This window comes from Pedobacter rhodius (genome assembly GCF_027213645.1).
Lineage (GTDB): Bacteria > Bacteroidota > Bacteroidia > Sphingobacteriales > Sphingobacteriaceae > Pedobacter > Pedobacter rhodius.
Map to the genome: position 1 here is coordinate 1,095,758 of NZ_JAPWGL010000001.1, position 57,671 is coordinate 1,153,428.

At 39.8% G+C, this 57,671-nt stretch carries 28 protein-coding genes (2 of these 28 running past the window's edge); 21 read left to right on the top strand and 7 right to left on the bottom strand.

The window, feature by feature from the left end:
* From O0931_RS04630 to O0931_RS04655, 6 genes are all read left to right on the top strand, one after another.
* Positions 1-1,203 carry the 3' portion of a glycoside hydrolase family 31 protein gene (locus tag O0931_RS04630; protein WP_269414380.1) on the top strand. It extends 945 nt beyond the left edge of the window, so 1,203 of the gene's 2,148 nt are visible here — the last part of the coding sequence; its start codon lies beyond the left edge, outside the window; its stop codon occupies positions 1,201-1,203.
* 389 nt (positions 1,204-1,592) lie between these two features.
* A complete protein-coding gene (locus O0931_RS04635; protein ID WP_269414381.1) occupies positions 1,593-4,676 on the top strand; it encodes a SusC/RagA family TonB-linked outer membrane protein in 3,084 nt (1,027 codons plus the stop codon).
* A 38-nt stretch (positions 4,677-4,714) separates the two neighbouring features.
* On the top strand, positions 4,715-6,412 hold the full coding sequence (locus O0931_RS04640) for a RagB/SusD family nutrient uptake outer membrane protein (RefSeq protein ID WP_269414382.1): 1,698 nt from the start codon (positions 4,715-4,717) through the stop codon (positions 6,410-6,412).
* Positions 6,413-6,702: 290 nt separating this feature from the next.
* On the top strand, positions 6,703-9,156 hold the full coding sequence (locus O0931_RS04645) for a glycoside hydrolase family 95 protein (RefSeq protein WP_269414383.1): 2,454 nt from the start codon (positions 6,703-6,705) through the stop codon (positions 9,154-9,156).
* Positions 9,157-9,197: 41 nt separating this feature from the next.
* Positions 9,198-10,889 carry an alpha-L-fucosidase gene (locus O0931_RS04650; protein ID WP_269414384.1) on the top strand — a complete coding sequence of 564 codons (1,692 nt, stop codon included), beginning with the start codon at positions 9,198-9,200 and terminating at the stop codon, positions 10,887-10,889.
* A gap of 30 nt (positions 10,890-10,919) precedes the next feature.
* Positions 10,920-12,569, top strand: a complete 1,650-nt coding sequence (locus O0931_RS04655) for an alpha-L-fucosidase (RefSeq protein ID WP_269414385.1) — start codon at positions 10,920-10,922, stop codon at positions 12,567-12,569.
* Between the two features lie 332 nt (positions 12,570-12,901).
* On the opposite strand, the gene O0931_RS04660 is transcribed toward O0931_RS04655, so the two are convergent.
* The 3 genes from O0931_RS04660 to O0931_RS04670 all read right to left on the bottom strand — a co-directional run bounded on the left by O0931_RS04660 (position 12,902) and on the right by O0931_RS04670 (position 15,190).
* Positions 12,902-14,089, bottom strand: coding sequence for an acetyltransferase domain-containing protein (locus O0931_RS04660; protein ID WP_269414386.1), 1,188 nt, complete (start codon positions 14,087-14,089; stop codon positions 12,902-12,904).
* 442 nt (positions 14,090-14,531) lie between these two features.
* Positions 14,532-14,681: a DUF2256 domain-containing protein gene (locus tag O0931_RS04665; RefSeq protein WP_269414387.1), complete on the bottom strand. Its 150-nt coding sequence runs from the start codon at positions 14,679-14,681 to the stop codon at positions 14,532-14,534.
* On the bottom strand, positions 14,678-15,190 hold the full coding sequence (locus O0931_RS04670) for a 2'-5' RNA ligase family protein (protein WP_269414388.1): 513 nt from the start codon (positions 15,188-15,190) through the stop codon (positions 14,678-14,680). Before O0931_RS04670 ends, O0931_RS04665 begins: the two co-directional genes overlap by 4 nt.
* Positions 15,191-15,518: 328 nt before the next feature.
* Here O0931_RS04670 and O0931_RS04675 point away from each other — a divergent pair, with 328 nt between their 5' ends.
* Positions 15,519-15,779: a hypothetical protein gene (locus tag O0931_RS04675; protein ID WP_269414389.1), complete on the top strand. Its 261-nt coding sequence runs from the start codon at positions 15,519-15,521 to the stop codon at positions 15,777-15,779.
* Between the two features lie 68 nt (positions 15,780-15,847).
* On the opposite strand, the gene O0931_RS04680 is transcribed toward O0931_RS04675, so the two are convergent.
* From O0931_RS04680 to O0931_RS04690, 3 genes are all read right to left on the bottom strand, one after another.
* Positions 15,848-16,306, bottom strand: coding sequence for a GNAT family N-acetyltransferase (locus O0931_RS04680; protein ID WP_269414390.1), 459 nt, complete (start codon positions 16,304-16,306; stop codon positions 15,848-15,850).
* Between the two features lie 95 nt (positions 16,307-16,401).
* On the bottom strand, positions 16,402-16,932 hold the full coding sequence (locus O0931_RS04685; protein ID WP_269414391.1) for a DinB family protein: 531 nt from the start codon (positions 16,930-16,932) through the stop codon (positions 16,402-16,404).
* A gap of 227 nt (positions 16,933-17,159) precedes the next feature.
* A complete protein-coding gene (locus tag O0931_RS04690; RefSeq protein WP_269414392.1) occupies positions 17,160-18,491 on the bottom strand; it encodes a S41 family peptidase in 1,332 nt (443 codons plus the stop codon).
* Positions 18,492-19,087: 596 nt separating this feature from the next.
* Between O0931_RS04690 and O0931_RS04695 the strand changes: the two genes are divergently transcribed.
* The 6 genes from O0931_RS04695 (at position 19,088) to tatA (ending at position 26,324) form a co-directional block, all read left to right on the top strand.
* Positions 19,088-20,671: a vitamin K epoxide reductase family protein gene (locus O0931_RS04695; RefSeq protein ID WP_269414393.1), complete on the top strand. Its 1,584-nt coding sequence runs from the start codon at positions 19,088-19,090 to the stop codon at positions 20,669-20,671.
* 169 nt (positions 20,672-20,840) lie between these two features.
* Positions 20,841-21,143, top strand: coding sequence for a hypothetical protein (locus O0931_RS04700; protein ID WP_269414394.1), 303 nt, complete (start codon positions 20,841-20,843; stop codon positions 21,141-21,143).
* Between the two features lie 119 nt (positions 21,144-21,262).
* Positions 21,263-22,354 (top strand): TlpA family protein disulfide reductase, encoded by a 1,092-nt coding sequence (locus O0931_RS04705; RefSeq protein ID WP_269414395.1) that lies wholly within the window; start codon positions 21,263-21,265, stop codon positions 22,352-22,354.
* Between the two features lie 81 nt (positions 22,355-22,435).
* Positions 22,436-24,622 carry a peptidase domain-containing ABC transporter gene (locus tag O0931_RS04710; protein ID WP_269414396.1) on the top strand — a complete coding sequence of 729 codons (2,187 nt, stop codon included), beginning with the start codon at positions 22,436-22,438 and terminating at the stop codon, positions 24,620-24,622.
* Between the two features lie 31 nt (positions 24,623-24,653).
* Positions 24,654-25,937: an HlyD family secretion protein gene (locus O0931_RS04715; protein WP_269414397.1), complete on the top strand. Its 1,284-nt coding sequence runs from the start codon at positions 24,654-24,656 to the stop codon at positions 25,935-25,937.
* A 195-nt stretch (positions 25,938-26,132) separates the two neighbouring features.
* The gene (tatA, locus tag O0931_RS04720; protein ID WP_269414398.1) at positions 26,133-26,324 is read left to right on the top strand and encodes a twin-arginine translocase TatA/TatE family subunit; all 192 of its coding nucleotides are present in this window, start codon (positions 26,133-26,135) and stop codon (positions 26,322-26,324) included.
* Positions 26,325-26,442: 118 nt separating this feature from the next.
* Here the strand turns inward: tatA and O0931_RS04725 are convergent, their stop codons facing one another.
* The gene (locus tag O0931_RS04725; RefSeq protein WP_269414399.1) at positions 26,443-26,829 is read right to left on the bottom strand and encodes a hypothetical protein; all 387 of its coding nucleotides are present in this window, start codon (positions 26,827-26,829) and stop codon (positions 26,443-26,445) included.
* 941 nt (positions 26,830-27,770) lie between these two features.
* On the opposite strand from O0931_RS04725, the gene O0931_RS04730 reads away from it, so the two are divergent.
* The 8 genes from O0931_RS04730 to O0931_RS04765 all read left to right on the top strand — a co-directional run.
* The gene (locus tag O0931_RS04730; RefSeq protein WP_269414400.1) at positions 27,771-46,613 is read left to right on the top strand and encodes a Calx-beta domain-containing protein; all 18,843 of its coding nucleotides are present in this window, start codon (positions 27,771-27,773) and stop codon (positions 46,611-46,613) included.
* 59 nt (positions 46,614-46,672) lie between these two features.
* On the top strand, positions 46,673-47,644 hold the full coding sequence (locus O0931_RS04735) for a PorP/SprF family type IX secretion system membrane protein (protein WP_269414401.1): 972 nt from the start codon (positions 46,673-46,675) through the stop codon (positions 47,642-47,644).
* A gap of 38 nt (positions 47,645-47,682) precedes the next feature.
* Positions 47,683-49,644, top strand: a complete 1,962-nt coding sequence (locus O0931_RS04740; RefSeq protein WP_269414402.1) for an OmpA family protein — start codon at positions 47,683-47,685, stop codon at positions 49,642-49,644.
* 412 nt (positions 49,645-50,056) lie between these two features.
* Positions 50,057-53,437 carry a PAS domain S-box protein gene (locus O0931_RS04745; RefSeq protein WP_269414403.1) on the top strand — a complete coding sequence of 1,127 codons (3,381 nt, stop codon included), beginning with the start codon at positions 50,057-50,059 and terminating at the stop codon, positions 53,435-53,437.
* Positions 53,438-53,441: 4 nt separating this feature from the next.
* Positions 53,442-53,846, top strand: a complete 405-nt coding sequence (locus O0931_RS04750) for a response regulator (RefSeq protein WP_269414404.1) — start codon at positions 53,442-53,444, stop codon at positions 53,844-53,846.
* Between the two features lie 26 nt (positions 53,847-53,872).
* Positions 53,873-54,268, top strand: a complete 396-nt coding sequence (locus tag O0931_RS04755; protein WP_269414405.1) for a LytR/AlgR family response regulator transcription factor — start codon at positions 53,873-53,875, stop codon at positions 54,266-54,268.
* A gap of 251 nt (positions 54,269-54,519) precedes the next feature.
* Positions 54,520-55,602, top strand: coding sequence for an efflux RND transporter periplasmic adaptor subunit (locus O0931_RS04760; RefSeq protein ID WP_269414406.1), 1,083 nt, complete (start codon positions 54,520-54,522; stop codon positions 55,600-55,602).
* A gap of 22 nt (positions 55,603-55,624) precedes the next feature.
* A protein-coding gene (locus tag O0931_RS04765; RefSeq protein ID WP_269414407.1) for an efflux RND transporter permease subunit crosses the window boundary here: on the top strand, positions 55,625-57,671 show its 5' portion. 1,124 nt of this gene lie beyond the right edge of the window; 2,047 of the gene's 3,171 nt are visible here — the first part of the coding sequence; the start codon lies at positions 55,625-55,627; the stop codon falls past the right edge of the window.

Sequence of the window (57,671 nt, forward strand, 5' to 3'; positions counted from 1 at the left end):
AAGATATTTCCCTATACCGCGTCGCACACCGTTTGGGCCGGATTGGTGCCTGATCTTAAAACAGACAGCGCAAGAAATTTTTTATTTAACGCATTAAACAAAAACAAAGTAGATATAGGCATCAGCGGTTATAAGATTGATGAAGTTGATGGCGGCGACAGTTATTTATGGCCAGACCTGGCGACTTTTCCATCCGGAATTTCTGCGGAGCAAATGCGACAGACTTACGGATTACTGATGCAGCGTTACACGACGGAATTATACCAACAGAAAAATATAAGGACGTATGGTTTAGTAAGAGGTTCAAATGCAGGCGGGGTTTCGTTTCCATACGTTATATACAACGATTATTATAACCATCAGGATTTTATAACCGCATTAATTAACAGTGGTTTTGCAGGTGTGTTATGGACACCGGAAGTAAGGGCATCGAACAGTCCTGAAGAATGGGTAAGACGCTTTCAGTCAAACGTATTTTCGCCGATGGCAATGATTAACGCATGGGCCAGTGGAACCAAACCCTGGACATATCCGGAAGTGGCTCCGATTATAAAAGAATTTGCATTATTAAGAATGGAAATGATGCCATATTGGTACAGCGAATTTGCCAAGTATCATTTTCAGGGCATTCCGCCGTTCAGGGCGATGAATTTAGAAGATGGTTTTCAAAACATAATTCCAGCTCAGGAAATTAAAAACAACAACCTGGAGGAAAATCCATACGCAAAAGCTATTACAAAAGAAATTAAAGACCAATATATGGCGGGCGGGAATTTACTTGTAGCACCTGTGTTTACGGGTCAAAAAAGCCGGACAGTTATTTTACCAAAAGGAAAGTGGTTCGACTTTTATACCGGAAAATATGCCGGGGACGGAGAAGTGATTACGGCAACTCCGGGTTTAGCGAAGATTCCTGTATACGTAAAAGATGGCGGCATAATCCCGATGACAAAGCCGATGCTCCATGCACCAAAAACCGATGAGAAAGTGGATATCGAATTCAGGTATTATGGCTCCAAGCCCGGCACATATCAACTTTATGACGATGATGGCGAAACTTATAATTATGAAAAAGGAGACTATAGCATAAGAACGGTAAAAATTTCAAAAATCAAAGGCAAATTAACAGGAAGTATAAGCGATGGGCAGAAAAACAAACCGAATTCTACAGGTAAAATTAGTTATAAAATGATGACACTTTAAGATATCATTTATTAGCAGATGATTTACAAGGACTATTCACAAATCAACCAATTATCGTGTGATTTTGCAGATTTTAGTTAAAACTAAAATAACGAATTCTGCAACATGTTGAATGCATTTAAACTTTTTTAACGTTGGTTAAAAACTTTTTCAGGCAGCTGTATCCATATCGTTAATTTATAAACAACAAAAAATCAGTATTTTATGTAAAATAAAACAGGATTAAATTCACTTAAACGTTTACGTAAATAAATAATTAATGTTATTGTAACGTTTATCTTTTTTTCGGCAACTTACACATCACAAAACCAAATATATTTTTACGGATAAATCAGTAGGTAATCCTGTTGATAAATCTGCTAATCTTTTAACTAACCAATATAATAATTATGAGTAAATCTAGACTTTATTGTTTCCAAGGCTGCAAGGTTGCAGTTATTGTGATGATGCAGCTGTTTCTGCTACTCGGTTATGCTTTTGCCCAAACCAATGTAACGGGTAAAGTAACCGATACCAAAGGAGAACCCATTCCGGGCGTTTCCGTTAAGGTAAAAGGTTCCCAGCTGGGAACTTCAACTGATGCGAATGGTAAATACACCATTTCCGCATCTCCAACATCTGTTTTGGTATTTACGCTTATTGGCTCAAACCCAAAAGAAATAGCTGTTGGTGATAGAAGTACCGTTAATGTAACCATGGCAGAAAGTCAAAACGATTTGAGCGACGTAGTGGTTATTGGTTACGGTACGAAGAAAAAGATAGATCTTACCGGTACGGTAAACTCTTTACAATCTGAAGAGATTACAAAAGCACGTGCTACGGGTGCTCAGGAGGCTATGCAGGGCAGGTTGCCGGGTGTTGATATTAAAAGAAGTTCCGGAAAGCCGGGTGCTGATTTCAGCATCGAAATCAGGGGTGCAAATTCCATCACCGGAAATACGCAACCACTTTATGTAGTAGATGGAATACCTGTCGGGCAAAATGGTAGTGCAACCAACCCGATTAATGACATTAACCCATCAGATATTGAGCGCATCGATATCCTGAAAGATGCATCATCAACTGCTATTTATGGTTCGAGAGGGTCGAACGGTGTTATTTTAGTTACGACAAAACGGGGTTCGAAAGGTACCACAAAAATTACTTACGATGCCTTTGTAGGTATTGTAAATCCTTACAATTTACCTCCGGTAATGGATGGACCAACTTTTGTAAATTATGTTCGCGATTATTTTTACGAATTGCCAAGAGCTACGGCAATCCGGAATAATCAACCCATCCCAACTACACCTATTGCAGATAATACTATATTTTCGGCAACTGAATTAAGTAATATCGCTAATGGTACGTATACCGACTGGATAGATTTGATTAAAAGAAATGGTATTTCGTCAAACCAAAATTTAGCAATAAACGGTGGCGATGATAAAACCAATTACTTTATTGCTGCAGGTTATCAGCTGTATCAGGGAACGATGAAAGCTGAAAGTACCAAAAAATACACGTTAAAGGCGGGTTTGGATAAAACGCTAAATCAGACTTTTAAAGTAGGCGCATCTATGTATGCAACATTTGCAGATATACACCCGGGAAGTTCTGAAGCCTTCAGAAGTGCCTATCGCCTTCGCCCAACCGGTAGTGCGTACAATGCCGATGGATCCGAACGTTTCTTCGCATACGAATCTGAAGCACAGATTACCAATCCGCTGTTCGATTTCAGAAATGAAATCAGGCAACAACAATACCTGCATATTTTACCAAATATTTATGCAGAAGCAAATATCATAAAGGGACTAAAAATACGCTCTTCTTTCAGTCCGGATATCACCTTGCAAAAACAAGGACAATTCAACGATACATTTTCAAAGGCCAGGTTAGGTACTTTGCCTAACAGCGCATCTACGGCGGCCAATCAATGGGTTAATTATACCTGGGATAACTTGTTAATCTATAACAATGAAATAGGAAAGCACAAATTCGACGTAACTTTAGGAAATTCATTTGAATACCATCAGCAGGATTTCACATCAAATGCTGCAACAGGACTTCCATTTAATTCTTTGTGGTACAATTTACAATCTGCAACCACGATAAACGGTATTGCTCCGGTAATCACAGTTGGCAGCGGGTACAGCAGGCAGAACATAACATCTTATTATGGCAGGGCGAATTATACCTTCAATGATAAGTATTTATTCACCGCCACAATTCGTGCAGATGGCAATTCAATTTTTGCACCCGGCCGTAAATGGGGCTATTTCCCATCAGGAGCATTTGCCTGGATAATCAGTAAGGAAAGCTTTTTAAGCAATGTGAAGGCAATAGATTTATTAAAGTTAAGGCTGTCTTACGGAAAGTCGGGTAATGCGGCACTAAGTAATTATATTCAGCCTTACATTACGCAATCCAGGTTAAACCAAACCCTTTATGATTTTAACGGCAACGGTGCGAATGGATTTGCGCCGGCATTTGGCAATCAGGATTTAACCTGGGAAAAAACGGATGAATACAATGCTGGTCTTGATATGCAGCTCCTAAAGAACAGAATTGGTTTACAACTCGATTTATATCGTAAAACAACAAACGGATCGATATTAAATCAAAGAATTCCGGATGCAAATGGTTACCAGAATACACCAACTAACCTCGGTTCTATCCGGAACCAGGGTATAGAAGTCGGCATCAATACAGTAAACATCAGATCAGATAAATTTACCTGGAGTACCAATTTCAATTTTGCAATTAACAAAAACAAAATTCTTGAATTGTATGGGGATGGAAAAGACGACGTCGGAAATGGATTCTTTATCGGTCAGAAATCAAGGGTGGTTTACCGTTACAAAATTATCGGCGTTTGGCAGAATGAAGAACTTGATGCTGCAAAAAGCTACGGAAGAATACCAGGACAGTACAAGATTGAGGATGTAAGCGGACCTAATGGTGTTCCCGACGGAAAAATTGATCCAAACGACAGGCAGATTATCGGTAGTGATATGCCAAAATGGTTTGGTGGTTTAACCAGTACCATGAACTTTGCAAATTTTGATTTGGGTATAACGCTTTATACCCGTCAGGGAACGTTTGAAAATAGTGTGTTCCTGGAACAGGTGATGAATGGCGACCAAACCAGGGCACGTTTCGGTGCATTCGACAGAAGTTACTGGACGCCTACCAATCCAAGCAACACCTGGGCAAATACCGCTATCGAAATAGACGGAGATGCCAGAACCGTTGCCCAATTTCAGAATAGTTCTTACACCAAGATAAGCAACATTACATTAGGTTATACTTTGCCAAAAACCATGTTAAATAAAGTGGGTATACAAGGCCTCAGGGTTTATGCCAATGCATTCAACCCTTTTATATTCACCAAGTTTATTGGCTGGGATCCTGAAAATCCAAGCGGAAACTCTTTCCTTAACCAGGATTTCAGAACCCGTACTTTCATGTTCGGTTTAACATTAACCTTATAAAATAGCAGTCATAATTAATATTAGATATGATGAAAAATATGAGCACAAAATACATACTGATTGGTGCAGCGTCGCTGCTAATCAGCATAACAGGTTGCAAAAAGTTTACAGATGAATATAATCCTGCAAACCGCACCGCCGAAACCTATTACAATAAGTTTTCCGGTTTTGAAGATCTGGCTAAGTCAAACTACGCGACTTTAAGGGGTATAATTAATTTTCCTACGTTTTTTAACCTGGGTACCGATACTTATAGCACACCTAACATCAATGATAATAACGGGGAAAATTTATATAACATAAATTTAAATGCCTTTAATGGAAGTGCGGCTTCCTTGTATACCCAAATGTATGCGGCGATAAATATTGCGAACAATACCATATACTGGGCAACACAGGTAACCGACGGTAACGCAGCCACGGTAAACACCAGGGTCGCTGAAGCGAAAGCCCTCCGCGCATTTTACTATTACTACCTGGCAGAAACTTACGGAGACGTACCAATCGTGCTTAGCCGCACAACAGGTGTTACACTTGCCTATACAAGAGCACCTGAAAAAGATGTTTACGACCAGATAATTAAAGATTTAAATGAAGCAATTGCGGTTTTACCGGCCACTACACCCGATTTTGGACGTGCCACGAAAGGATTTGCACAGCATTTACTTGCCAAAGTTTATTTAACCAGGGGCTATAAAACCTATGGAGGCGGCAATACAGATTTTACACAGGCTGCAGCTTTAGCGGAAACGGTTATTGGTTCAGGAACTTATGCCTTAAAAACTAAGTTTTCCGATTTATTCGATCCGGCAGTACCAAATTATCAGAATAATAATGAGGTGATTTTCTCTGTTCAATACAGTACAAATGCACTTTTTAATGGTGGTGGAAACACCTTGCAGCAATGGTTTCTCTGGGATGTACAAAATTCGGCATTATTGGGAAGAAGTGTGTTTTATGGTAAAACCAATAACGCTTTAGCACCAGACCCATATTTCTTTAGCCTGTTTAATAAGAACAGCGATAGCCGTTACCTTGCAACGGTTTACGATGCGGTTCTTACACAGGTAGCCGGCACTTATAATAATAAGTCTTTTGCTGTGGGCGATACCCTGATATATTATCCGATAGTACCATTCACTGCGGCACAAAAAGCATTGAGAAAGTATATCGTCATCAATCCGGATGAATACAGAACATCTCCTTTCCTTAATGGTGTCCGCAACTACCCGCAATTTAAAAAGTTTCGCGACCCTTTTGTAAGTGGTTATGTAGATAACGGAGGCGCAAGAGATACATATGTTTTCAGACTTGCAGAGACCTATTTAATCGCAGCCGAAGCCTATGTGAAATTGAATAATCAGGCAAAAGCCCTGGCCTATATGAATGTACTGAGAACCAGAGCCGCTAAAACCGGTACCAACCCGGCAAGTGGAATTCTGTATGCAACAGAACTGCAATATACCGGTACGGTTACATTGGATGCAATACTGGAAGAACGGGCAAGGGAATTAGTAGGTGAAGAATTCAGGTGGTATGAGTTGAAACGCATGTATGAAACCGTAGGAAGCGTATCTACCAATAAATTACTTACGCGTTCTTTACTATATAATGATGAGCTGAAGGCCGCGCAGGGCGGAAAAACAATTCTGGATGCAAAGTTTTTACTGAGGCCAATTCCTCAATCGCAAATAGATTTAAACAGAGGATCATTTCCTCAAAACCCTGGCTACTAAAAATATTTTTAAATAAGAGGCCATGACCTCGTCATCCGATAGTTATTGGATGACGATTTGAACAAAAACGGCAAGGGTAGCCGGTCAAAGACCATTTTATAATAGATAACAAAAAATAATTGTCATCCTGAGCTTGTCGAAGGGTAAATTATTTTTTGTTATCTCTTTAACTTAATAACATTGCATCTTAAACCAGCTCGCACTGGGCGAAGTGAAGGGCATATAAAACTAATTTGATTTATGATATAACCTCATATATTTTATCTTTATCAAAGTTAAATAATCATTCTATGTATAAATTTTTTCTTTTAGGCGCCCTGTTTTTGGTTTTTAGTACTAACCAAACATCTGCGCAAAAACTCTGGTATACTAAACCTTCTGTTCAGTGGACAGAAGCCCTGCCCATTGGAAACGGACGGCTTGGCGCAATGGTTTATGGAGGCGTAAATGAAGAGTTACTTCAGTTAAACGAAGCAACACTCTGGTCAGGAGGGCCTGTAAAAGAAAATGTAAATCCGAATGCGTCTGCTTATTTGCCTCAACTTCGTGAAGCATTATTTAATGAAGATTATGCGTCTGCCAGAAAACTTGCGCAGAAAATGCAGGGACTTTACTCTGAAAGCTATATGCCTTTAGGCGATTTAAAAATCAGTCAAAACTTTGGTAACCATCCGGTAGCCAATTATAAGCGTGATTTGGACATTCGGCGTGCCATTGCAACAACCAGTTTTACAGTAAATGGTGTTAACTACAAGCGTGAAGTTTTTTCAAGTGCACCCGACCAAGTTATTGTAATGAAAATTTCAGCAAGCAAACCTAAAATGCTCAATTTTACCATCGGTTCCAGTTCACAACTCCGATCGGGTAAAAGTGTTTTAAACGGTAATATTTTAGCGCTTGCAGGAAATGCACCGATACACGTTGATCCCAATTACGTCGACAATAAAAAAGATCCGATTCGATATGGTACTATGCAGGATTGTGCCGGAATGCCTTTTGAATTACTAACAAAAGCAATTAGTAATGACGGAACAATTAAACTTGATACGGCCGGAATTACTGTGCGTGGTGCCACAGAAGTATTAATTTACCTTTCTGCCGCCACCGGTTTTAATGGCTTTAACAATTGCCCGGATTTAAATGCACAAAAACTTGCTCAGGATAAACTGGATTTAGCCACAAAAAAATCATGGAACGTGTTATTAACAGCACACCTCAAAGATTTCCAAAAATATTTTAACCGTGTATCCCTACAGCTTAATGCAGGCGAAAAGTCGAAAACGAATATGCCTACCGACGAAAGGCTGGAAGCTTATACCAAAGGTGGAAAAGATTCGGAGCTGGAAGCGACCTATTTTCAATATGGCCGCTACTTATTAATCAGCAGTTCGAGGGTTGCCGGAGTGCCTGCAAATTTGCAGGGCATTTGGAACAAAGAAATGCGTCCACCATGGAGTTCCAACTATACCACAAACATAAACGTGCAAATGAATTACTGGATGGCAGAAAACTGTAATCTATCAGAAATGCATACGCCACTTTTTGGCCTGATACAAAATCTGTCTGTAACAGGGAGCAAAATTTCATCCTCATTTTATAAAACAAAAGGCTGGGTTACCCATCATAACAGTGACATCTGGGCTTTAGCAAATCCCGTAGGCGATTTGGGAGCCGGCGATCCGAAATGGGCAAACTGGGCAATGGGGGGCGACTGGCTAACGCGTCATTTATGGGAACATTACCTGTTTACACAAGACAAAGAATTTTTAGCCAAAACAGCTTATCCTTTAATGAAAGGCGCAGCCGCTTTTACGCTGGATTGGCTCGTGCCTGATAAATCAGGCCATTTGGTAACTGCGCCATCTTTTTCTCCTGAAAATGACTTTATTTACGGCCCGAATAAAGTAGGGCAGGTATCAGTTTCAACCACGATGGATATTGGGATTATAAGAGATCTTTTCGATAACCTTATCTCCGCAAGTAAAATTTTAAATATTGATAAGGCTTTCCGGGATACACTTATCGCGAAGAAAGCTAAGCTATTACCTTTCCAGATTGGCAGCAAGGGGCAACTTCAGGAATGGAATAAAGATTTCGAATCTCCGGATCCCCACCACCGGCATGTTTCTCACTTGTATGCTTTGTATCCTGCCAACCAGATTTCGCCTTTAATCGATCCTAAGTTTTCAGCTGCTGCAAAAAGAACACTGGAGCTGCGTGGTGATGATGGTACAGGATGGAGCCTGGCCTGGAAAGTAAATTTATGGGCACGGCTATTAGATGGCGATCATGCCTATAAACTGTATCGTAATCTTTTTAGAATTACCCGTGAAAGCGATATAAATTATGGAGAAGGCGGCGGAATTTATCCAAATATGTTTGATGCACATCCGCCTTTTCAAATTGATGGAAATTTCGGAGGTACATCCGGTTTAACTGAAATGCTGCTTCAAAGTCAGGATGGCTATATTCATTTACTACCGGCCTTACCTAAGGCCTGGAAGGATGGAAAAATTAATGGACTGATTGCCCGTGGCGCCTACACCGTAGACATTAGCTGGGCAAACCACAAATTATCAGCTTCTAAAATTGTTGCAAAAAAAACCGGTACCTGTAGCGTTTTGTCTGCTCAGCCATTGAAAATTAAAAATTCGCCTGCAGTTAAAACTTCTAAAATAGCACTTGGATATTTATATGAATTTAAGGCCCTTGCAGGACAGCGATATGAATTGTCTGCTTTATAAAAAAGAATAAATTAATTACCTATAAAATCATACAACACACAATGAAAAAGTTAATACTGACCCTTATTGTTTTTGCCGGGTTCGTGAATGTATTTGCCCAAAATACGGCAACGCATACGCCTAACGAAGAAAAAAAGATGGAATGGTGGAAAGACGCCAAATTTGGGATGTTCATCCACTGGGGTATTTATTCTGTTCCTGCAGGTATTTACAAAGATAAACCTGTAAAAGGTATCGGAGAATGGATTATGAATACGGCGAAAATTCCGGTAAAGGAATATCAAAGCTATGCTCCGCAGTTTAATCCGGATAAGTATGACCCCGAAGCCTGGGTAAAAATGGCTAAAGATGCGGGTATGAAATACATTATCATCACTTCTAAACACCATGATGGATTTGCGATGTTCGATTCTAAAGTTACCGATTGGGATATTATGGATGCATCGCCATATAAAAAAGACATTTTAAAACCATTGGTTGAAGCCTGTAAAAAAGCCGGGATAAAAATTGGTTTTTATTATTCTCAGGCGCAGGATTGGGTACATCCCGGCGGTGCTGCAAGTGGCGGCTCATGGGACGATGCTCAGAAAGGCAGTTTTGATGCTTATCTGGATAAAATTTCCATCCCGCAGGTTAAAGAAATTCTTTCTAATTACGGCGAGCCTGATATTTTATGGTGGGATACACCACAGAATATGACGCCTGAACGTGCAGCGAAATTTCAAGCTATCGTAAAAGAACATCCAAACCTAATTACCAACAACAGGTTAGGTGGCGGTATAAATGGCGATACGGAAACACCGGAACAATTTGTACCGTCAACGGGTTTTCCTGGGCGCAATTGGGAAGCTTGTATGACCATGAACGATACCTGGGGATTTAAATCCAACGACCAGAATTGGAAAAGTACCAAAACGCTTATCCGCAACCTTACCGATGTGGTAAGTAAAGGCGGTAACTTTCTGCTGAACGTTGGTCCTGATGCCCATGGAGAAATCCCGGCCGTAAGTATTGAACGCCTGGCCGAAATCGGCAAATGGCTAAAAGTAAATCGGGAATCCGTTTATGGAACCACCGCAAGCCCTTTTCCTTTTCTTTCATGGGGCAGGGCAACCCGTAAACAGCAAAAACTATATTTACATGTTTTCGATAATCCGGTGGATGGTAAGTTAAAAGTACCGATGTTAAATAAAGTTAGCCGGGCATATTTACTAAGCGATTCGACCAAGTTGTTACGGACAAAGCGGTCAGGAAAAAACCTCGAGCTCATGCTTCCTGCACAATTGCCCGATACGATAAATACAGTTGTGGTTGTTGAGTTCACCGGTGAGCCAAACGTAGCACCATCACCTGTTGCCGGTAAAAAAATAACGGCATCCTCAGAACAAACAAATGCCATGGCAAAAAATCTTTTAGATGGAAACAGGTTAACAAAATGGGAGGCTGCAAAAGGACAAAAAGATGCTGTGCTGGAATTAGATTTAAATACCGATTTTAATATATCGACGCTTATCGTAGATGAACCATGGCATCCATGGGAAGATAAAAAACAAGAAATCACTTTAGAATATAAACAGGGTAATAACTGGTTGCCTGTAGTTAAAACAACAACCGGCGGTATTGGTATCATTAAAAATTTCAAACCGGTAAAAGCCAGGTATTTTAAACTCACTATACATAATCAGGATACACAACCTATACTTTTAGAATGGCAGCTGTATGGTAGTGAATAATAGGTTAAATTTCAACATCAATTTTACCATATGAAAAGGAGAACTTTATTAAAAGGAGCGATTGGTACAATTCCGGCGTTATACCTTCCCGGATTTTTAAAAGCCAGTGATTTTTTATCTCCTTTTGTTGGTGAGTCCATGCAAAACGGGCCTTTTAAACCAACCTGGGATTCTTTAAGCCAATACCAGGTACCGGATTGGTTTCGCGATGCTAAATTTGGCATCTGGGCACATTGGGGACCGCAGTGCCAGCCCGAACATGGCGACTGGTACGCACGTAAAATGTATCTTGAAGGTTCTGATACCTACAAATATCATGTTCAGAAGTATGGTCATCCATCTAAATTTGGTTTTAAGGATGTAATAAACGAATGGAAAGCCGATAAATGGGAACCTGAAGCTTTAATGGAATTGTACAAAAATGCCGGTGCGGAATACTTTTTTGCGCTTGCAAACCACCACGATAATTTTGATTTATATCCAAATAAGTATCAACCCTGGAATTCGACTAAATTTGGTCCGAAAAAAGATTTGATTGGTGGATGGGCGAAAGCCGCAAAGAACCAGGGATTACCGTTTGGTGTGAGTGTTCACGCATCCCATGCATGGACCTGGTTTGAGTCTGCTCAGTTTGCCGATAAAACCGGGCCTTTCGCAGGTATTCCATACGATGGTAATATGACTAAAGCAGAGGGCGCAGGTAAATGGTGGGCGGGCATGGATCCGCAGGAATTATATGCACAGCGACATGGATTAAGTACGAATGAAAATACAACCTATTCCAATATAAAAATTTGGGAGTGGCAAAAAGGCGTAAGTATTCCAAGTAAAGCTTATTGTGATAAATTTTATAACCGTACCATATCCCTAATCAATAAATATGAACCCGATTTGGTTTATTTTGATGATACGGTATTACCATTATGGCCGATAAGTGATGCAGGTCTTAAAATTGCTGCCCATCTTTACAATAAGAGCATCAAAAAACACGGCAAACAAAACGCGGTTTTATTTGGTAAAATATTGGATGAGCAACAACGGAAATGCATGGTTTGGGACATTGAAAGGGGACAGAGCAATGAAATTGAACCACTTCCGTGGCAAACCGATACCTGTATTGGCGACTGGCATTACGATCGCCGGATATATGATAAACATGGTTATAAAAGTGCTAAAACAGTGATTCAAACGCTGGTAGATGTGGTCAGTAAAAATGGAAATCTATTATTAAACATACCTTTAAGAGGTGATGGTTCAGCAGATGAACAGGAAACAGCAATTTTGCAGGAAATAGCAAAATGGATGGCCGTAAATAAATCGAGTATTTTTGGAACCAGACCCTGGAAAATTCTTGGGGAAGGGCCTGCATTGGAGAATGCGCAGCCTTTAAAGGCACAAGGTTTTAATGAAGGAAAAGGAAAGCCGTTTTCATCAGCAGATATACGATTTGCAACTAAAAATGATAGTATTTATGCAACGGTATTAGGCGAAATTAAAACGGATAAAGTCGTTATTAAAACATTTTCTTCCGATTCGGGACACTATTCTAATCAGGTTAAAAAAGTAACCCTGCCGGGAGATACCAATCCTATTAATTTTACGCACGATGCAGAAGGTTTAGTGATTACTGTTCCGGAACATTTAAAAGGCGGTTATGCCGCTGTGTTTCAAATTGTGTAGTACAAAGTGTTTTTGACTTAAACTATGAGGCCGCCCGAAAAGGACGTATTAACAAGTCGTCATTGCGAACTGAAGGGTTGGATTGTGTGTGCGTATGAAGCAATCTTTTTAATAAAGAGCATTATCTTACAACAGGAAAGATTGCTTCGTTGGCTGAAAAAGCCTCGCTATCGTTAACGGACTCAAAAGAAAAGTCGTCATCTCGATCCGATAACTATCGGATGACGACTTATCCGGTTTGTTAATAACCTGCAAATCCAAATGGCATTTTAAATCTTAATAGCAGGATTTAATGAAACGACAATTTATTATTAAGGCGGTCGTCCTTTTCCCTAAATATAGCTCAGCCACCAATTATTATGTGTGGCTTTATATTTCTTAAACCATTTGCAAGGGTAATAGAGTGATGCAACAACCATTATCCAGATACCATATACAATCCATAAATCGTAACCAAATTTAGCCGGCCTGAACAGAAATGGAATTTGTATAATTTCTTTGGCGGTATTTCCTTCTAAAAAGAAAAGTATAACCAGAATGGTGTGCAAAAGGTAAAAATGTATTACATAATAAAAAAATGGTACGCTTCCGTAAATAGAAAGCATTTTGCTTACCTTATTTGTAACATTTTTTGCTATAGCTAAAAATGTCAGGGCGAAGCCCAATGTTAAACAGGTATATTCCAGGGATGGCGGATATTTAGTTACATTTAAGAATGATAACAGGTTTTTGAAAAGATCATGGTATTCTTTTCTGGGTACCGGGTCACCGTAGAGGCTAAGTAAGCGTAAAACGACAAAAAGTATTAAAGCCAATGCGCCGAAGTTCTTTAAATTTCTATGGCGCTTTTCGGGGTTATAATCTTTTGCAAACCATTTGCCGGCCGCATAGCCCAGAAACATAATGCCTGTCCAGGGTAAAATAGCATAAAACGCACCGATGAAATGATTATTTGCTAAAGGTATAACTGTTCCTGAAGCGGTAAAGAAAATTTTAAGCAGTAAACCTGATGTTCCATTGTTTAGTGCAGGAAAGAAGTCGAAAACATTATGTCCGAGTACGAGCAATAATCCGGTAATCAGAACCAATTTGTAAGAAATTCGGCTAAAAAGTGCTAAAAGAATCATGCTGCAGCCAATGGCCCAGATGACCTGTAGGATAATAAAGTTATAAAACGGGTTAAAAGTTAACCCAAACGTTATAATTACAATTTCAACAAGCACCAGCCACAAGCCTCTTTTTAATAAAAATAGGCTCGATTTTGCCGGTGTTTTGTTTTGAGCAGAAAGATAGGCTGACAAACCAGAAAGGAAAACAAACGTCGGTGCACAGAAATGCGTAATCCAGCGGGTAAAAAATAAAATTCCTGTTGTTGTATCCGGATTAAGCGGATCACCGGTCATCGCATCAATATGGAAAAAATCACGTGTGTGATCTAATGCCATGATGATCATTACCAGGCCTCTCAAAATATCGATAGTGAGAATGCGTTTTGATAAGAGCGTTTGTTCAGCGTTCATTTAATTTAGAGATTAATTTATTTGATTAAATTTTTCAGTATTGTCTTTCATGCCGGCCATTTTTTTGCCTACGAAATGATGTTTCAACTCAGGAATCATAACCGGGTATGTCTATTTGCCAGCTTGTTTTATAAGCTTTTAATTCAGTTAATTAGATCTGCCGATAGCATCAAATTAAATCTTTTTAAAAGGTAGATTTAAAGTTACAAAAAAAAGAATTGTTGAATGTTTTTTTTTAGCTACTGTTTAAATTTATATTGTGAAAATGTTTATCGCTTATTTTTTGAGCGAAACCAGGCAAATGTTGATACATAACCAGCCTATCTCGAAATATTTAAGGCTGTTACAGCCCACCTGCGAAGCAAGCCCGAAGACCATTGAAACCATAAAAGTTGCTGGAAAAAATGCCTGACAAATTATCAGATAAATTCTATACAGGCGCTTATAATTTCAAGATTTTATTTGAAGCACATTTTTTACTGCAGTACAGCACCTTATCCCAATCCCTCTTCCATTTTTTACGCCAACTAAACGGGCGCTGACATACCACGCAGATTTTTTCAGGAAGTTCTTGTTTCTTTAAGCTTTTCATAAATTCATGGTTTGCTGAAAAGGATAAAACGCGATATGTTCCCAGGGGCCGTTTAAATACCTCCACAGATCGAGTCCCTGTGCTTCAATCAACATTGGTGTAAACGCTGCTGAACATTCCTGAAAAAGCTGGCTTGCCTCGGCCGGACTTACTTTATTTTGAATCGTAATGTGGGGCCTGAATCCCTGTTTATCCTGTGGGATAAGAACGGTGCTGAAATAGCCGCTGAGTTTAGCCCGAAGGGCATGGAGTTCTGCCGATTCTATCCGGTACCCGACACCATGACCGAGATGAATAAGCCCCGTTACAGAAAGATTAAAAACCTGACTTTCCAAGCGTTCAAGAATATCGTATGTTTTAAAATCATCAGGAAGTTGATGAAAAAGTGTAAGATGGGCCTGCAGCACATTTTTTGATGGAGGGAAATACCGCAATCGTTGTTGATTGAAAAAAAATTGATTTTCTTCATCGATGCGAAGCGTAAGAATAAGAGGTGCCGGCGTATTCATTATAAGTTATAAAGTGTTGCAGTACGGTGATAAATAACTGATAGTATTGAACAAATCAACGTATCATTTGTTCCATCAGGTTTTGATTATAAGCTTTAAATATTTATGTATCGGTCTTAATTTATCAAAGAAATACTGGTACAATGTACTAATTTATGGCTTGCGTAAAGTAATAGTTGAAGAATTATAGTTACAACAGATAATCATCAAAAGTTATTATGATATAGGCCCCGATAAACGATAATGGCCAGTATAAATGTTAATAATTTATTTCCAAATAAGGTATTTTTACGGTATTATAAAAAATACATAGTGTTATATTTGTGGTATGGAAACGCTCAACACTCCTCAAATGAGTTTATTTCTAAAAAGGGTTCAGCAGCTCAGAGGCTATGGAGATATGGATTCATATGTTTTGGTCAATGAATTCATGAAATTCGCAAATGTTCCTGAAAAAAATCTAACCGGAATAATTGAAGATTTTTCTTCTCCCAAAACCTGGATTTTTGGAAAAAGAAAGCTTATCAATGATGTCGAAACCATGCTTGGTCATACACCTGATTCTGAAACATTTCCGGATACAATTTAAGACGACTGTATTATAAACTCCATCTGCCTGCAGGTAACTTGAAACAATCTGTAGTAGGGTTTCTCAGGCTATAATAATTTTTGATAACAATAAAAGCGAAGTCCCGGACGCTTAGCTAAGCTGATTTCCCCGCTAAACCGGTAACCTAATTTTGGGAAAAGTGCTTTCGTCGCCGCATTTTCACTATTCGTATCAACGCGTAAAATCTTTATTTCTGATACTATAGCCACTTGTTCGGCTTGTCTCATCAGCGCTTTCGCGATACCCATTCCCCGGCAGTCGGGGTCTACCGCCAGTCGGTGCGTAACAATAGCTTTATCCGTTATATCCCAGCCTGCATCGGTATATTCAGGATCCTGATCAGTTGTAATTGCCGATACGCCAACAATCTTATCATCCAGCTTACTAACCCATAACTGGTTAACCGAAATGTCTTTAGTAAATACTTCCGGATTTGGGTAATCATCTCCCCATTGAAAATTCCCCGAAACACGCATCAGCGGAACAACTTTTTTTATAAGTTGCATAATTTCGGGTATGTCTTCCAGGGTAGCCAATCGAATCATCATTTGGTGCATAAAGAAAAACCCCACAAAAAATGTTTATGTGTGGTTATAAATGATTAAAATAATTTTTCCTGCGGTGGTTTAACACCTGCTAAGCGTAGATATACCGTTGCCTGACCGCGATGATGTGTCTGATGTTCAAAATCTTTAACAAACACCATATCTCTTGTCATTTCGAAACGGTTCATAAATTTTACTTTCTCTTCTGATTGTTTAGGTGTCATTTTCTTTAGCGCAGCAATTACATAATCGTAACCCGCCATAACTTCCTTGGTTACATTCGCTTTGGATTTATCCTGAATTTTCTCTACTTCACCCAATCCGTAAGGACTTTTTTCGCCGGTAGCACTTGCCGTAAAACCATAGTTCGCATCTGTAAGGTGTAACATTTGTTCTGCAAAAGAACGCATTTCCGGTGTTGGCTTTAAAGAATAACCCGATTCAGGCATTGCATCCAGGTATTCTTTGGTATACGCCTTTGCTCTTTCCCATTCTGCAATTTTAGTGCTTAACGATTCCTGTGCATTGGCCACAGCCATGGTAGCCAACAGGCCTATCAGGCTGAGTAATAATTTTGCTGTTTTCATGATTTGGTTTGTTTTTACTAGAACAAATATAAGGGAGAAATAAGATTTGTCTATTAGCTTCCGGAATTATTTGTATGTCGGTCAGCTGTTAGGAGCGAAGCGTGAGTTAGTTTTAAATTATCATCTTTAAACCTCGAAAATCTTTTAAGTTATGTGATTATTTTTCTCGTATAGATTAAGTAAAATAAGGCTTGAACTGGTCACTCAAAAAAGCATACTGTGCCTGTTTATTTTTTCGTATACGTTCTTACAAAATCGATCCAATCCGAAACGGTAACAGGTATCTCTACATCAGGTTTAATCCCAATATTATCAAGTGGATATTCAGGCAATCTTAATGATTTACAGGCCGGATAGCCCAGGCCATAAAAACCAAAAGGCAATTTGGTTCTCACAACTTCTAAATAATCTATGGCGCCAGATGTGTTGCTACCATAAAGCTTTACCTTAGTGCTTTGTCTTGCCTGTAAAACAAAAATTTCAGCGGCACTGGCTGTATTTTTGTTTATGATCAGAGAAACAGATTTTGGGTTCTTGAATACCTTTGAAAAGGTAATCGTATCTACAGGGTATAAAGGATAAATTTCGTTAAGATGTGTTTTTAATTCGCGAACATTTTTTTCAAAGATTGTTTTCATGCTGTCAGCAATATTTGATGGAATCTGGCTATAATAATCGCGAATGTTTTCTTCTGTAGCCAATACGCTTCCCCCCTCCGTCAAAATGGGGTTGGCATAAAGATATGGGATTAATTTATCATAACTAAGTACAGAACCACCATAATTATTTCGAAGGTCTATAATTAAATGTTCGCATTTCTCCAGTTCCAGGGCATTTTTTTTTAATAAACTATCCATCACCTTTACATTATCCAATGATGCGTATGAAGGCATTTGAAAAAGGCAGGTTTTGTCATCCAAAAATTTAAATTTTGGAAAAAGCTCATTATTCGCAGTTTGGCTAGATACTTTTGGGGGCGGAACAAAATTTTTGTACCATTTTGAAGTAACGGTACCGTCTCCAAATGTAAGTGTGTCTTTTACTTTCTGTAAAAAAAGCTGATTTTCTGAATGATCAATAGCTCTGAAAACTTTTAGACGGTATTGTCCACGATTTTTAGTAATTCTTAATTTAACTTGTTGCGGGCCCCAAGTGCTTCCATTCGCCTTTATAATGAAACCGATAAACTCATTTTTTCTGTTTTTATCCTTTACGATTCCGATTTGATAATATCCGGCCTGGTCTTTCCAAATACCTTCCAAACTGTCTATATCAGCTTGCTCCTTCTTCAGATAAGAATTGAACAGCGAATCTGTCCAATCTGTTTTTTCTTCTTTAGCATAATAATTTATGAGCTGTTCCTTCGTGAATTTACTATCATCATATGAAATACTCATGTGCTTATCCTTAAAAAAGGAAAGCCATTTTTTAAGAATTGGAAAGCATTGGTAAGGAGGGGCTTCACCAGCTTCCATTAACAAACTATCTGTAAAAACTTCAAATTTGTTTCTGTTTGAAACGGTTACTTTGTCATTATAACCGGCATAGTTTTTCTTCACTCTTTCGATTACAAACTTCAAGTTACCTCTGCAATCACAATTTTGAGCTTTTGAAGAAAAAAAAGCGAAAATTAAAATAAAGAGCACAAATTTCCTTATGTATTTACATGTTTTCATTAGCATCTATTGTCAATACTAATTGCTTATAGTCGTAACTTATCTTCTACGCATCCTGGTAATGTGGAGGATTCCCGACAGTAGTTGGATTTCCAGTCCGTCGCCACCCCCTAATTAGTCGCATTTGTTCATTATTAAAACCCATAATCAATTTTTTCTATTTTCCTGGCGTTTCGTTTTATGATGTTATACTCTGTAAATTTTTTTTAAATGTATCATTTCTAGTAGGTGTTTACAAAAATAAAATCTTACCACAAAATCAATTTGTAATGCTTTATAATTATACAAGAAAATGAATTTTATGCTGCACTACAATGAAACTAAAATAAAGTCTATCCCGCAAACTAAAATCTATTTCCTGCAAAACTACCTTTTCATATAGAAAATCATAGGTTCTGTATAACAAATAATATATTGTCAAATCATTCACCTAATTTAATAGTTGATTTTAATAATTCAATATTTAACCTCTAGTTTTCATGAACCTTTTCAACGTTAAAAAACACAATTTAGATAGCGTCACGCAACATTTAACTAAAGCACTTGGTATTAAAATGCATAATTCAACAATATCTAAATGTTTAAGAGAGCATCCAGATTATCCAAGTATCCTGTCACTCAGCGATTGTTTAAAAGATTGGAAAATACCTAATAAAGCATATAGATTCATTAAAACTGATTATAACCTTACTAATTTATCTTTACCATTCATCGCACATTTAGAAGAACATGGAGGTAAGTTTGTCTTGATTCATAATATTGATGAAGAAAATATTACTTTTTCAGATGAACAGAAAAAAAGTACAACTATTTCAAACAAAAAGTTTTTTGAAAATTGGGATGGAATTATTGTTCACGCGCAAAAAGGCCCGCAAAGCGGTGAAATAAATTACTTTGAAAACGCACTTAAATATTTCTTTCAAGTTCTTGTTTTGCCGTCAGTGTTGATATTGTTCTCATTATTATTCATTGTTGCGTTCAGTACTTTATTACCAGCATTATATCCAGCGGTACTAAGCGTGACGAAATTAATAGGCTTGCTTGTAAGTATATTTCTTTTAATGCAAACTATCAATGCTGAAAATCCTTTTATAAAAAACTTATGTGGATTAGGCGGCAAAAATGATTGTAATGCAATTTTGAATTCTAGAGCTGCAAAGTTAACCGATTGGTTAAGTTGGAGCGAAATAGGCTTCTTCTATTTTTCAGGCACACTTTTACTGCTTTTAATCAACCCTTCGTCAATGTGGCTAATAATGGTGCTAAATTTATTTTCATTGCCATATACCATTTATTCATTTTCTTACCAATATAAAGTAAAGAAATGGTGTGTACTGTGTTGTAGCATACAGGTAGTACTTATATCAGAATTTGTTTGCGCAGTGATATTCGGGAATTGGAACTGGAATGCTTATACAATCATCAATAGCCAATTATATCTCGTTATAATATGTTTATTATCGCCAATAATAATCTGGTCATTTTTAAAACAGTATTTTCTAAGTACAGCGCAACTGAAACCTTTAAAAAGAGAATTAAATCAATTTAAATTCAATAATGAATTATTCAAAAATGCATTATCTAATCAGCCAATATATAATATAGATGATGATTTAATGCCGATAGTTTTAGGAAACGAGCTGGCCGATATAACTATAACAATGGTAACTAATCCTAACTGTACGCCTTGTAGTGTAGCTCATAAAGGCTTAACTAAGTTATTAGAATCGCGCAGTGACATCAAGATAAAGCTGATTTTTTTTACGAGTGATAGTGAGGACGAAAGAGCAAAGGTTGCACGTCATTTAACCACTCTTGCTTTTTTTAGAAGTAAAACCATTGCTGAAGAAGCTCTAAATGACTGGTACAAGACATTTATGAAATATGAAAATTGGCAAATAAAGTATCCTATTGAGTATAAAATTGAAGTTGAACAGGCCGTTAATAAACAGAGAGAGTGGTGTGATTTGGCTGATATTGACTCAACACCAACATTTTTTATTAATGGGCAAAAATTACCAGATCCCTATAAACTGGATGATGTCAAATATTTATTAAGTTAAAAATTATCTAATATAATCTAGCAGACATATCTTTAAATAAGAAAGACTTTGTACAAAATGAGGCAATGCGGTTGCAAACAATTTGTCTCAAAACGAGTGTTGACGTACATCAATACAGCTAGGAAGCCCGGCTTGAAAGAAGGTTTCAATTAAACTTTAAATCGAAATTATGGAAATGTTACTAAATGATAGTGCAACCACTATTAAAGGGGAAGTACTATCAAGAAATGAAATGAGAATGATAAAAGGAGGGGTTGTTGAGCCACCAAGCAGTTATGGATGTAAGACATCAGCATGTACTTGGACGGATGGTAATGGATATACCACTACTGGAACTTGTGGCGGCAAGGGAGAAGCAACTGGCGGGCCTTATGGTACAATCACAATGGAGTGCTTTTGTAATACTTCAAATCATACTTCTCCTACTCCTGTAGGAAGTAATGGCGGAGTAAGTAGATGCTACAATGATTAGAACCAATAACTAAATCCGTAAAGTGATAGAAGATCAATATGATGTAATCTTGAAGAATTAAAAAGCCTTATTCACTATTTATCATGATTGAAAAGCTATCACTTTATTAACTATACAAAATGAAAAACATTACAATTATTTGCCTGATTTTATTGCAGCAATCCTGCAAATTAACGACTCATAATAATGCAGTTATCAAAGGGATTGGGCTAAATAAGAATATCCAAAAGGTTTACCTTACATCTGCAGTAGAATGGGATAAGTTCTTAGATTCGGCGAATTGTATAGATGGATCTTTCACTTTGACTTACAAGCCAACTGAAAGATTTGAACCCTTTTTAGCCAGCCTATGTTATTTAGATTCAGCAAAAAAAATAACTCAATTTTACGTTAAAAATGAATTTTTGATCAAAAAAACTGGAAAAAACTCAGCTAATTCAGCATTTATGTTAGATTATGGAATTTCAGTTATAAAGAACTTTGAAAATAAAGATGGACATACTAGTGCAATATTAAACAGTGGAATGGAAAATCAGCTTTTTCAAAATTTTGAATGGCAGAACTTTGGATATATTCGAGATAGTACTGATGTAAAAAGATTCGCTAGAAATACAGCATTAATAAAAAAATATCCTGACTCATATTACTTTCTAAACAAAATTACGCAATTCAGAGAGCATTATTCTAAAAAACAGTTAACTGAGATATTACAGAATTTTAGTATACCTATTAGAAACTCTAAAAGCTCCTTGAGTTTACGTAACTATACGAATAATATGCTTTTGCCTAATGATAAAACTCCGGAATTATCCTTAGTCTCAGACAAAGGAGTAGTAATAAAAGGTATCGACCGGAGAGCTAAACTCAATATGTTGGTATTTTGGGCAAGCTGGTGTGGACCATGCAGATTAGAAATTCCTGACCTTAAAAAGATCAGATCAACAGTATTGAGTAAAGATTTTTATATGGCCAGCATCTCAATAGATGAAAATAAAGAATATTGGCAGAACGCATTGAAGTATGAAAAAATGAGTTGGGATCAATTTATCGTTGATGAAAAAGATATGGATATAATCATGGCAAGATATAGATTTTCATCGATACCTTTAGTTGTTTTTATTGATCAGAACGGTAATGAAATCAAAAGATTTAATGGTTATGCTCCAAATCGGACATCTGAATATTTGAGTTTTATTGCAGCTCACAATTAATTTCTTTTCTGAGAACATAGGCATTATAATAAGCCCAATACTTATTTTATTTTAATTACATTTTGATTTAGTTACAAATACTTGAAACAGTTCCCTTTTTATAAACAACCTGATCAGATGGATTGTGGTCCGACTTGTTTGCGAATGATTGCCAAATACTATGGCAAAAATTTTGGGCTACAAAAAATACGAGACCTTTCTGGAATTAATAGAGAGGGTGTTTCGCTTTTAGGAATTAGTGATGCTGCTGAAAAAATTGGCATTAGAACAAGTGGAGCTAGAATTGATATCAAAAAATTACAAGCTTGCGAGTTGCCAGTTATTGTTCATTGGGATCAAAATCATTTTGTTATTCTTTATAAAATCGACAAGGGAAATTTCTTTTTGGCTGATCCAGCAAAAGATTTAATTATTTACAGCAAATCTGAATTTCTTAAAAATTGGTTAAGCACAAATAAAAACGGCCATAACGAAGGCATTGTACTTACCTTATCGCCAACGCCTGAGTTTTACAGCCAGGAAGGTGATAGAGCCAATGGACTGGACTTCGGTTATTTATTAAAGTACCTTTACCGCTATAAGCAGCTTATTATGCAGCTTTTTGCCGGACTTGCCGTAGGCAGTTTATTGCAATTGATATTGCCATTCCTTACCCAGAGCATCGTCGATATCGGTATCAATACCCGCAACCTTAATTTTATCTACATCATCCTCATCGCCCAAACTATGCTCTTTATTGGACGGATGAGTGTCGATTTTATCCGCTCCTGGATATTACTGCACATCAGTACAAGGATTAACATTTCGATACTAACCGATTTTTTAATCAAGCTGATGAACCTGCCCATCAGTTTTTTTGATACGAAGATGACAGGCGATATCATGCAGCGCATGAATGACCAGAAAAGAATAGAATCTTTTTTAACTGGTTCTACTTTGAGCGTGGTTTTTTCAATGTTTAACCTGGTTATTTTTGCCGTTGTACTGGCTTATTACAACATCAACATCTTTATCATATTCGCCGTCAGCACGGTTTTGTATAGCCTCTGGGTAGTTGCTTTCCTAAAGAAAAGACGTATGCTGGATTTTAAACGCTTTGATATTTCGTCTAAAAACCAGAGCGCTATTGTACAGCTTATTAGTGGTATGCAGGAAATCAAACTGAACAATTGTGAACAGCAAAAACGCTGGGAGTGGGAACGAATCCAGGCCGGGCTGTTCCGTTTTAATGTAAAAAGCCTGGCTTTGGGCCAGTACCAGCAGGCCGGCACATTTTTTATCAATGAGGGTAAAAATATCCTCATTACCTTTTTGGTTGCCAAATCGGTTATTGATGGGCAGCTTACTTTGGGTGCCATGATGGCGGTGCAATATATCATCGGTCAGTTAAACAGCCCGATAGAGCAGATGCTTGGTTTCGTTCAGCAATTGCAGGATGCAAAAATATCCTTAGAACGCTTAAATGAAATCAGGGAGATGGATGATGAAGAGCCACTGGATAAAACCTTTGTAAAAGAATTGCCTTCTGATAAAAGCATTAGCCTGCAAAATATATCTTTCACTTACCCCGGCGCAGGTAATGAGCCGGTTTTATCTCAAATTAACCTCCACATTCCGCAGGGTAAAACCACTGCTATTGTGGGCATGAGCGGAAGTGGCAAAACGACCATTTTAAAGTTATTGCTTCGCTTTTATGAGCCACAAAAAGGCGATATAAAGGTTGGCAATGGTTACCTGGACCAGATTAGTTTCAGGTACTGGCGTGGCCTCTGTGGCGTTGTGATGCAGGATGGTTTTATCTTTTCTGACAGTATTGCAAAAAATATTGCCGTGGGCGATGAATACCCCGATATGGCGAAATTGAAAGATGCCATACGTGCGGCCAACATTAGTGATTTTATAGAAAGCCTGCCGCTAGGCTTAAACACAAAAATTGGTGCTGAAGGTAATGGTATTAGTCAAGGTCAGCGACAACGGATTTTAATTGCCCGTGCCGTATATAAAAATCCTGAATATATCTTTTTTGATGAGGCAACCAATGCCCTGGATTCTAATAATGAAAAGGTAATCATGGAAAACCTTGAAAAGTTTTTCAAAGGGAAAACGGTTGTGGTTGTTGCCCATCGTTTAAGCACTGTGAAAAATGCGGACAATATTGTTGTGCTGGATAAAGGCGTTATTATAGAACAAGGCACGCATGCAGAACTGACACAGGCAAGGGGTGAATATTACCAGTTGGTTAAAAATCAGCTGGAATTGGGAAACTAGGAGTTGAAGTAATATCAGGCTTTATAAAAATATGCCAACAGAAGAAATAACCTATCAGGAAACAAACAGCGAAGAGGTTCAGGAAATCATAACTGCTGTACCACCATGGATATTAAGGTTTGGAATTACCTTAATCTTAATCGTATTGGCCGGTATCGTACTTTTGTCGGCATTGATTGAATATCCCGATGTGGTTAAGGTTAACCTAAAAATAAATTCCCTGAACTCACCAAAAGCGGTGCTCGCTAAGCAAAGTGGTAAGTTAACGGCTTTATTGGTGCAAGATGGGCAGATGGTCAGTATAAACCAGCCTTTAGCTTATTTTGAAAGCACCGCGAAACCTGAACATATTCTACAGCTGAATAAAACCCTAAAAGAAATTCAGTCGGCCGTACTTAACAATACGAAAACACCATTCAGCTTACCAGAAAATTTAAACCTTGGCGAATTACAAAGCAGTTATCAGAATTTCTATCAACAATATTTACAATACCAGTCCACTCAAAAAAATGGTTATTACATAAACCGGATGGCGTTTCTGGAAAAGGATTTGAGGGACATTAGTACTCTAAAATCTCAAATATACCAGCAGCAAAAAGTACAGAAATTAGAATATGCTAACCAGGAAGAGGAATATAAAGCTTATCAAAAATTATATAAAAACAAGGTCATTTCCAGGAGTGAGTTCGCGCAACAGGAAAACAAATATTTAAGTTCTAAATACCCGTTACAGCAAACCGAAACCGCTTTGCTAAACAATGCTGGTAACCATAGCGCAAAGGAAAAGGAGCTATTAGATTTAAAACATACCATCTCTGAAGAACGGGCTAAATTTCTCCAGGCACTAAATCAATGCCTGACGGAAAGTGATGCCTGGATATTACAGCACATTCTCACTGCTCCGGTAGCTGGAAAATTAAGTTTCGCTGGTATTGTTCAACAAAACCAAAATGTTTTGAACAACCAGGAAGTATTTATTGTAAATCCCGGCAACAGCGATTTTTTTGGTGAAGTACAGATACCACAGTACAATATGGGCAAGATTCGTAAAGGAGAGCGAACGCTGGTCAAACTCCGTAGTTATCCTTTTGAACAGTATGGAATGGTTCGGGGAAGGTTATCCTACATTTCTGATGTTGCATATCGGGATAGCGTATTTATAGCCAAAGTAAGTTTTGAGCAATTCGAAAACAAAGACCCTAACCGTAAAATCGTGCTAAAAAACGGTATGCAGGCAGATGCGGAAATTATAACCGAAGAAAGTTCCTTGTTGCAACGTTTCTTCAGGAACATAACCAGGATGTTGCGTGGTTGATAGTATTTTTTTAATATTCATTCTTTAAAAGAAAGAATTAAATTTTTGATGATAAGTCAGTTAAACACCTCTGCCATGACCCGGCTTATTTTCACTAAATAAACTATTTCAAACTTTCCAAAAACCAACTTACCTTATATTCCGTAAGTGTTTATAGTTTGCAGATGCAAATAGACAGAAATAAACCTGAATCACATGACAACTACAATTGCAGCCTTATTAGGAGGTCCTGAAATGATAATTTTGGCTTTAGCTATATTGCTTTTATTTGGCGGTAAAAAGATTCCTGAATTAATGAAAGGCCTTGGAAAAGGTATAAAAGAATTTAAAGATGGTCAGGATGGTCATAACGAACCAATACCGGCTAAAGAACCTGTAAAACCTTAATTTATGCTAAGTCCTTTCCGTAAATCTCCTAAAAAGCCTGAGTTGAAAAACATCATCGCAGGGGGCTTTCTGGTTTTTTCGGAAAGGCAAAATTTTATACATGCTGTTTTAGTTGCGTTTATATAGCTTTAGCATATAATGAAGCGTTTGCTACATCATACTGAAGTTGTTGGTAGGCGATACGATTAGCAACTGTTCTTTGAGCGATAGGCTTCCATTTTGCGCCGACATTCTTATAAATATGAATTTTAACCGGGAATACGATTAAATTATTGTTCTTATCAATTTGAATCGTCTTCTTATCGTTATTTTCCTGAACAAATGCATATATCGCAAATTGCTTTTCTCCAAATGCATGGTTTAGGATGCCCTGAGCCAGTGTTTTTGTAATCGAAGTTTTTTGCGTTACACTTTTCCCTTTGAACCTGGCATTCCAATCCGCGGGTTGCGCAGGAATACAAATTATTTTCGCATAAGCCGATTGGGTATTATGGTAGATAAACATCGGCACATTGCTGATGGATTTATTCGTTTTGACTGATTGCAGGTAACCAAGCCACGAAGCTTTGATGTATTCAGGGTTTTTAATAAATATTTGCCACTTCGTAGAGGCTACCTATCGAACCATGTCGGGCCAAGGATGAGGTGTGCCTGATGGCATAAATATCTTGTCGAATAAAAAAATATTCATGGTTAATACAGACATTTAGATACAGGTTTAACTAGGAAATAATACATTACCTATCTTTTATTCAATATGATAATCAGTATTTTTTTAACCTTTTTGTCTAATTTTTAGTATATTTAATAATACAATATTTTAAGTTATAATTTGTATTTTTCACATCGGATTCCGATAGATTAATTAATAAATCACCCAATAAAATATTTTTTTTAACACCTCTTTTAAGATTAAACTGACCATATTTTACCTCTGAAACAGATTTTTTACATTAAAAAATCATAAAATAGTATTCTTATAAGGGGTAAATCATTAGGCTATTTAGTTAGGTACAGGGTGTTTTTACCCTGGTCAAAACCTGCATATTTGTCTGCTGAACGATAAAAATCGCTATTTATTATAAGTATATGTATTAATACCTGCCAGGTTCGTAGTTTATATAATTTATAATGGTAGTATAAATTATAGTATTGCTGTGATAAAAACGATGGCTTGTAATCGATATGAAGCAAAAATATTTCTTGAATTGCCCTATCTTTGACCAACGAAAAAAAAATATTTTTTAAAAACCGAGTGGTTTTAAACTTCGTAATTAGTGAAAAACCAAATAATAAACTGTAGCCCAATCCCATTGAGCTGTTTCCTGTTATCCTGCGCTTATGAATAGAATTCTACCATTCTTGTATTTCAAAAGGAGTTATTCCCGTTTTTTTAATTTTTTTTACAGGTATAGGGCAGTTGCTTGCTTTGTGTTTGTATTATTCTTGAGTATAAATCATGCATTAGCCGATGGAAGTAAAGACCTGTACCAAGGTTCAACAGTTGGAAGAAGGGCATACATGTATAGTAATGATTATACGGCTGGCGGCACAACAATCAACTCCTGGCCATTCAAAACACTTGGTACACATTATGTATATGCAGTTGCAAATGAAAGTCTTGCACTGGCGTTTAGTTCTGCGGGGGTAGGTAATGCAGCAATTCGGATTACCACTCCGTCTGGCGCAGTTTCAATTGTTACAACTAATGCGCTCATAGGTAAGATTACAAACCAGGCCAATGAAGTTGCCGGACCGAAACTTAACGCATTAGATCCTGGCACAAACCGCTATACCCCGGCCTATTACAATGTTCAAACAACGGGTATTTACAAGGTTGAATTTCTGCCTGTGGGCGATAAATCTGCTACGGCACTTAATGGTAACGAAACAAGTACGACAAATTTTAACTCAAATCAAAACTGGGATGCACCTACAGTAGATAACAGTACCAGTTTAATCGCCGCATGGGATATTTCGGTAATAAACTCCGCAGGTACTGCGTTTATACCGGGTAGGGTATATGTTAATCTGTTAAACCTTTTTGTTTATAATCAAAATTTCAATAACGGCTTTTACGGCACCGCTTTTGTGTTAACTAAAAACGGCAGGGCTTACCGCGTAAAAACAAATGGTATCCATGGTGCTGGTTTTACTTTCTTTGCCAATAATAAGGGAGTAGTAGACGGCTCAGGTGTGCCGACCTTTAAAAGTTTAAACGCTTCTGATCGGGCCGCAGTAGTTGTTGCTGTTAAAGATCCTACCGCGCAGGACGTTACCAGTCCATCTTTGCAGGTAACCCATAAAATATTTTATAGGGAACCTGCGAATGATTTACCCACAACCGACCAGAATGTAACCATTGGTACTACTCCAACCACCACCTGGCTGAAAAAGCCATCAAACAACCCGGTTATTACGAATGTAATGCTCACGGGTAAGGAGGGAACACCCAACAAAGCAGGACAAAAGGGGGGAACCATTTCATTCAACTCCACCGAAAACGGGACCTATTCCATTACCATTCCGGCGCCAACACCACGGGTTTTAACAGGTGATGCTGTTGCAGGCGCCAATGCTGTTGCCTGGGATGGTAAAGATGGTAATGGAAATGTATTACCTGCGGGAACTGTAATCAGCAGTGTTAGTGTTAAATTATTTGCCGCAGAAGTGCACTTTCCGTTTATTGATATGGAAATTAATCCGAATGGCATAAATGTGGAGTTGACCGAGAACACGACATATGCTGTTCAAACCGGCAACACAGACCCCACTGTTTATAACAATACCGTTTATTGGGATGATTCTCCTATCTCGAATGCGGGTAGTACAAGAAGTTCTAATCCGGTTACTCAAAATACCGGTGTATCTTCCCTAAGTAACGGACATAAATGGGGAGTTTATACCAATGGAGGTGGTAACGGAAGTACCAATACAGGAACAGGACTATTTGATTTCGGGAATGAGAAAACTTTAGATACCTACGCCTATATTGCCGCAAGCCCCGTAACACAACCTGTAAGCGTTAACATTGCGGTATCCGATTTAAAAACAACAAGCATTACGCCGTCTTTTTCAAATCCTGTTGCGATCGGAAGTACAGTTACTTACACCGTTATTGTTGAAAATTTAAACAATAACAGTAACGGAAGTACCAGCGCCGTTACCGGGGCAGGTTTTAAATTTACGGCGCCAGCAGGTTTTACCATAAACTCGGCCACGATTACTTCTTCTACAGGAACAGTTAGCCAGCAAAATGGCGCTACAAATTCCGGAACGGTTTTTAGTTCTAAGCTGGATATGAGCAGCGGTTCTACAGCAACCTATACCATTGTGGGTACAGTTGGTACGGCATTGGCCGGAAAAAACATTGCGGTCGAAGCCAGTATGCTCAGACCGGCTGATACCACTGACCCGGATGCCACTGATCCGGCAACTTCAGGTACACCAACTGATCCACACCAGGAATGTAAAAACGGAACTGCTAATGAAAATTGTAATAACATTGCTTATAATTCCGGCGTAGCCGTAAATAATTATGCTTCCGTTACGGCTTCAACTGCAACTGCAAATGAACCATCTACAAACGGCGCTTTCACCATCAGCATTCAAAATGCAAGTTCAAATTCAACTGTGGTAAGTTATACGATTACCGGCACGGCAACATCAGGTACTGATTATACGGCATTAACCGGCACGGCGACAATTCCTGCGGGCAGCACTTCTGTGGTGGTTCCGGTTACAATTACCGATGATAACCTGGTAGAAACCGCTGAAAGCGTAATTATGACCTTAAATTCTTCTACAAACGGCGTAACCATCACACCTGCAGCAGCAAACGCAACGGCTACTGTAAACATTGCCGATGATGATGTGTCCACAGTAAGCGTTGCAGCAACCACAAATGCTGCTGAGCCGTCGACAAACGGCTTATTTACCTTTACCCTAAGTAAACCTAGTTCTACCGCAACAACTATAAATTACACTATTAGCGGCACGGCAACCAGCGGAACAGATTATACGGCAATTGGTACTTCGATTGTTATACCGGCAGGTGCTACAACAGCTACTTTATCTATTCCCATAACCGATGATAACCTGGTTGAAGGCACAGAAACGGTAATTTTAACCATGGCTGCAGCTACCAGTAATAGCTCAATCACGGCGAATACATCTGCCGTAACCTTAAATATAGCGGATAACGATTCTGCAACCATTACGCTTGCAGCTACAACAAACGGATCTGAACCATCTACAAATGGTGTCTTCACCTTTACACTAAGTAAAGCAAGCGCTACGCCTACAACTGTAAATTATACCGTTGGCGGTACCGCTACAAGCGGAACAGATTACACCGCTATCGGAACATCCTTCGTTATCCCCGCAGGGGCCACCTCAGCAACACTTTCCGTTCCGGTAACCAATGATCAGCTGGTAGAAGGTACAGAGACGGTAATTTTAACAATGGCTGCCTCCACCAGCAACAGCCTGATTACAGCCAGCACCAGTTCGGTAACTTTAAACATCGCCGATGATGATGTTTCCGCAATTACTGTAGCAACAAACAATGCCGCCGAACCGACAACAAATGGTTCATTTGTATTTACCATGAGTAAGGCAAGTGCGACACCAACAACGGTAAGCTACACCATCGGCGGTTCGGGAACGAACGGCACAGATTATTCTAATATAGCTACCTCGATAGTTATACCGGCCAACACAACATCTTTTACACTTCCTGTTACAGTTACAAATGACCAGATTGTTGAAGGAACAGAGAATATTATTTTAACCTTTAATTCGGCTACAGATAATGCCAACGTTACCGTAACACCGGCTTCGGCTACGGTGAGTATTGCGGATGATGATGCAGCAACCGTAACTGTAACGGCCACCACCAATGCGGCGGAGCCATCCACAAACGGGCTGTTTACTTTTACATTAAGTAAAGCCAGTTCAACGGCAACTACTGTGAGCTATACAATCAGTGGCACAGCAACCAGTGGCACAGATTATACGGCAATAGGCACATCGGTTGTTATCCCGGCGGGTGCAACTTCAGCTACGGTAGCGGTACCTGTAAGTGATGATAATATCGTAGAAGGCACTGAAACGGTAGTTTTAACGATGACAGCTTCCACCAGCAACGCTTTAATTACCGCAAGCACCACCGCTTCTACACTGAATATTGCCGATGATGACACGGCAACTATAACGATTGCCGCTACGGCGAATGGCGCTGAACCATCTACCAACGGACAGTTTACCTTTACCATGAGCAAAGCCAGTTCTACGGCAACGGTTATTTCCTATACCGTAAGTGGTACAGCAACCAGCGGAACGGACTATACCGCTATCGGTACTTCAGTAACAATTCCGGCAGGAGCCACTTCCGCTACTGTATCTGTAGCCGTTGCAGATGATAACATTACAGAAGGTACAGAAACGGTTATTTTAACGATGACTGCTTCAACCAGTAATCCATCAATCACGGCGAGTACAACCGCTGCAACTGTAAATATTACGGATAATGATGCTTCTGTTGCTTCTGTTACAGCCGGTACCAACGGTAATGAAAACGGGCCAACCAACGGAACGTTTACAGTTACGTTAAGCAATCCGACTACCGCAGATACGCAGATCACTTACACGCTGGCAGGAACGGCTACGGAAGGAAGTGATTATACCACCATTACCACCAAAACGGTTACGATTTTGGCCGGCCAGGTAAGTGCTACGATATCCATTCCCGTAAGGACAGATAATTTTGTAGAAGGCACAGAAACGGTTGTTGCGACCCTGTCCAACTCAAACAATGGTCTGGTTTCGTTCAGCAACGCTCCGGCTACCATTAACATTGCAGATAATACGACCGCTACAGTAAGCGTAACCGCAACAACCAATGCCGCAGAACCATCTACAAATGGTTTGTTTACTTTTACCTTAAGTAATGCATCAACAACAAATACAGTAATCAACTATTCAGTTGGCGGTACGGCAAGCAGCGGAACAGATTATACCTCAATTGGCACTTCAGTTACCATCCCTGCAGGTTCAACTACGGCAACAGTTTCTGTTCCGGTTAAAGATGACAACCTGGTTGAAGGTACCGAAACAGTTGTTTTAACCATGGCTGCTGCAACCAGTAACACATCGATTACAGCAAGTACAGCTTCCGTAACTTTAAACATTGCCGATAACGATACTGCCATAGCCACCATTGCGGCGGCGCAAAACGGAAATGAAACCGGGCCGACTAACGGAACCTTTACCGTTACCCTAAGCAATGCTTCTGCAACGGATACACAGATAAGCTACACATTAGGCGGCACCGCGACAGAAGGAAGCGATTACAGTACAATCAACACTAAAACGATTACCATTCCTGCCGGACAAACTACAGGTACCATCACTATTCCCGTGCTTACAGATGCACTTACTGAAAGTACAGAAACAGTTGTAGCCACTTTAAGCAGTACCGATAATGGATTGATTTCGGTAAGTTCTACACCGGCAAGCATCAATATTGTAGACGCAAATACCGCAAGTGTGAGTATTTCAGCAGCATCAACCATCAACGAAGGTGCCGGAACAATTACCTTCACGGTAACACTAGATAATGCCGTACAAAATTCATTTACCGTTGATTATGCAACGGTGAACGGAACTGCGGTTGCCGGTTCTGATTATACAGCAACCTCAGGAACATTAACTTTCGCCGCAGGTTCAGCTGCCGGAACATCAAAAACATTTACCGTTCCGATTGTTAATGATAACATTGCCGAACCTAACGAAACATTCAGCGCCAACTTAAGTAATATAACAGGTTCAGTTGTAGTTATCTCAAATGCAAGTGCAACAACAACAATTGCAGATAATGATGCGGCGACGGCAACCATTACCGCAGGAACTACCGGTAACGAAAACGGGCCTGTTAACGGAACATTTACTGTAACACTCAGCAACCCTTCATCAGCAGATACCCAAATTACCTATACCTTATCAGGAACGGCTACAGAAGGCAGCGATTACAGTACAATCGCTACCAAAACCATAACCATCCCGGCAGGCCAAACCACCGGAACGATAACCATCCCGGTTTTAAGCGATGCGATTGTGGAAGGAAACGAAACTATCGTGGCTACATTATCGGCTTCAAACAATGCAACTGTAGTGATTGGTAACACACCTGCAACCATTAACATTCAGGACAATACAACTGCTGTTGTTACCGTAGCTGCAAGCCAGAATGGCACTGAACCCGCAACATCGGGCGTATTTACGTTTACCTTGATTAATGCATCGGCAACGAATACCACTATTAATTTTACAGTCAGCGGTACCGCAGGCAGTGGAACGGATTATTCATCAATCGGAAATTCGGTTACCATTCCGGCCGGGCAAACCAGTGTAACTTTACCGGTTCCGGTTTTGGATGATAATTTAGCGGAACCAACAGAAACTGTTGTTTTAACGATAACAGGCACAAATAACACGGCTATTACAGCAAGTACCACACCGGCAACCGTCAATATTACGGATAATGATGCCGCAACGGTGGCCATTAACAATATTTCGGTAAATGAAGCTGCAGGCAATGCAACATTTACGATCACCCTTACCGGAAATGTACAAAATGCATTTACCGTAAATTATACGACTGCGAACGGAAGTGCAAGCTCCGAAAATGATTTTACCGCTACAACAAATTCGGTAACATTTCCTGCCGGTTCAGTAAGCGGTGCTACACAGACATTTGATATTCCTTTGGTAAATGATAACGTTGCCGAACCGTCAGAAACTTTCACAGTTAACCTCACTTCAGTAAGTGCAGGTTCGGCTGTAACCATTGCGGCGGCCGGAGCAAGCGGTACAGCAACGATAGCCGATAATGATGCGGCAAGTGTAGCAATAAATAGTGTTACGGCTGCAGAGAATGCAGGGAATATGGTATTCACCGTTACATTGACAGGAAATATCCAAAATGCTCTAACCTTAAATTATGCAACAGCTGATAACAGCGCAATTGCGGGTTCAGATTATACGGCTAAAACCGGAACCATCACATTCCCGGCAGGTTCAGCAAATGGTGCAACACAGACCATATCTATCGGCGTAACAGATGATAATGTAAGAGAATCTTCCGAAAACTTTAAGGTTACTTTAAGCGGAACAACTGCACCTGTAACCATCGCCCAGGCAGAAGGTATTGGTACGATAACGGATAATGATGTTGCAACCGTAAGCATTTCAGCTACACCGGCGAGTGTAAACGAAGGCGCGGGCACAGCTACCTTTACAGTTACCCTGAACGGAGCGGTGCAGGATGCCTTCGATGTTGATTATGCAACAGTTAATGGCACAGCTTCAGATGGTAATGATTTTACAGCAAAAACAGGCACATTAACATTCCCCGCAGGTTCAGTAAACGGTGCCACGCAAACCTTCACCATTTCAATTATTAATGATAACCTGGTTGAACCTTCAGAAAACTTCTCCGGAACGATAAGCAATGTAACCGGCGGATTGGTTACCATAGCAACGGCTACGGCGGCAGTTACGATTACAGATAATGATACTTCGGTAGCGAGCATCGCTGCAGGCATAAATGGTAATGAAAACGGTCCTGTTAATGGAACATTTACCGTAACATTAACTAATCCATCGGCCACCGATACCCAAATTACCTATTCATTGGGCGGTACTTCAACAGAAGGAAGCGATTACAGTACCATCACAACAAAAACAATTACCATTCCTGCCGGACAAACAACTGGAACAATCTCTATACCAGTATCTACCGATGCTGTGGTGGAGGGTACTGAAACCATTATTGCTACATTAACGAGTACCAATAACGGTTCGGTTACCTTCAGCAATAGTCCGGCTACTATTAACCTTTCAGACAACACAACCGCTACCGTTACGGTCGCATCCACAGCAAACGGAGCAGAACCAAATACCGCAGGCCAGTTTAAATTTACTTTAAATAATGTATCGACCACGAATACGGTTATTACTTATTCTGTAAGCGGAACCGCAAGCAGCGGAAATGATTATACAGCCATCGGTACAACTGTAACTATACCTGCCGGACAAACAACGGCAACCGTAAGTGTTCCTGTACTGAATGATAACATTGCAGAAGGGACAGAAACAGTTGTTTTGACCATGACCGCGGCTACCAGCAACGGGGCAATAACGGCAAGCACCAACCCCGCAACATTAAATATTGCAGATAATGATAGCTCAACAGCAAGTATTTCACCGGGTACAAATGGCGACGAAAACGGACCTGCTAACGGAACTTTCGTGGTTAGCCTGAGCAATCCGTCATCAAACCCGACAACTATAACCTATACCCTGAGCGGTACAGCTATTGAAGGAACCGATTATGGTACCATCGTAACCAAATCCGTAACCATTCCTGCAGGTCAAACTTCGGCTACGATTTCCATCCCTGTCAGCAGTGATAACCTGGTTGAAGGTAATGAAACCATTGTTGCAACCCTTGGTAATTCAAACAACCCGTTAGTCGGCGTAAATACAACAGCAGCTACCATCAATATCATTGATAACAATGCAGCAACGGTAAGTATTTCATCGGGTGCAACCATTAATGAGGGCGACGGAACAGCAACCTTTACGGTAACATTAAGCACCGCCGTTCAGAATGCATTTACCGTAAATTATGCCACCTCTAACGGTACCGCCGTTGCCGGTTCGGATTATACTGCAACCAGCGGAACGTTAACCTTTCCGGCCGGTTCAGCAGCAGGAGCAACGCTCACTTTTGCCGTTCCGGTTACAGATGATAATTTGGTAGAATCTAATGAAAACTTTACCGCTACGCTGAGTAACGTAAGCGGCGGTTTGGTTACCATCGCAACGGCATCAGCTACTGTTTCTATTCTCGATAACGACACTTCTGTGGCAACACTGGCTGCGGGCGTAAACGGAAATGAAACCGGTCCTGTTAACGGAACATTTATCGTAACCCTGAGCAATCCGTCATCTTCAGATACAGAAATCAGTTTTACCTTAAACGGAACAGCAATAGAAGGCACTGATTATGCGGCCATTTCGCCTAAAACGGTGACCATACCGGCCGGACAAACAACAGCAACCATTACCATCCCGGTTTTAACAGATGCTTTAACAGAGAATAACGAAACAGTAATTGTCAGGATAAATACATCTAATAATCCCCAGGTAACCATAAATAACACTGCGGCAACCATAAATATTCTGGATGCCAACTCCGCGAGTGTAAGCATATCAACCGCCACTACAATCAATGAAGGCATAGGTACAACCACCTTCACGGTTACTTTAAACAATGCGGTTCAAAATGCATTTGATGTAGATTATACAACGGTTAACGGAACTGCAACTGCAGGTTCGGATTATGTGGCGAAGAGCGGAACATTAAGTTTCCCGGCCAATTCAGCAGCCGGAACAGCGCTATCGTTTACGGTAACCGTAACCGATGATATTATTGCCGAGCCTTCTGAAGCATTTTCTGCTACTTTAAGCAATATAACAGGTGGTATTGTTCTGATTAGTAATGCTACGGCCACCACAAACATTACCGACAATGATGCGTCAGAAGCGAGCATTGCGGCAGGGATTACCGGTGATGAAAATGGTCCGGTTAACGGCACATTTACAGTAACGTTAACCAAAGCATCATCAGATGATACACAAATTACCTACGCTTTAAGCGGAACAGCAACTGAAGGAAGCGATTACAGTACAATAGTAACTAAAACCATTACCATTCCGGCCGGACAACTGAGCGGAACGATTACCATTCCGGTATCAGCAGATGCCATTGTTGAAGGTAATGAAACGGTTATTGCAACCATTACGGCATCAGGAAATCCTTTAGTAACCATAAATAACGCCCCTGCAACGATTAACATAACCGATCGTACAACAGCCACGGTAAGTGTTGCTTCAACAAGAACAGGAGCGGAACCAAATACATCCGGACAGTTTACGTTTACATTAAGTAATGCATCATCAACGGATACGCAAATTACCTATGCCGTTAGCGGAACCGCGATAAGCGGATTGGATTATACTTCAATAGGCACTACGGTAATTATTCCTGCCGGCCAAACTACCGCATCAGTAACTGTACCTGTAGTGGATGATAACATTGCAGAAATTACTGAAACAGTTGTATTAACAATGGCTGCTTCAACCAACAATCCTTCGATTACAGCAAGTACAACACCTGCAACGGTTAACATAACCGACAATGATACTTCCGTAGCCAGTATAGCGGCAGGAAACCAGGGCGATGAAAATGGTCCGGTTAACGGAACTTTCACGGTAACATTAACGAATCCTTCATCGGCAGATACACAAATTACCTATACATTAGGTGGTAATGCGACAGAGGGAAGTGATTACAATACCATTAATTCAAAAACAATTATTATCCCTGCAGGGCAAACCACGGGTACCATTACCATACCGGTAAAAGCAGATGCAATAGTTGAACCAACAGAAACAGTTACCGCAACGATTTCTGCTTCTAACAATCCGCTCGTTTCCATAACTAACGGTACGGCAAGTATTAATATATCTGATAACACGGCGGCAACTGTAACCGTAACTGCAACAGCTGGCGGAGCAGAGCCAAATACGCCGGGTCAGTTTACGTTTGCCTTAAGCAATGTTTCTGCCAGCAATACCGTAATTACCTATTCGGTTGGCGGAACTGCTGTGAGCGGAAATGATTACACCTCGGTTGGTACTACAGTGACCATTCCGGCAAACCAGACAAGTGTAACCGTATCTGTTCCGGTGCTTGATGATGATTTGGCCGAAGGCACAGAAACGGTTGTCTTGACCATGGCACCGTCAACAAATAACCCGGCAATTTCGGCGAGTATTACACCTGCAACTGTAAGCATTACAGATAATGATACGTCAGTTGCCAGTATTGCCAAAGGAGTGGATGGTACGGAAAACGGACCTGCAAACGGAACATTTGTTGTAACATTAAGCAGAGCATCGTCTGCAGATACTCAGTTGACTTTTACGTTGGGCGGAACTGCAACAGAAGGCACGGATTACAGCTCAATTGTAACTAAAAATATCACCATACCGGCCGGCCAGACAACGGCTACGATAAGTATTCCGGTATTAACAGATGTAATTATTGAAGGTGGCGAAACGGTTATTGCAACCATAACGGCTTCAAACAATCCTTTAGTTACAGTAAGCAATACACCGGCAACTTTAACCATTGCTGATAATACAACAGCAACCGTTACGGTGGCCGAAACCGCTAATGGTGCCGAACCAAACATAGCCGGGCAGTTTACATTCACATTGAGCAATGTATCAACAACAGATACACAGGTAAGTTTCAGCGTAAGCGGAACCGCCACCAGCGGAACGGATTACAATGCAATTGGTACTTCAATAACCATACCTGCCGGACAAAAAACCGTAACCCTGGCCATTCCCGTTTTAAACGATAACGTTGTTGAAGGTACGGAGACCGTTGTTTTAACGATGAATCCGGCTACCAACAATACGGCTGTAACTGCGAATACAAATCCGGCAACAGTAAGTATCAGCGACAATGACAGTGCTATTGCAACAATCGCACCCGGGGTAAATGGAAATGAAAACGGACAGGTAGCCGGCACCTTTATCGTAACTTTAAGTAATCCCTCATCAACACCGACACTGATTACATACACATTAGGTGGAACGGCAACTGAAGGAAGCGATTATTCTGCAATTACGAATAAAACGATAACCATTCCGGCAGGCCAGACAACCGGTACAATTACTGTCCCAGTTGTATCAGATGCCGTAGTAGAAGGAACGGAAACCATTATCGCTACGCTCGCGGGTACCGGCAATACCGGTATTACGGTTGATAATTCGCCGGTAAGCATTAATATTTCAGATAACAATTCGGCATCGGTAAGCTTAAGTGCGGCATCAACCGTGAATGAGAATACAGGTAATGTTACCTTTACGTTAACCTTAAATGCAGCAGTACAAAATGCCTTTACTATAGATTATACCACCGCAAACGGAACAGCTGTGGCAGGTTCAGATTTCACGGCAAAAACCGGAACTTTAATTTTTCCTGCAAATTCCGCCTCAGGCGCAACTTTAACCTTTACCGTTCCGGTTATTGATGACAATTTAGTTGAACCATCGGAGGCATTTTCAGCAACGCTGAGTAACATACAGGGTGGATTGGTTACCATCGGTACTGCAACAGCAACAGTTACAATTACGGATAATGATGCCGCTGTGGCCAGCATCGCTGCTGGTTCTAACGGTAATGAAACCGGTCCTGCCGATGGAATGTTTACCGTTACGTTAAGCAATCCTTCGTCAACAGATACCCAGATAAACTATACACTGAGCGGAACGGCAACTGAAGGAAGCGATTACACCGCCATTACGAATAAAACGATTACCATCCCGGCCGGACAAACAACAGGCACGATAAGTATTCCTGTGGTTGCAGATGCACTGGCAGAAAGTACAGAAACGGTAATTGCAACATTAACGTCAACAAGTAATACATCGGTAGGCGTAAATAATGCACCGGCCGGTATTAATGTTATTGATGCAAATACGGCCAACGTGAGCATATCAATCAGTGCACCGAGCGTTAGCGAAGGCGTAGGTTTAGTAACCCTGTCGGTATTTTTAAATGTTGCGGTACAAAACAGTTTTACGGTGGATTATGCTACCGCTAATGGAACCGCATTGGCAGGTTTAGACTACACCGCTACAAACGGTACCCTAACTTTCCCGGCAAACTCTCCGGCAGGTACCGTATTAACTGTGAATATCCCAATCCTGGAAGATTTACTGGTTGAACCATCTGAAGCATTTACAGTAGGTTTAAATAATGTGGTTGGTGCTGATGTTGCCATCGGAACAAGCCCTGCCACGGTCACCCTAGCCGATAATGATACTTCAGTGGCTACAATCACGGCAGGAAGTAATGCAAATGAAAGTGGTATGGCAAATGGCGTCTTTAATGTGACATTAACCAACCCGTCATCTACACCAACAACGTTAACCTTTACTTTAAGCGGTACTGCCGGCGAGAGTTCTGATTATGGTTCAATTAATAAAACCGTTATTATTCCTGCGGGCACAACTGCTGCTATAATAGTAATCCCTGTGATGACAGATGCCGTTGCAGAAGGAACAGAAACCGTTATTGCTACATTAACCAATTCAAGTAATCCCGCAATTACCGTAAGTTCATCGCCGGCAACAATCAGTATTCTTGATGAAGATTTTGCAACGGTTAGCATTTCATCAAGCCCATCAGTTAATGAAAGTGCCGGAACAGCAACGTTCACCGTTACCCTTAACCAGGCTGTTCAAAATGGATTTAGCGTAGATTATGAAACAGCAAACGGTACGGCTGCTGCCGGTTTGGATTATACAGCAGGCAGCGGAACCTTAACTTTCCCGGCCAACGCTCCTGCGGGTACTAAGTTAACCTTCACCGTGTCAATTAACGATGATAATCTTATAGAGCCTTCGGAAACCTTAACTGCCGCTCTCAGCGGTATTACGGGTGGTGTGGTTACTATTGGTACCTCACCCGCCACGCTTACGATAGTTGACAATGACATGGCTGAAGCGACCATACTCGCAGCGAATAATGGTGATGAAGACGGGCCGGTAGATGGTAAGTTTACGGTTAACTTGAGTAAACCTTCATCTACTGATACACAGCTTACATTTACATTAACGGGTACTGCTACCGAAGGAAGTGATTATACAACCATTACTAAAACGGTTACTGTTTTGGCAGGTTCAACTACAGCAACAATAATAATCCCGGTACTTACTGATGTTATTGTAGAAGGAACAGAAACGGTAGTGGCTACTTTATTGAATACAAATAATTCTGCCATTACTGTTAATAGTACTCCTGCAAGCCTGAATATCCTTGATGATAATTCCGTGTCGGTAACCATTTCAGTTTCGACAGTTAGTGTGGATGAAGCTGCGGGTACCGCAACTTTCAGGGTAACCTTGAGCGGTGCTGTACAAAACGCATTCAGTGTGGATTATACGACTACCGACGGAACTGCAAAAGAAGGTTTAGATTACATCAGAACCAGCGGAACACTGAATTTTCCTGCAGGCTCAGCAGCAGGTGCAAACTTAACATTTACAGTTCCGATTGTTGATGATAACCTGGCCGAGCCAACAGAAGCATTTAATTCCGTTATTACCAATGTTACAGGCGGTTTAGTAAAAATCGGAAATGGTACGGCAACACTTTCTATTATAGATAACGATGCGTCGGTAGCAAGACTTGTTGCCGGTACCTCGGCAAATGAAAGCGGTCCTGTAGCCGGAACATTTATCGTTAACTTAAGTCATCCTGCATCAACAGATACGCAACTCACCTATAGCCTGAGTGGAAGTGCGGCGGAAGGCAGCGATTACAGCACCATTGTTTCCAAAACAATTGTAATCCCTGCAGGGGCAACAACCGGTACCATTACCATACCGGTACTGGCTGATAACCTGGTGGAAGTAACAGAAACAGTGATTGCCATATTAACCGGCACTAACAATGCAACCATTACAGCCGATAACACGCCGGCAACCATCAATGTACTGGATAATACAAATTCTGTTGTTACTGTAGCCGTAACGGCAGATGGTGCCGAACCAGCTACCCCGGGCCAGTTAACATTCTCGTTGAGTAATCTATCCACAACAGATGTTCAGGTTACCTATACCGTAACCGGAACTGCAACCAGCGGCGTAGATTATACAGCAATCCCGACAACAGTGACCATACCGGCCGGACAAAGTTCCGTAACAGTATCTGTTCCGGTATTAAATGATAACGTTATTGAAGGCACAGAAACGGTGGTTGTTAAGATGAACCCGGCAACAAACAACCCGTCAGTTATCGCAAGTACAATTGCTGCCACGGTAAACATTACAGATAGCGGTTCATCGGTTGCAACTGTTGCCGCAGTAAACGATGGCGCTGAAGCCGGTCAGGTTGCCGGTAAATTCCGTGTAAGCATCAGCACACCATCTGCAACTGATACAGAGTTTACTTACACATTGAGCGGAACAGCAGTTGAAGGAACTGACTATGCCGCAATTACAACTAAAAAAGTGACCATTCCTGCCGGTCAGATATCTGTAACTTTTGATATCCCGGTACTGGCAGATGCGGTTGTTGAAGGCACTGAAACGGTTATCGCACAATTGATATCGGCTAACAACGCTTTAATTACAGTAAGTAGCGTTGCTGCTAAAATTAACATCACCGATAACAATGCTGCAATGGTTAGTATTTCAGCTGCACCAAACGTTAATGAAAGTGCCGGAACAATAACCTATATGGTAACATTAAATACCGCGGTTCAGAACGCGTTCAATGTTGATTACAATACTTCGAACGGTACAGCTACAGCCGGTTTGGATTACACGGCCGGCAGTGGAACTTTAACCTTTCCTGCGGGCGCTGCTGCGGGCTCAATCATGACATTCATTGTGGCGATAACCAATGATAACCTGGCTGAACCAAATGAAACTTTCACAGCTACGTTAAGTAATGTAACAGGTGGTATTGTTACCATCGGTACCGCCAGTGTAACAACAACCATTACAGATAACGATACATCAGTTGCTACAATAGCTGCGGGTATCGATGCGAAGGAAAATGGTCCGGTGGCCGGAACATTTACGGTAATACTAACCAATCCATCATCAACAGATACGCAGCTTAGCTTTACTTTAACCGGAACAGCCACTGAAGGAACTGACTATGCTACAATAGTGAAAACCATTGTCATTCCTGCCGGACAAACTTCTGCTACGATTACTGTTCCTACATTAACAGATGGGATGGTTGAAGGCAATGAAACCCTAATTGCAACGTTAAGCGGTTCAAACAGCGCCCTGGTTACCTTTAGCGGCACACCTGCAGTTGTTAATATCTTTGATAATACGGCTGCTACAGTTGCCGTAACAGCGGTAACTGATGGTGCGGAGCCTGCCGCTCCGGGTCAGTTCAGGTTTACTTTGAGTAACGTTTCTACAAGTGATACCCAGATCAGTTTTACGGTTTCCGGTACAGCAACTTCAGGAAGTGATTACACGAGTATCGGTACTACGATTACCATACCGGCAGGTCAAACATCTGCAATCCTGAACGTTCCGGTGCTGGATGATAACTTACAGGAAGGAACCGAAACCGTTGTGTTAACCATGAACGCAATGACTAATAACCCATCGATTACGGCAAGTACAATACCTGCGGTTGTGAATATATCAGATAACCGTTCGCCGGTTGCCAGTGCAGCAGCGCTTACTACCGCAGAAGATACACCTGCAAATGGTACCATAACGGCAAGTGACCCTGATGGAAATACTTTAAGTTATGTTTTAGGAAACGGTCCTGGTCATGGAACAGTTATATTGAATACAAATGGAACTTATACGTATAGTCCTGCTGCGAACTACAATGGTGCTGATGTATTTACTGTAGTGGTTAGTGATGGTAAAGGTGGTGCAACAACCATAACCATTAACGTTACAATTAACGCAGTTAACGATATACCGATTGCGAGTTCACCTGCAGTTACAACTGCAGAAGATACACCTGTTAGCGGAATGATAACAGCAAGCGATGCAGATGGTGACACATTAACCGCTTCCGTTACCACGGCGCCGTTGCGTGGTATAGTTACGTTAAATCCGGATTTAACTTACATTTATACACCTACAGCCAATTATAATGGTACAGATGTATTTACTATAGCTATAGGCGATGGTAAAGGCGGTACAATTACGATAACAATCAATGTAACAATAACGCCTGTAAATGATGCTCCTGTGGCAAATGCACCTGCAGCTGCAACAGTAGAAGATACCCCGGTTAATGGAACCATTACGGCCAGTGATGTTGATGGAGATGCCTTGGCCTATGTGGTAAGCAAACCACCAGCTTACGGTACTGTTGTTGTGAACACAAACGGAACCTATACTTATACACCTAATGCCAATTATAATGGCACAGATGTATTTAACGTCAACATTAGTGATGGTCATGGCGGAAACGTTACGATAAGCATAAGTGTAAATATAACTCAGGTTAATGATGCGCCTGTTGCCAGTTCACCTGCAATTACCGCGACAGAAGACACACCTGTTAACGGAACTGTTACAGCGAGTGACATAGATGGCGATACATTGAACTTTGCGGTAAGTACAGCGCCTTTACATGGATCGGTAGTCGTAAACGCCGATGGAACCTATACATATACACCAGCTTCAAATTATAATGGTACAGATGTATTTACCATAACCGTAAGCGATGGAAAAGGTGGTACAACTGCTGTAACTATAAGTGTAGCGCTTACACCTGTTAATGATGCGCCGACAGCCAGTACGCCTGCAGTTACAACGCCACAAGGTACACCGGTAAACGGAACAATTACGGCAAACGATGTAGATGGCGATCCATTAACGTTTACCATTACTACTGCTCCGGCACACGGAACCTTAACTGTAAATCCTAACGGAACATATACATTCACTCCGACACCTGGTTATGTAGGTAGTGATACCTTTACAATAACAGTTAGCGATGGAAATGGTGGAATAACTACCCTTACAATTCCGGTTACGGTAACACTTATCAGCGCACCATCTTATGTGTTTACCAAAGTTGTTAGCGGTCAGGTTCCGACAGTGGCCGGTGCGGTACTGAATTACAATCTTATTGTAACCAACAATGGAAATGTAGCCTTAAACAATATTGTCATAACTGATGCAAATGCAACGGTAACAGGTTCTCCGGTTGCAACGCTTTCACCAGGTGCAACTATGATGGTAACTGCAACACATATTTTAACACAAACAGATATCAACAATGGAAGCGTAAGTAACCAGGCGTCCGCAAATGCAAAAGACCCTCAGGGAAATAGCATTGTCAAATTATCTGATGATCCGAATACGCAGACTGCTAATGATGCAACGGTTACACCAATCGGTTCAAACGGTTCTATTTCACTGGTTAAAACCGGAACCCTGAGTGGTGATCGCAATAGCATTACCTATAATTTCACTGTTAAAAACACGGGTAATGTTACTTTAAGAATCATTACTTTAACAGATAGCAAACTGGGCTTAAGTCGTATAATTCCTGGTATTTTAGCACCAGGTGGTATTTTAACAGACAGTTACCAATACGTGTTAACCCAGGCAGATAAAGACGCGGGTAGTGTTACCAATACAGCTAATGTAACAGGTCAGACACCAACTAATGTTACCGTTTCAGATGTATCCGGAACGGCTGAAAATAATAATGCACCAACAATAACTTCAACTGCATCAATAGGTTCAGTTGCATTGGTTAAAACGGCTGTGTTTAACGGTAATCAGATTACCTATACCTTTATCATTAAAAATACAGGTTCAACTACCTTAAATACGGTTGCATTAACGGATACGAAACTTAATATCATTAATAAATTGATTCCGGTAGCAGGCGGATTGGCTTCAGGCGCAACTGTAACCAATACAGAACTTTATACTTTAACACAGGCTGATAAGGATTTAGGTTCCGCAACCAATACGGCAACGGTGAATGCTAAAACGGTTACAGGAGCTGATGTAAGCGATATATCTGGAACTGCAGATAACAATAATACAGCAACAGTAGTTACTTATCCTAAATCTCCTGTAGCAGTAGATGATGTTGTACAAAGCCCTGCAAATGCACCGGTAATAATTAAGGTATTAAATAACGATAATTCAGGTAACTCATCTTTCAATACTTTAACGGTAGAAATTGTTACTCAGCCTAAAAACGGTACAGTAAAGGTAAATAGTGATGGAACGGTAACATTCACACCAGCACAGGGTTTCATCGGTCAGGATTCCTTTACTTACCGCGTAAGGGATGCTTATGGCTATTATACCAATGTGGCCTCCGTTGCACTTACTGCAAATTTATATGGCTTAACCATCCCGACATTATTTACACCGAATGGCGATGGAACCAATGATACTTTTGAAATAAGAGGATTGAATCAGTATCCGGGTAATACCTTACAGATTATTAATCGTTGGGGTAATGAAGTATTTCATGCTAATGATTATCAAAATAACTGGACAGGTGAAGGTTTAAACGAAGGAACATATTATTATCTGCTCCGTATTACAAATCCTCAAACTAAACAGGTTGAAGTTTTAAAGGGGTATATAACATTAATAAGAGCATTTAAGAAATAAACAGATAAGAGGCTAAAGAAACCAGGTTCCAATCCGGTTTCCTAAGATATACGATGATGATGAAAAAATTAGTATTGTTACTAGCGGGTTCTTTTTTACTGATGGTTAGACCGGCATCCGCCCAGCAGGATGCACAGTACAGTCAGTATATGTTCAATGGAATCTACATTAATCCTGCATACGCGGGTTACAAGGAAGTATTGAATTTGCATAGTTTTTACCGCAGTCAGTGGACCGGTATTCAAGGCGCACCAAAAAGTATGTCGCTGGCAGTAGATGCGATAGCAAACAATGGAAACGTTGGCCTGGCGTTACAGGTTGCGAGTGACAAGCTCGGTGCGCAGAATAACCTGAGCGTGTATGGAAATTATGCTTATCGAATCAGGATGAATGATGAAGGAACTTCCCGCCTGGCCTTAGGTTTAGGTGTTGGTATGGTAAACCTTGCGATAGATGGTTCATTGCTAAACCCTAATGATCCGGAACTTACACAACCGGTTGGAACGCAAAGTACAATTGTTCCTGATGCAAGGGCAGGCGTGTACTTTTCCAACGATAAGTTTTATGCAGGATTATCTGCCGATAATTTAATTGCCCAATATGTAAATATCGATAAATATGCTTTTATTCCTCAGCCAAAACCACATTATTATTTAACTGCCGGTGCACTTTTTCCTTTGAATGATGAGTTTCAGATAAAACCGTCTTTTTTGTTGAAAGACGATCGTGGCGGACCTACAAGTTTAGATTTAAATGCATTTTTAATGATTAAAGATATTATCTGGATTGGTGGTTCATATCGTACGGGTATTAAACTTTATGATAAGCGTTACTTACAAAAAGACCTTACCCCGAGAAATTCGGTTGTGGCAGCAGTTCAGATTTTTCCATCGGATAAAATTCGTATTGGTTATGGTTATGATTTTTCTGTTGGTCCTTTACAAGGCTACAGCGGCGGAACGCATGAGATATCTATCGCATTTTCTTTCCTAAAATCAAACATCAGAATGGCAACCCCAAGGGTTTTTTAAATTATTAATTTATAGTTCATCCGCATTCGAATAGTATAATGAAAAAAAAATCGTTAAGCATCCCGGTTATCGTTTGTTGTGCACTCGCCTTGAGTCTAGGTGCAAAAGCACAATCTGTTTTAAAAGATGCCGACAAACAATATGAGCTTTATAATTACATAAAAGCTATTGAACTTTATGAGCAAGCTTATAAGACTAAGGAAAGCTTGCATGCAGCTGAACGCCTGGGCAGTTCATATAGCTTAAACAATAATTACCAACAAGCAGAACATTGGTATGCTATCGCCTCAGCAATGCCGGGTAGTAAGCCCGAAAACATATTCGGTTATGCTAAAGCATTACAAAGTAATTCCAAATATGCACAGGCAAAAGCGCAATATCTGAATTATGCCGACAAAAACAAGTCAGTTTCACCAGAGCAGCTCAACGTTTGGACCGCTTCCTGCGATTCGGCCATAAGCTGGATAAAGAAACCAAAACAACAATTTGAAATAAAAAATGAACGTGCATTAAACAGTATTCAAGCTGATTGGGGTGCTGTAAAGTACAAAGGTTCAGTGGTATTTACATCAGATAGAAACAAGGCAAAATCTGATTCTATCGGCAGGAAGCCATTTTTAAAGTTTGACGGTTCAAAAATAATCGATCAAAACAGGTATGGATGGACAGGCCATAACTATTTAAAGCTATATCATACCACAGAATCTGATAATATTCAGCTATTGATGATTAACGGAGTAGGCCCATACCATATCGGTTCAGCAAGCTTCACGGCGAACGGGCAAACCATGTACTTCACGATGACCAAAATCCCTGATGAACCGGAAAAAATGAAAAATAAGCCAAGTTTGGTTAACGTTGAAATTTACAGCAGTATTAAAAATACAAATGGAACCTGGGCTGAACCAGTGCCTTTTGAATATAATAAAGTTAACGATTACTCGGTGGGCGACCCTTTTATTTCTGCGGATGGGCAGCGCTTATATTTTGCTTCAAATATGCCTGGCGGTAAGGGTGGCACTGATATTTATTTCTGCGCTAAAACGGTTGATGGTAAATGGGGAAAGCCCAGTAACCTGGAACAGATTAATACATTTGGAAATGAACGCAGTCCTGTTTTAGATTTGAATGATAACCTTTTTTTTGCGACCGACGGCAGGGTAGGAATGGGTGGATTGGACATATTTTCTGCGTTAAAAGACACGAATGGCTTTAGCCATATCAGCAACCTTGGTTTTCCGCTAAATTCACCGCAGGATGATTTTGCTTTCAGTCTTAATGAGCAGGGCTTTATTCAGTATATTTCTTCAAATCGCAATGGCGGCTTAGGTAGCGATGATATTTATTCTGTTAAGCAAAAACCTGTTGTGGTATTAACACTGGAAGGCAGGGTTTATGATAAAAAACTAAATAAACCTATTGATGCTGCTATTGTTACAATTACCACAGAAACCGGTAATCCGATAAAACTGAATACAGATGATAACGGTACTTATAGATTCAAATTAGATACAGCCGCCGACTACCGTATATATGTAAAAAAGCCCGGTTATCTGGCTAACACTCAGCATTTAAATACCAAAGGTATAAGATTATCAACCATATTGGTTAAAGATGTATACCTGGAGCAAATAGAAGTAAACAAAGCTGTCAGGTTAAATAATATTTATTACGATTTCGATAGTGCTGTCATTCTGGAGGCTGCAGCACGAGAGCTTGATAACCTGGCTAAAATTATGCAGGATAATCCGGAAATCTATGTAGAACTGGGCTCGCACACAGATAGCAGGGGTAAGGCGGCATACAATTTGAAATTATCGCAAAAAAGGGCTGAATCTGCGCGGCTGTATATCATAGGAAAAGGTATTGATCCGAGTAGAATTATGGCCAAAGGATATGGCGATGTACAGTTACTCAATCGTTGTGTAAAAACCGCAAAATGCTCCGATGTTGAACATCAGGTTAACAGGCGAACGGAATTTAAAATCGTAAAACAATAAAAGCATTTAAAAGATGATTAGTCTGACTTCTTTTTGCATTCAGGCTATGTACTTAGTAAATATATTATCGTAATGACGATTACCCGGGAGCGGTTAAATGTGTACATCAGGCATTTTTTTTAAATGAATACAATGAACACCATATTCCGGAAAAATGTGAACAAAATTAAAAACCTTAATATTACCTGCTATTTTGGGGTAATTATTTAATTATCAGTAATCTTATTAAAAAAATGTTTACTGTCTAAATTTCATTAATAAAAATAGCATTTAACTTTGATGTAATATATTGCTATATATGTATGTAATTTATTTGTAATATACCGAAAATATAAATATTTTCAGCACTAACCTAATTTGTTTTCAATTTATATCCAAAAAATCAGGATCATATTAATTTTTTTTAAACAGCATGCTTAAAGATATCTTCCGGCAATTTTTTTGTAAGTCCTCTTTAGCGGCAATGTTGATTAAAATTGTTAACAGCGACCATCAGGTGGTGGAAGTCACAGATGTATACCTGGAGCAGGCAGGCATTGATAGAACTGTGTTTTTTACAGAAACTTCAAAATATTTACTCCCGGGCTTTACCACTGATAAAAAAAACAATAAAGCTATTTTTGATGCACTGATACAAACGGTCTTAACCGATAAAGTCACAGCGTTAACTTTCTTCAGCGAAAACTTAAAAAAAAACTACAGCTTAGCCATTGAACCATTAAGCAATGAAAATGGTGGCCATCAGTATTTCATTTTAACCTTAAATCCCATAGCTGCAACTGAAAATTTAGTTTCAGAAGACAAGGACCTGAATTATAAAGAACTTACGCTTGGTATGGAACGTTTCAACTATCTGGTCAGAGATGGGTTAGACATGATTGCCATACTGGATGATGCCGGTAATTATCGCTATGTAAGTAATACATCGTTTGATTTATTAGGCTTTAGTTCTGACTATTATATTGGCAGGAATGCTTTCGAGTTTATACATCCGGAAGATCTAGAAGAAGCACAGCATGCATTCAAGGGAATTCAGGGCAGAAGCCGTGTGGCTTTAAAGCCATTCCGTTTCCTGCATCAGAATGGCACCTGGAGATGGGTACAAACCGTATTAAGTGACTTGAGAAATGAACCTTCTGTAAAAGGTATAGTCGCAAATTCGAGGGACGTAACGGAACAAATCAATATCCGAAATGATGTACTCATATCAAATGAGAGATACAAGTATGTTACGAGAGCAACGTCTGAAGCAATATGGGATTGGGATATCGCTTCAGGTAAATTGATATGGGGAGAAGGTTTTTTGAAGCTCTTCGGCTATAGTGCAGAAGAAATTGAAACGGCTGTAGACACTTTTCGCGCTAAAATACATCCTGAGGATTTAGATGCGATTAAAGATGGTATACAGCGGCTGTTAGAAAATAAAGAAACGCATTGGTTTGGCGAATACCGACTAAAAAAAGCAGATGGTGAATATGCCTTTGTTGCAGATAAAGGTTTAGTCATATTTGATAAAAAGGGCACTCCGATACGTATGGTTGGTGCAATGCAGGATGTAACCAGTAAAAAGCAGGAAGAACAACGGCTAAAAATGCTTGAATCTGTTGTAATTAACACAGCGGATTCTGTGGCGATAATGTCGGTCGATTTAACAAAATTTCCGATAAGCCAGTTCATTTACGTAAATGAGGCTTTTTTGAAAATGACAGGCTATAGCTTCGATGAACTTATCGGCAAATCTCCCCGAATACTGGAAGGACCCAGAACCGATCAGAAACAAGTAAATAAAATCATCAAATCGCTCTTAAAAGGAATACCCGGCGAGGTTACACTTATCAATTATAAAAAAAACCGCGAAGAATTCTGGTTGAATTTATCTGTAACACCAATAGCCGATAGTCATGGCAATATTAACCGGTGGATTTCTATTCAACGGGATATAACAGAAGAAAAAACGGAAGCCATAAGGCAGAAACTAATTTCAGGAATAAGTGTATTATTTAACCGTTTTACCGATATAAAAAAAGCTTCAGCCCTGGTTTTGAACGAGATTGCCAAGTGCGGTAATTTTTGCAATGCAGAATTATGGTTGCCCGATGCAAATGAAAATCATCTGAAACTTTTTGCGAGAAGCAAAGCAGATAAGCAAATTGAAGATTTTTATAAGGAAACAGCGGATTTTACAATAGCCAAAAAAGGACAGGGGCTTGTAGGAAAAGTTTGGGAAGAAATGAAACGGCTGGATATAGCTTTATCAGATCAATCAGTAGGCGGAAGAATTCCTGCAGCAATAAAGATTGGTATAAAACATATTTACGGATTGCCCTTAACTTACAATGGAAAGTTAGTCGGCATACTTGCGCTTGCAGGGCGAAACTATCATAACCTGGAAGGTACAGCAGTGTTATCAGATGTTTTTTCGGAATTCCTGGCAGGTAAAATTAAAAGAAAGCATCTTGAACAGGAACTGGGTGAAGTTTTTGAATTTGCACCCGATATTCTGGCAACAATAGATTACCATGGTTATTTTAAACGGATAAATCCTGCAGCGGCAGAGCTTTTGGGCTATTCAGAGTCAGAATTACTTCAGAAACCGGTTAAGTTTTTTGTTCATCCTTTAGATAGATTAGCCACTGCACGAAAAATAAAGAATATTACCGATAGCCGTAAAGCGATGAGTTTTGAAAACCGGTACGTTACCAAATCAGGACAGTTGAAATGGCTTTCGTGGACGGCAAATGCCGTTTCTGCGGATGGTGTTATATTCGCTGTAGCTAAAGACATTACAGAAAAAAAAATGCTGGCCGATTTGCTTCAAAAAACAACGAGTTTAGCCCGTATCGGCAGTTGGGAAATTAATGTAGTTGACAGGACCGTTTATTGGTCTGATGTAACAAAAGAGATAAGGGAAGTAGAACCTGATTTTGTACCTGATTTAGATACCGGAATGGACAATTTCAAAGAAGGTTTCAGCAAAGATACCATTAAAAAAAAAGTGCAGGAATGTATGGATAATGGAACGCCTTGGGATGAGGAACTTGAAATCGTTACCTTCAAAGGCAATTTAAAATGGGTTAGAACAATCGGGCAGGCAGAGATGCTGGAAGGGAAATGTATTCGTATTTTCGGAAGTTTTCAGGATATTGACGCACGAAAACGGACGGAGATTTTAAACAAAGAGATTCTAAGAGAGGTTGCTGAATCTGAAAAAAAATATAGTGAACTGTTTCATTTCAGCCCTCTGCCAATGTGGGTATATGACGCGGAAACCTTTCATTTTCTTGATGTGAATTTATCCGCAATAAAGCATTATGGCTATAGCAGGGAAGAATTTTTGGCGATTACAGTTCATGATATCCTTGCAAACGAAGAATTTATGCCATCTAAATCTATACCCGAAAATACCGGAGAAGATGATATATCTTCCAACCGGGGCATTTACAAGCATATTACTAAAAACGGAACAACCATTCAGGTTGATATGAGGAGTAATCCGATGTTTTTCAAAGGGAAAGATGCTAGGCTTGTTGTTGCTTCAGACATTACGAAGGAATTGCTTTACGTTAAAGAAATTGAAGAAAAGAATTTAAAACTGCGGGAGATTGCCTGGATACAATCGCATACCGTAAGGGCACCTTTAGCAAGAATTATGGGGCTTGTAGACATACTTGGAAATAATAAGAAACAGAAAATAATGTCGCAATCAGATATTCTTAAACAGATAGAAAGTTCTGCTGAAGAGCTTGATAAGATTATTAAAGAAATTGCGGTTAAGTCAGATAAGACAAATTAATTTAATGGCAGCAAAAGAAATTTTAGTTATTGATGATGACCCCATAATCCTTCTGATTCATCAGGTGGTGCTCGAATCTGCATTGCCTGCAGTTTCCTGCCAGTATTTTGAAGATGCCAGGAAGGCATTATTATATATGGAGCAATGTGCAGGAAGTGATAAAGAATTTCTGCTGTTTTTAGATATTAACATGCCTGTAGTAAGTGGCTGGGACTTACTTGAGGAAATCAGGAATAGTGTATTCAAAGAAAACGTTTTTGTAGTCATGGTAACATCTTCGGTAAACGAAGGCGATAAGATAAAAGCCGGTCATTATCAAAATATATATGATTTTATCAGTAAACCCTTAAAAGAAGAACACCTTATTAAGCTGCGGGAAATTGAAGAGATTAAAGCATTTATAATTTAATCATTTTAAAAAACAGAAATATAATTATGAAACCATCAGCAAAAAAAAAATATAGCTGCGTCATTCTGGATGATAATCCCTTAAGCGTTTCCCTGTTGGAAAATATTATTTCGGATATTGCTAAATTAAAATTAACAAGCAGTTTTACCGATCCGATAAAGGCAATGGCAGCCTTTCAGGAATATGAAATGATAGATTTTTTGTTCATTGATATCGGAATGGAAGTATCGGGACTGGATATAGCCAGGATGCTTAAAAGAAAAGTGAACTACATCATTTTTGTAACCGGGCACGAAAAATTTGCCGTAAAAGCTTTTGAAACCGGCGATGCCTATTTAATTAAACCAATTGATTTCGATGTTGTTCTCAAAACAATTAATAAGCTGATTTCAAAAAAAATGCATGGAGGTGATTTAAGTTAACCGCCAATTCTGCTGTCTTCCATCTTAACACAATACTTATTGGTTTTTAACCTGGTTTAATCCTATTTAAACAGCCGCTTTCAACTTCATTATAACTTCATAATTCTATAGTTATTTCGTATCAGAATTAATCAACGGATAGCCCGGATTTACATGAAGTCTCTCGTCTGCTTTGCAGTAGTTTGTCTTTAAAAATTTAGCGGTCTGAATGATTAATAAAAAATTAAATCAGATAAACTATCAGTAAAAAGATGAAGAGAAATGTCATGTTCCTTGGCCTGTGTGCTTTACTTTACGTAACAGGTTGTACCGAGAAAAAAGAAGAAAAAGAAGAAGAAGTTACTTATGCGGTTACCTCACCGATAAAAATCGATACTTCTTTCACTAAAGAGTATGTTTCACAGATAAAATCTGTCAGAAATATCGAAATCCGAGCTCAGGAAAAAGGTTTTTTACAAAATATTTATGTAGATGAAGGTCAGCGTGTTCACGCCGGTCAGGTTTTGTTTCGCATCATGCCTAAAATGCTTCAGGCAGAATTGCTGAAGGCACAGGCCGAAACCAAATCTGCTGAAATTGAATTGGAAAATACAAAATTACTTTCTGATAAAAATGTCGTCTCTAAAAATGAACTTGCTATGGCAAAAGCTAAACTACAAGCTGCAAATGCCGAAACTGCCCTAGCAAAATTACATCTTGGCTTCACCGAAATAAGAGCACCCTTTGACGGTACAATAGACCGTATTCCGTTGAAATTGGGAAGCCTGGTTGATGAAGGTGCATTGCTCACCAGCCTGTCTGATAATAGCCAGGTTTTCGCGTATTTTAATGTTTCAGAACCGGAATATCTAAGCTATCAATCTGCTGCAAAAGCGAAAGGCCAGCAAGAAGTTGGTTTGATGCTTGCAAATAACGAACTGCTGAAATCAAAAGGTAAAGTAGAAGTTATTGAAAGCGAATTCAATAATGAAACCGGCAACATTGCGTTTCGTGCAAGATTTAACAATGCCGATAACCTGCTCAGAAATGGAGAAACCGGTAAAATACAGATGGTTGTGCCGTTAAAAAATGCATTGGTTATTCCTCAAAAGTCTACCTACGAAATTCAGGATAAAACTTTCGTTTTTGTTGTTGGAAACGATGATAAAGTTCATTCAAGGGAAATTACCATCGCAACAGAAATACCGGATTTATATGTGGTTGGTGCAGGCTTAAAAGAAGGCGACAAAATTTTACTGGAAGGCGTTCAGAAAGTTAAAGATGATGACAAGATCAAATTCAAATTTCAGGAGCCGAAAAGCGTAATCAACAAATTAAGAATTGCAGCAGAATAATCAATCCATTTAACTTAATTTTATGTTCGGTAAATTCATACAAAGGCCAGTCCTTTCTATCGTAATATCACTCATAATTGTGTTTTTAGGGGTACTGTCTATTACAGGCCTGCCGGTAACACAATTTCCATCCATATCACCGCCCAAGGTTAACATCACAGCCGAATACCCGGGCGCGAATAACGAATTGCTAATCAAATCGGTTGTTATTCCGTTGGAACGCGCATTAAATGGTGTGCCGGGAATGAAATACATTGCTTCCGATGCCGGTAATGACGGCGAAGCGAGCATTCAGGTCGTATTTAACTTGGGTACTGATCCCAATCAGGCGTCCTTAAACGTTCAGAATCGTGTGGCGGCGGTAACCAATAAACTGCCACCTTTAGTTATTCGCGAAGGCGTAAAAATAAGCAGGGAAGAGCCTAATATGTTGATGTACATCAACCTCTACAGCAAAGACCCTAAAATGAACCAGAACTTCCTGTACAATTTCGCAGATATTAATATTCTGGCTGAATTGAAAAGGGTAGATGGCGTAGGTTTTGCCGACATTCTGGGCGATCGGGATTATGCCATGCGTATCTGGCTAAAACCCGACCGGATGCAGGCTTACAAAATTTCTCCCGATGAAGTTATGGATGCTTTAGGCAAGCAGAGTCTGGAAGCTTCACCCGGCAAAACGGGCGAAAGTTCGGGTTTACGCTCACAGGCATTTGAATATGTGTTAAAATATTCAGGTCGTTTTACCACAACCCAACAATATGGCGACATCGTTTTACGTGCCAATCCAAACGGGGAAATGCTTCGTTTAAAAGATGTAGCTGATATCAGTTTCAGTTCGTCATTTTATAACCTGTATTCTACTTTAAACGCGCGCTCTTCTGCGGCAATCGTGTTAAAGCAATCTTATGGAAGCAATGCTACCCAGGTAATTAAAGATGTAAAGGCCAAGATGGAAGAAATTAAAGCCTCGTCTTTTCCAAAAGGTATTGATTACGAAATCAGTTACGACGTGTCCAAATTTCTGGATGCATCTATAGAAAAAGTAATTCATACGCTGGTTGAAGCTTTTATTCTGGTTGGCTTGGTGGTATTTCTCTTCCTGGGCGACTGGCGTTCTACGCTTATACCTGCTATTGCCGTTCCGGTTTCGCTTATCGGAACCTTTGTTTTTATGCAGTTCTTCGGCATCACGCTGAATCTCATTACACTATTTGCTTTGGTTATGGCCATTGGGGTTGTGGTTGATGATGCCATTGTGGTTATAGAGGCGGTGCATGCCAAGATGGAACACGATGCCAGTTTGAGCGTCTTAAAAGCTACGCAACTGGCTATGAAAGAGATCAGCGGTGCCATTATTGCCATTACTTTCCTGATGGCGGCGGTATTTATTCCGGTAACCTTTATGTCCGGACCAGTAGGTATTTTCTACCGGCAGTTTTCGATTACCATGGCAACCGCAATTATCTTATCCGGTGTGGTTGCATTAACCTTAACGCCGGCACTTTGCGCCATCATGCTAAAAAACAATCATGGTAAGCCTAAAAAGAAAACGGTAATTGATAAATTTTTAGATGCCTTTAACCGTGGTTTTTACAAATTAACCGGCCGTTATGAACGTATTTTAAGTAAAGTGGTTAGTCGTCGTATTTTCACATTCGGGGTATTGGGCCTGTTCTGCGTAGGTATCTATTTCATCAGCAACAGTGTGCCATCGGGTTTTATCCCAAATGAAGATCAGGGTATGGTTTATGCAATTATACAAACGCCGCCCGGATCTACCTTGGAACGAACCAACCAGGCTGCAGAGAAACTGCAAAAAATGTCTGAAGATATTGAAGGTGTAAAATCTGTTTCTTCTCTGGCAGGTTACGAGGTATTGTCTGAAGGTACAGGTTCTAATACCGGTACCTGTTTGATTAACCTGAAAGATTGGAGCGAGCGTAAAAATTCGGCAAGTGATGTAATTCACGAACTGGAAGAAAAAGCAAAGGATATTCCTGGTGCATCTGTAGAGTTTTTTCAGCCACCGGCCGTGCCGGGGTACGGTGCAGCAGGTGGTTTCGAAT

What these genes read in the sequence shown, in the direction of transcription:
- O0931_RS04635 (WP_269414381.1), top strand. Translation starts at nt 1,593, where the DNA reads ATGAGTAAATCTAGACTTTATTGTTTCCAAGGCTGCAAGGTTGCAGTT.
- O0931_RS04640 (WP_269414382.1), top strand. Translation starts at nt 4,715, where the DNA reads ATGAGCACAAAATACATACTGATTGGTGCAGCGTCGCTGCTAATCAGC.
- O0931_RS04645 (WP_269414383.1), top strand. Translation starts at nt 6,703, where the DNA reads ATGTATAAATTTTTTCTTTTAGGCGCCCTGTTTTTGGTTTTTAGTACT.
- O0931_RS04650 (WP_269414384.1), top strand. Translation starts at nt 9,198, where the DNA reads ATGAAAAAGTTAATACTGACCCTTATTGTTTTTGCCGGGTTCGTGAAT.
- O0931_RS04655 (WP_269414385.1), top strand. Translation starts at nt 10,920, where the DNA reads ATGAAAAGGAGAACTTTATTAAAAGGAGCGATTGGTACAATTCCGGCG.
- O0931_RS04660 (WP_269414386.1), bottom strand. Translation starts at nt 14,089, where the DNA reads ATGAACGCTGAACAAACGCTCTTATCAAAACGCATTCTCACTATCGAT.
- O0931_RS04665 (WP_269414387.1), bottom strand. Translation starts at nt 14,681, where the DNA reads ATGAAAAGCTTAAAGAAACAAGAACTTCCTGAAAAAATCTGCGTGGTA.
- O0931_RS04670 (WP_269414388.1), bottom strand. Translation starts at nt 15,190, where the DNA reads ATGAATACGCCGGCACCTCTTATTCTTACGCTTCGCATCGATGAAGAA.
- O0931_RS04675 (WP_269414389.1), top strand. Translation starts at nt 15,519, where the DNA reads ATGGAAACGCTCAACACTCCTCAAATGAGTTTATTTCTAAAAAGGGTT.
- O0931_RS04680 (WP_269414390.1), bottom strand. Translation starts at nt 16,306, where the DNA reads ATGCAACTTATAAAAAAAGTTGTTCCGCTGATGCGTGTTTCGGGGAAT.
- O0931_RS04685 (WP_269414391.1), bottom strand. Translation starts at nt 16,932, where the DNA reads ATGAAAACAGCAAAATTATTACTCAGCCTGATAGGCCTGTTGGCTACC.
- O0931_RS04695 (WP_269414393.1), top strand. Translation starts at nt 19,088, where the DNA reads ATGAACCTTTTCAACGTTAAAAAACACAATTTAGATAGCGTCACGCAA.
- O0931_RS04700 (WP_269414394.1), top strand. Translation starts at nt 20,841, where the DNA reads ATGGAAATGTTACTAAATGATAGTGCAACCACTATTAAAGGGGAAGTA.
- O0931_RS04705 (WP_269414395.1), top strand. Translation starts at nt 21,263, where the DNA reads ATGAAAAACATTACAATTATTTGCCTGATTTTATTGCAGCAATCCTGC.
- O0931_RS04715 (WP_269414397.1), top strand. Translation starts at nt 24,654, where the DNA reads ATGCCAACAGAAGAAATAACCTATCAGGAAACAAACAGCGAAGAGGTT.
- tatA (WP_269414398.1), top strand. Translation starts at nt 26,133, where the DNA reads ATGACAACTACAATTGCAGCCTTATTAGGAGGTCCTGAAATGATAATT.
- O0931_RS04725 (WP_269414399.1), bottom strand. Translation starts at nt 26,829, where the DNA reads ATGTTTATCTACCATAATACCCAATCGGCTTATGCGAAAATAATTTGT.
- O0931_RS04735 (WP_269414401.1), top strand. Translation starts at nt 46,673, where the DNA reads ATGAAAAAATTAGTATTGTTACTAGCGGGTTCTTTTTTACTGATGGTT.
- O0931_RS04740 (WP_269414402.1), top strand. Translation starts at nt 47,683, where the DNA reads ATGAAAAAAAAATCGTTAAGCATCCCGGTTATCGTTTGTTGTGCACTC.
- O0931_RS04745 (WP_269414403.1), top strand. Translation starts at nt 50,057, where the DNA reads ATGCTTAAAGATATCTTCCGGCAATTTTTTTGTAAGTCCTCTTTAGCG.
- O0931_RS04750 (WP_269414404.1), top strand. Translation starts at nt 53,442, where the DNA reads ATGGCAGCAAAAGAAATTTTAGTTATTGATGATGACCCCATAATCCTT.
- O0931_RS04755 (WP_269414405.1), top strand. Translation starts at nt 53,873, where the DNA reads ATGAAACCATCAGCAAAAAAAAAATATAGCTGCGTCATTCTGGATGAT.
- O0931_RS04760 (WP_269414406.1), top strand. Translation starts at nt 54,520, where the DNA reads ATGAAGAGAAATGTCATGTTCCTTGGCCTGTGTGCTTTACTTTACGTA.